This window comes from Nocardioides sp. HDW12B, assembly GCF_011299595.1.
GTDB lineage: Bacteria > Actinomycetota > Actinomycetes > Propionibacteriales > Nocardioidaceae > Marmoricola_A.
Genome location: NZ_CP049867.1, coordinates 3,141,911 through 3,196,785 on the forward strand (window position 1 = coordinate 3,141,911; position 54,875 = coordinate 3,196,785).

A 54,875-nucleotide genomic window follows, 5' to 3' on the forward strand; every position below is an offset into this window, starting at 1 on the left:
CAGGCTCCTGGGAACGGTCGTTGTGACAGTGACGCCAACTGTAGGTCCAGGGAAGGACACAACATGCCGGGCACGACCGCCGAGACGAGCGACACGGGCACCAGCCTCGTGACGATGTACTCCACGCCGTGGTGCGGCTACTGCCGTCGGCTCAAGACGCAGCTGGACCGCGAGGGCATCGAGATCGACGTCGTCGACATCGAGCAGCAGCCAGAGGCGGCCCAGATCGTGGCCGACATCAACCACGGCAATCAGACCGTCCCGACGCTCGTCTACCGCGACGGCACCGCCCAGACCAACCCCTCGGTGAAGCAGGTCCAGGCGAAGCTCGCCGAGCTCGCCGGCTGACCCGGCATGCCCGACTCATCCGGCCGGCCCGGCTGACCCGGCTGACCCGGCTCGGTCAGCGGTTCACCACTGGCCGGGCAGCGGGCCGCCGTACCACGCCTCGATCAGCGAGCGGCTGATCGAGATGCCGCCCGGCAGCACGAGCTGGCCCGCCTCCGTCTCGGCCCGCATCTCCTCGCGGGTGAACCAGCGAGCGTCCTCGATCTCGTCGTCGTCGATGGTGATCTCGGTGCTCGTGGCGCGCGCGAAGAAGCCGACCATGAGGCTGGAGGGGAACGGCCACGGCTGGTTGCCGAAGTAGGTCACCTCGGTGACCTCGATGCCGGCCTCCTCACGGACCTCGCGCGCGACCGCGTCCTCGAGGCTCTCCCCCGGGTCGACGAAGCCGGCCAGGGTCGAGAAGCGCCCCTCGGGCCAGACCGCCTGGCGCCCGAGGAGCGCCCGCTCGCCGTCGGTCACGAGCATGATCACCGCGGGGTCGGTGCGCGGGAAGTGCTGGCGGCCGCAGGCCTCGCACTGCAGCACGTAGCCGCCGCGGCTCGCGACGAGACCGCCGCCGCACCGGCCGCAGAAACGGTGCGCCCGACGCCACTCCCACATCGCCTGCGCCTGGACCAGGAACCCGCGGTCGACCGCGGCCAGGTCCGGGCCCAGCTCGCGCAGCTGGCCCCAGTCGTCGGGCGCCCGGAAGGCCTTGGTGGGCAGCACGGCGTAGTGGACGACGCCCTGACGCTCCCCCAGCAGCAGCCGCTCGCCCTCGGGCGCCTCGGCCGGTGCGAGCCAGCGGACGGCGTCGCGGTCGTCGGTCAGCGGGAACCGGCCGCCGGCGAGCACCAGCACCCGGGTGCCGGGGTCCGCCCACGTCTCGGCGAGCCAGGTGTCGTCGGTGCGACGCTCCCCGATCCGCTCGTGGCTGCGCTGCGACATGGCCACGTCGACGGCGTACGGGGGCGGGAACTCGTCGGGGGCAGCAGGCACGCTCCGACCCTAGGACCTGGCTGGTCGCCGGGCCCCGGGTCCGCCTCTACAGTGGCCGCCATGAGCACCCACATCGGCGCCGAGCCCGGCCAGATCGCCCCCCACGTCCTGATGCCCGGCGACCCGCTGCGTGCGAAGTGGATCGCCGAGACCTTCCTCGACGACGCCACCTGCTACTCCGAGGTGCGCGGGATGCTCGGCTACACCGGCACCTTCGAGGGACGGCCGGTCTCGGTGCAGGGCTCGGGCATGGGGCTGCCCTCGTTCTCGATCTACGCCACCGAGCTCTTCAACGACTACGGCGTGCAGTCGGTGGTCCGGGTCGGCTCCTGCGGCGCACTGTCGCCGGACCTCGCGGTGCGGGACGTCGTGATCGCCTCGGGCGCCTGCACGGACTCGTCGATGAACCGGATCCGGTTCGAGGGCCTCGACTACGCCCCCGTCGCCGACTTCGACCTCCTGCGGCGCGCCTACGACGCCGCCCAGGACCAGCCCGTCACCTCGAAGGTGGGTCTGCTGCTGAGCAGCGACTCCTTCTACCACCCGCGCCCGGAGCTGACCACGCGGATGGCGGAGTACGGCGTGCTGGCGATCGAGATGGAGGCGAGCGCGCTCTACACCCTCGCCGCGAAGTACGGCCGGCAGGCGCTGGCCATCTGCACCGTCAGCGACCACATCCTCACCGGCGAGGAGACCACCGCCGTCGAGCGGCAGGAGACCTTCACCCACATGGTCCACATCGCGCTCGCCGCCCTCCCCTCCGCCTGACCCGGCCGGCGGTCTCAGGAGGGACGCAGCAGCGCCTCGAGACCGGCACGGTCGGGCAGGTCGTCGACGACGACGAGGTCGTCGTCGCGCACGTAGTAGAACGCGGCCCGCACCTTCTCCAGGGGTACGCCGTGCAGCTCGCTCCAGGCGACCCGGTAGACGGCCAGCTGGACCGGGTCGGCGGTGTGGGCCCGGTTGGTCTTCCAGTCCACGACGAGCACGGACCCGTCGGGCTCCTCGAAGACGGCGTCGATCCGGCCGCGGACCACCTGGCCGGCCAGCACCACCGCGAACGGCGGCTCGACCGCGAGCGCCCGCCGCTCCCCGAAGACGCCCTCGCGGAACCGGGTCACCAGGGCGGCGAGGTCGGACTCGCCCTCGACCGCCTGGTCGGCCCGCCCGCTGAGCTCGTCGGGGTCGACCAGGAGCTCCTGGCGCGCCGGCCCGAGGTAGCCCTCGACCCAGGCGTGGAAGCGGGTGCCGAAGCGCGCCGCCGGTGAGGGCGGGCGGGGCATGGGACGGGCCAGGGAGGCGGCGAAGCCCTCGGGGTCGGAGCGCAAGGAGGCGAGGGCGGTGGCGGACAGCGCGCTCGGCAGGGCCAGCTCCACCTCGAGCACCCGGCGGGCGCGGGCCTCGGCCACGAGCCGCTCGATCTCGGCGTCCCAGCGCTCGACGTCGGCCAGCTCGACCAGCGTCAGGTCGGGCTCCTCGACCGGGCCCGCCCTCACCTCGTCCCGCACCGCGCGGACCAGCGCCGCCGCCTCGTGGCGCCGTGCGGTCTCGGCGGTGTGGGCGCTGCGCGGCCAGGGCACCTCGGTGGACCCCGAGGTGAACGGGTTGGGCGACTTCGGCTCCGGCATCTCCGGCCACTCCGGCAGGGGCCCGGTCCGGACGCCGGTCGCCACCTCGTCCTCGAGCAGCCCGCGCAGGGTGCGCTGGTAGTCCGAGGGCCCGTGGATCCGGCTCGTCTGCCCCCAGACGTAGGAGCTGACCCAGAGCTCGTGACGCGGCCGGGTGAAGGCGACGTACGCCAACCGGGCCTCCTCGGCGCTCTCGTAGGTCTTCCACTGCGTCTTGAACGCGTCGAACTCCGCCTTGCTCACGCCGTCGAGCACCGGGAGGTCGGCGGCGTCACCGCGCAGCTCGAACGGCAGCGACGGCGCCGTGGTCACCCAGGTCGGGCGGGTCTGCGAGGTCGGGAACTTCTGCTGCGCGACCCCGACGCAGAAGACGACGTCCCACTCCAGGCCCTTGGAGCGGTGCACGGTGAGCAGCTTGACGCTGTCGGCCTCCGACGGCGTCGCCTGGTCGAGGCCGGTGCCGTCCTCGCTCTCGGCCTGCAGGTAGCCGAGCAGGGCCGGCAGCGACACGTCGCCGTCGACGGCCTGGAACTCGGCGACCGCCTTGACGAAGAGGTCGAGGTTGTCGCGGCGGGCCGCGGCCGCGGGACTGACCGAGGACGCCAGCTCGACGTCGAGCCCCGAGGTGTCGATGATGCGGCGCACCAGGTCGAGCAGCGGCTCGCCGGCGTGCTGGCGCATCCGCCGCAGCTCCGCGGACAGCTCGCCGAAGCGCTCCACGGCCTCCGCGGAGTACGCCGCGGCGCCGGGGTCGTCGAGCGCGTCGGCCAGCGCCGGGATCTCGGTCGGGTCCGACCCCGCGACGGCGTCGGCGAGCTCCTCGTCGACCGAGCGGTCGCGGTCCCGGTCGGCGGGCCCGCGGACCACGGTCAGCTCACGGGCGCGCCGCCCGAGCAGCGCGAGGTCGCGGGGGCCGATCGCCCACCGCGGACTGGTGAGCAGGGTGAGCAGCGAGGCGTTGTCGGACAGGTCGTGCAGCAGGCTGAGGGTGGCGACCACCTCGCTGACCTCGGGCAGGCCGAGCAGCCCGTTGAGGCCGACGATCTCGACGGGCACCTCGGCGTCGGTCAGCGACCCGAAGACGCGGGCGGCGTACTTGTTGTCCCGCACCAGCACCGCGACGTCCTTCCACGCCCGCTCACCGCCGCCGGGGTTGGGGCGCTCCCGCGCGGCGCGGATGGCGCCGGGCAGCCAGGCCAGCTCGTGCTCGTCGTGCTCGAAGGCCTCCGCGTGGAGGTCCCCCGGTGTCGCGTCGGGCGGTGGCTCGAGGGGCAGGACGCGCAGGTCGACGGGGGTGATCGGCTCGGGCATGGCGGCGACCATGCGGTTGGCGAGCTCGAGGATCCGGGAGCCGGACCGCCGGTTGACCGTGAGCGAGTGCTGGGTGACCGCGGTCGAGCCGTCGGCGACGGGGAAGCTCTCGCCGAAGCGGATGATGTTCGACACCGACGCGCCGCGCCAGCCGTAGATCGCCTGGTTGGGGTCGCCGACCGCCATGACCGCGTGCCCCCGCCCCCCGCGCGGACCCGTGCCGGGCGCGGGACCGGAGAACAACCGCGACAGCAGCAGCGCCTGGGCGACCGAGGTGTCCTGGTACTCGTCGAGCAGCACCACCCTGAAGCGGCCCCGCTCGATCTCCCCCACCTCGGGGCACTCGGTGGCGAGGCGGGCGGCGAGCTCGATCTGGTCGGAGAACTCCATGAGGCCGAGGCCGCGCTTGAGCGCGCGGTACTCGCGGACCAGCCCGAGCAGCTCGGCCCGCTCGCCGAACTTGGCGGCGCACTTGCGGGCGTCCGCGACGTAGGTCTTCCGGGTCTCGGTCGCGACGAGCTCGTCGACCAGCGGTCCCCAGTGCTCCTGCACCCGGTCGACGTCGTCGGGGTCGACCAGGTGCTCGCTCATCGCGGAGTCGAGCGTGAGCATCCAGCCGATGACGGTCTCGGGGTGGTCGGACAGCAGCGTGACCGGGGCGGAGTGGCGCGCCACCACCCGGGCCGCGAGCTGGAAGCGCGAGGCGTCCGCGACCACCCGGGTGTCGGGCTCGTGCCCGATGCGCAGGCCGTGGTCGCCGAGCAGGGCGGCGGCGTACGAGTGGTAGGTCGACACGGTCGGCTCGAGCACCTCGGGCTCGTCCTCCCCGGCGGTGCCCGGGCGCCCGGGCTCCGGCAGGATGCCGGCGGCGGTCAGCGTCTCGCGGACCCGGGTGGCGAGCTCGGAGGCGGCCTTCGAGGTGAAGGTCAGACCCAGGACCTCCTCGGGGCGGACCTGGCCGGTGCCGACCAGCCACACGACCCGCGCCGCCATGAGGGTGGTCTTGCCGGAGCCGGCCCCGGCGATCACGACGGCCGGCTCCAGCGGAGCGGTGACCGCGGCGAACTGCTGGGCGCTGAGCGGGTAGTCGGCGCCCATGAAGCGCTGCAGTGCCTCGGGGGTGTCGAGGACGGGCGGGGCAGGTGTGCTGCTCACGACATCACCGACCCGGACGTCTTGGTCGGGCAGAGCAGCTCGAAGGCGCAGTAGCGGCAGTGCGTGCCCTCGACGGCGGGGAACTCCTCGTCGCGCACCCGGCGGACGGCCGACTCGATCTGCACCTCGACCGGGCGCCGGCCGGACTCGTCCGGCTGCTGCGGCGCCTGCTCCTGCACCTTGACCCGCCCGCCCACCTCCTGGCGCAGCTGCACGAGCTCGGCTCCGCCGGGCTCGGCCCCGCGCCCGAGCGCCTCGCGGAACGCCCCCGCCTCGGCGGCCAGCTGGTAGAGACCGAGCTGGGCGTTCTCGCGGACGTCGCTGGCGCGCGGCGGGTTCTTCGAGGTCTTGAAGTCCACCACGACGACCCGCCCCTCGCTGTCGACCTCGACCCGGTCGGCGGAGCCGTTGAGGCGCACCGTCGTGCCGCCGACCTCGACGTCGACGGTGAAGCTCTGCTCGCTGGCGACGTGGGTGCGCGGGTTGGCCGTCTGCCACGTGAGGTAGCGGGTCAGCGCGGCCCGCACCTCGGCGTACTCCTTGACGCTGGACCAGGGCGTGCGGAAGGCGATCTGGCCCCAGACCGCGGAGACGTGCTCCATCAGGGTGTCGACGCCCACGCCCGCGGGCTCGCCGAACTCGCCCTGCACTACCCGGTCGACGAGCGTGTGCACGACGTTGCCGAAGCCCTGGGCCTGGCTGGAGGCGACGACGCCACCCGCCTCGCGGGACAGGAACCACTGGGTCGGGCAGGTCAGCAGGCCGTCGAGCATGGAGGCGCTGACCGAGAGCGGGGCGTCGGGGTCGCGCACGGGCGCGGGGGCGGCGGTCCAGTCGCGCAGGCCCCACCAGCGGTCCGGGTCGGCGGCCGGCACCAGCAGGCTGCCGCTCACGGGTCCCGTGGCGGAGCCGCTCGACTCCTCCGGGCCCGACCCGAGCCGCAGGTCGGCGAGCCGGGCCAGACGCAGCGCCGCAGCCCGCCGTACGGCGTCGTTGGTCGCCGGATCCGCGACGGTGCGCCGCAGCTCGGCGACCAGACCGTCGAGGGTGAGCGGACGACGGGGGCGGCCCTGCACCACCTCCGCGTCCTTGCCGAGATCCGCGAGGAACCGCGACGGCTGCTCGCCGTCGTCGTCGGGCGAGGCGACCGCGGTGACGACCAGGCGCTGGCGGGCCCGGGTGCAGGCGACGTAGAAGAGCCGGCGCTCCTCGGCGAGCAGGGCCCGGGTCTCGACGGGCGGCAGCTCCCCCTCGGCCCCGAGCCGGTCGGAGGCGAGCAGCGTCGACCGGCGCCGCAGGTCGGGCCAGGCACCCTCCTGCACGCCGTGGAGGACGACGAGTCGCCACTCCAGCCCCTTGGAACGGTGAGCGGTGATCAGCCGGACGGCCTCGCCACGCACCCCGCGGTCGGCGAGGGAGTCGGAGGGGATCTGCTGGGCCGACAGCGTCTCGAGGAACACCGCGGCCGTGGTGTGGCCGCGCTGCTCCTCCGCCTTGGCCGCCTCCTCGAAAAGCGCCACGACCGCGTCGAGGTCGCGGTGGGCCCGCATCGCGCCCGACCCGCCGGAGGTGGCCAGCGTGCGCAGCTGCTCGGGCCACCGGGTGCCCGACCACAGCGTCCACAGCACCTCCTCGGCGGTGGCCCCGGCGGTCGCGAGCGCGGCGGTGCGGCGCAGCAAGGCGGCGAGCCGCCGGACCTTGTCCGTGCCGCGCCCCGTCGGCAGGCCGTCGAGGAGCGAGGGGTCGAGCACGGCGCACCGCACGAGCTCCCGGCTCGAGCGGGGCCGGCCGCCGTCGGCGAGCACCTGCTGCTTCTCGCGCCGGTGCAGCGCCCGGGCCATCAGCCGGATCTCGGCGGCGTCGAGCCCGCCGAGCGGCGAGAGCAGCAGGCCCTCGGCCCGCTCCGCGTCGACGTGGTGCGGGTCCTGGGGGTCGTCGGTGTCGAGGTGGAGGGCGGCCGACAGCGCGTCCAGCAGCGGCTGGGTGCCCGACTCCGCCACCAGCGGGGTGTCGTCGGCGCCCACCTCGACCGGCACGCCGGCCGCGACCAGGTTGCGCCGCAGCACCGGGATGCTGGCGCGTCCCGAGCGGACCAGCACCGCCATCTCCGACCAGGGCACCTCGTCCTCGAGGTGCGCCCGCCTCAGCAGGTCGGCGACGTGCTCGACCTCGGCGCGGGCGGTGTCGTAGTGGCGGACCTCGACCCGCCCAGGACCCAGCGGGCCCTCGACCGGGAGCGGCTCGCGGAACGCCCGGAAGGCGTCGGTCGGGATGGCGCCGGTGGTGGGCAGGGTGGCGGCGATCCGCCGCGACGCGGTCAGCAGCCGCGGCCCGAAGCGTCGGGTCGTCTGGAGCGCGACGACCGGGGCGCGCCCGCCGTCGCGGGCGCGGAACTCGTCGGGGAAGTCGAGGATGCCGCGGACCTCGGCGCCCCGGAAGCCGTAGATCGACTGGTCGGGGTCGCCGACGACCACGAGGTTGCGGCCGTCGCCGGCCAGCGCCCGCAGCAGCGCCACCTGGGAGGGGTCGGTGTCCTGGTACTCGTCCACGAGGACCCACTGGTAGCGCGCGCGCAGGTCGCGCTGCACCTCAGGACGCGCGGCCAGGCCTGCCGCCCGGGTGACGAGGTCGGCGTAGTCGAGGGCGCTCTCGGAGTCGAGGACGTCGAGGTACTGCTCGAGGAACTGCCCGCCGGCCACCCACTCCGGACGGTTCGCCGCCTTGCCGGCGGTGACCATGTCGACCGGGTCGAGCCCCCGCTCGCGGGCGCGGGCGAGCAGCATCTGCACCTCGCGGGCGAAGCCGCGCGTGCGGCGGGCCGGCGCGAGCGCGTCGGGCCAGGCCACGGACTCGGGCGTCGGCTCCAGGAGGCGCCGCACCACGACGTCGGCCTGGGGCGCGGACAGCAGCCGCAGCGGGGCGGCGTACGCCTCGACCGGGGCGTGACGGCGCACGAGCGAGTAGGCGAAGGAGTGGAAGGTGGCGCTCAGCGACGAGCCCAGCGTGCGGCCGAGCCGGGCGGTGACCCGGTCGCGCAGGCTGTCGGCGGCCTTGCGGCTGAAGGTCAGCGCCAGCACCTGGTCCGGCGCGACGCCGCGCCGCTCGACGAGGTCGACGACGAGCTCGACCAGCGTGGTCGTCTTGCCCGTGCCCGGCCCCGCGAGCACGAGCAGCGGCCCGGCGTCGTGCGCCAGGACGGCCTTCTGCGAGGTGTCCAGCTGCGGGGGCGGCGCGGCGGGCGGCGGTCCGGCCAGGGTGTACGTCGTCATCGGGACCCATCCCAGCACGCACCGTCGACACAACCCAGGCACGCCCCCTCGGCACCGGCGGCTAGCGTTCCCAGGATGCAGCCCCCGACGCAGCCCATCGGCCCCCTCGCGGGAGTCCTCGTCGTCGACCTGACCCGCGCCCTGGCCGGTCCGCACGCCACCATGATGCTGGGCGACCTCGGCGCCCGTGTGGTCAAGGTCGAGGCCCCGGGCCACGGTGACGACTCCCGGACCTGGGGCCCGCCGTTCCTCGAGCGCGACGGCGAGCGGACCTCGACGTACTTCCTGGCGGCCAACCGCAACAAGGAGTCGCTGACGCTCGACCTCAAGGACACGAGCGAGGGCGGGGACCGGGCCGTGCTGGAGGAGCTCGTCCGGCGCGCCGACGTGCTGGTCGAGAACTTCCGGGTCGGCGTGATGGACCGTCTCGGGCTGGGCGTCGATCGCCTCCACGAGCTCAACCCCGGTCTCGTGGTCCTGTCGATCACGGGATTCGGGCACGACGGCCCGGAGGCGATGCGGGCCGGCTACGACCAGATCGCGCAGGGCGAGGGTGGCCTGATGAGCCTCACCGGCGACACCGACCCCACCAAGACCGGCGTCCCGATCGCGGACCTGCTGGCAGGGATGAACGGCGCCTACGGGGTGGCGGCAGCGCTGTTCGAGCGGGAGCGGGCGCGCGCCGCGGGCGAGCCGGCGCCGGGGCGGGTGGTGCGCACCAGCCTGCTGTCGAGCGTGGTGGGCGTGCACGCCTACCAGGGCACCCGGTGGACCGCCGGCCACGAGGTGCCGGGGCTCCAGGGCACCCACCACGCGGCGATCGCGCCGTACGGCCTGTTCCACACGGCCACCTCGCCGGTCCAGGTGGCGTGCGGCAGCGAGGGGCTGTGGCGTGCGTTCGCGCCGGTCGTCGGCCTCGACCCGGCCGAGGCGCGGTTCGCGACCAACCTCGACCGCGTGACGAACCGCGAGGAGCTGACCGCCGCGATCGAGGCGGCGATGGCCGACGCCCCCGCGGAGGACTGGCTGGAGCGGCTCGCCTCGGCGGGCGTGCCGTCGGGGAAGGTGCGGTCGGTCGACGACGTCTACCGCTGGGAGCAGACGCTCTCGCAGGGCCTGCTGATCGGCGTCGAGCACCCGGTGCACGGGACGGTGCAGCTGCCCGGGTCGGCGCTGCGGCTCGACGACCAGCCGTTCTCCGGCGGGCGCGCGGAGCACCTCGCCCCGCCGCTGCTGGGCCAGCACGACGCGGCGCTGCGCGGCGAGCTCGGCTTCGGCTGAGGCCAGGCCCGCGGGCGGCCCCGGTCGACCGGGGTCAGCCGGGGACGACCCGGGTGCCGCTGCTCCCGGCGACGGCGTCGCCGAGGGCGTGGAGCGAGGTGATGACCCCGGTGCCTCCGCCCCGCTCGACGAAGTCGCAGACCGCGGCGACCTTCGGCCCCATCGACCCCGCCGGGAGCCGCTCGCGGGACGCGATCTCGCGCATCCGGCTGGCGGTGACCTCGCCGACCGGCTCCTCCGCGCCGGTCCCCCAGCCGGTCACCACGTGCGGCACGTCGGTCGCGACCACGAGCAGGTCGGCGGCCAGGTGCACCGCCACCACGGCCGCGGTCAGGTCCTTGTCGACGACCGCCTCGACCCCGCGCCACGACCGGTCGGGCTCACCGACGACCGGGACGCCGCCGCCCCCGGAGCAGACGACGACGAAGCCGGCCGCCAGCAGGGCGTCCGCCGCGGGGGCGTCGACGCAGTCGCGTGGTGCGGGTGAGGGCACGACGCGCCGCCAGCCCCTGCCGGGGGTGTCGACGAATTGTTGTCCGTGTGACTTCAACACTTCGGTCTCGTCGATGTCGAGGTAGCGCCCGATCGGCTTCGAGGGTGCGAGGAACCCCGGGTCGTCGGCCGAGACGAGCGTCCGCGAGACGAGCGTCGCCGTACGACGGGAGCTGCCGCGGCGAGCCAACGCACCGTCGAGGGCGTTCATCAGGGTGAACCCGATGGTCGCCTGGGTCTGGGCCACGCACCAGTCGAGCGGGATCGGCGCCACCGCGTGCGCGGCCAGCTCGTTCTTGACCAGCAGGTTGCCGACCTGGGGACCGTTGCCGTGGGTCAGGACGACCTCGTGGCCGGCGACCACGAGGTCGGCGATCGGCTCCGCGGCCTCCGCCACCGCGGCCTGCTGGTCCTCCACGCGCGCCCGCCCGTCCGGCGACGACAGGGCGTTGCCGCCGAGGGCGATGACGATGCGCATGCGGGAGCCTCAGCGGCCCAGGGCCTCGGCCTCCGCGCCGATCGTGGTGTCGTCGCCGTGACCGGTGTGCACCACGGTGTCGTCGGGCAGCGGGAAGAGCCGCGTCCTGATCGACTCCTTGATGACGTCGGCGTCGCTGAAGGACCGCCCGGTCGCGCCGGGACCGCCCTGGAACAGGGTGTCCCCGGTGAAGACGGCGCCCAGGTCGGGGGCGAAGAAGCAGACCGCACCCGGGGCGTGGCCCGGGGTGTGGAGGACGGTCAGCTTGATGCCGCCGACGTGCAGGTCCTGGTCGTCGCTCAGGTCGACGTCCCAGAGCAGGTCGGGGTGGGTCAGCTCCCACAGCGGCTTCTCGTCGGGGTGCAGCAGGATCGGCGCCCCGGTCGCCTCACGGAGCTCCGGGGCGACCCGCACGTGGTCGTCGTGCGCGTGGGTGCAGAGGATGGCGGCGAGCTTGCGACCACCGACCACGTCGAGGATCTTCTCGGTGTCGTGGGGGGCGTCGATGACGACGCACTCCTCCTCGTTGCCGATGACCCAGACGTTGTTGTCGACCTCGTGGGTCTCGCCGTCGAGCGAGAAGGTGCCGGAGGTGACGACGTGGTCGAGGCGGACGCCGTCGGAGTGCGACATGGCCATCAGAACATCACCACCGAGCGCAGCACGTCGCCGTGGTGCATCTTGTCGAAGGCGGCCTCGATGTCGTCGAGACCGATGCGCTCGGAGACGAACGCGTCGAGGTCGAGACGACCCTGCTGGTAGAGGTCGACGAGCATCGGGAAGTCCCGGCTGGGCAGGCAGTCGCCGTACCAGGACGACTTGAGCGAGCCGCCACGGCCGAAGACGTCGATGAGCGGGATCTCGGGGATCGTCATGTCCGGGGTGGGCACACCGACCAGGACGACGGTGCCCGCGAGGTCGCGGGCGTAGAACGCCTGCTTCCAGGTCTCCGGGCGGCCGACCGCGTCGATCACGACATCGGCGCCGAAGCCGCCGGTCAGCTCCTGGATCGCCTCGACGGCGTCCTTCTCCTTGCTGTTCACGGTGTGGGTGGCGCCGAGCTTCGTGGCCCACTCCAGCTTCCGGTCGTCGAGGTCGACGGCGATGATCCTCGCCGCCCCGGCCAGCGCGGAGCCGGCGACCGCGGCCGCGCCCACGCCACCGCAGCCGATGACCGCGACGCTCTTGCCGCGGCCCACCGCACCGGTGTTGATGGCCGCACCGATGCCGGCCATCACGCCGCAGCCGAGCAGGCCCACGGCGGCCGGGTCGGCGCCGGCGTCGACCTTGGTGCACTGCCCGGAGTGGACCAGCGTCTTCTCGATGAACGCCCCGATGCCCAGCGCCGGCGACAGCTCCGTGCCGTCCTCCAGGGTCATCTTCTGCGTGGCGTTGAAGGTGGCGAAGCAGTACTGCGGCTCGCCCCGCTCGCAGGCGCGGCACTCGCCGCACACCGCGCGCCAGTTGAGGACGACGAAGTCGCCCGGCTCGACGTTGGTGACGCCCTCGCCGACGGCCTCCACGATGCCGGCGGCCTCGTGGCCGAGCAGGAACGGGAACTCGTCGTTGATGCCGCCCTCGCGGTAGTGCAGGTCGGTGTGGCACACCCCGCAGGCCTGGATCGTCACGACGGCCTCGCCCGGGCCCGGGTCGGGCACGTTCACGGTCTCGACCGTGACCGGCTCACCCTTCGCCTTGGCGACCACTCCACGCACCTGCTGCATCGCTGCTCCTCGCACTTCGTCGGTCGATCGTCAGGACCCGGGACGGAGGTCACCGGGAGGAACCGGGTACGTCGTGCCCGGGTTCCGCTCTGCCGCAAACCTAGGCGATCGCGGCTAGCGTGGTCAGCATGTCGGACACCCTCACCCTGCTCGTCGTCGGGGACGGCCCGGTCGCCGACGCGCTCCTGCCCATGGCCGGCCTCCTCGGCTGGGAGTGCCGCGCCGCCACCGAGCTCCCCGAGGCCCTCGCCGCGCTGCCCGACGCCGACGCGGTGGTGGTCACCAGCCACCACGCCGAGGTCGACGGGCCGGCCATCAAGGCGGCCCTCACCGCTCTCGCACCGGGGTCGACGTACCTCGGGGGGATGGGGTCGCGACGCACGCAGGCCCGGCGGCGCGAGTGGCTGCTTGCCAACGGCGTCACGGAGGTCGAGCTCGCCCGCGTCCACGGCCCCGCCGGCCTGGCCATCGGGGCCGACCCGCCGCCGGAGATCGCGCTGTCGATCCTCGCCGAGGCCGTCGCGGTGCTGCGCGGCGCCGAGCTGCGCGGCTCGCTGAGCGACACCGACGGCCCGATCCACCCCGACCTCCCGCCCGGCACCGCCACCTGCCCCACCGGCTGACCCTCCCGCCCGAGGAGTCCGGGCGGAGAGCCATGCTCAGGCGGCGCGGCGGGAGCGCCACCAGGGCCAGGCGCCGGTGCACCACAGCGCCCACGCGACGAGCAGCGGCTGGAAGAACAGGCGTACGACGCGCCCAGTGGTGGTGTCGAGGCCGAACGAGTCCGAGGCGTTGACGAGCTGCCACACGTTGCCGGGGAAGACCGCCACGAAGAAGACCCCGACGACCCAGCCCCACCGGGCCAGGCGCTCGCCCCGCAGCACCACCAGGCCGACGGCCAGCGCGATCTCGACCAGCCCGGAGACGACCACGATCGCCTCGCGCCACGGCAGGAAGGTCGGCGTCTGGCCCAGGAACTCGTCGGTGGCCACCAGGTGCCCGACGCCGGCGACGAGCAGGAAGGCCGCGAGCAGCAGCCGGGCGAGGAGGGCGGCGGCGGTCGGCATGGGGCCATGCTCCCCCAAGGTTCACCACGGCTCTCCGACGGCTTGCCGGGTAACGCCCGACGACGGGGCTCGTTGATCTCGTGAACCCCGCGAGAGGACCTCGATGCGCCGCGCCCTGCTCCCCCGACTGTCGCCGATGGTGGCGACCGCCCTGCTGGCGGCCCTCGCCGTCGCGACCGGCCCCTCGGCGGGCGCCCCGTCCGCCGCATCGGCTCCCGCGACCCTCGAGGTCAGCACGGTCGCCGCGACCGCCGCGGCCGAGCTCCCACGGCCCGGCACGGTCCTGCGCTCCGAGTCCCTGCGCCGCGACCTGTGGATCCCGGGGAGCACCAGCAGGGCCTTCCGGCTCACCTACGTCACCAAGGACTCCCACGAGCGTCGCGCCCGGAGCACCGGCACCGTCTTCGTCCCGCACGGGCAGCCCCCGAGGGGCGGCTGGCCGGTCGTGTCGTGGGCCCACGGCATCTCCGGGCTGGGCGACTCCTGCGCGCCGTCGAAGGTCGGCCCGGTCCTCAAGGAGCGCGACTGGTCCTACCTGCGCACCTGGATGGAGCAGGGCTACGCCGTGGTGGCCAGCGACTACGTCGGTCTCGGCACCCCCGACCTCATGCCCTACCTCCACGGCAAGGCCCAGGCCCACAGCGTCGTCGACATGGTGAAGGCCGGGCGTTCCTTCACCGCCGGCAAGGCGCGACGCCTGCGCCTCTCGGACGAATGGGTCACCATCGGTCAGTCCCAGGGCGGCGGCGCCTCGGTGTACACCGCCCGCTACGCGACGGCGTACGGCGGGAAGCGGCTGGACTTCCGCGGAGCCGTGGGGACCGGCACCCCGGCCTACATCGAGGACTACGTGAAGCTGCTCGGACCCCAGGACCCGCCGCTGACCGCCGACCTCAACGCCTACCTCGTCTACATCGTGGCGAGCCTGCGCGACGTCCACCCCGAGCTCGGCATCGACGAGATCCTCACCGACGCCGGCAAGCACTACGTCGGCCTCGCCGAGGTGCAGTGCGACGAGGAGTTCGCCGAGACCATGGACGGGGTGCTCATCAGCACCCTGTTCGAGGCGCCGATGGCCACCCTCCCCGGGCTCGACGAGACCCTGGCCGACTACATGGCGATGCCCGAGTCCGGCTTCGACACCCCGGTGTTCATGGCCCACGGTGCGGCCGACGTCGACGTGCCCTACGCCCAGACCGCCCGGTACGCCGCGCGGCTCGCGGCCAACGACGAGCCGGTCACGTTCCGGACCTACCCGAGCGACCACTCGGGCACCATGCAGGCCTCGCTGGAGGACACGGTCCCCTTCGTGCGCCGCCAGTTCCGCCGCTGACCGCTCCTCGCGGCATCGTCCGACCGGGTCCCTGAACCGATCCGTCCTCCCGTCGCGTCTAACGTTCCGAGGGACCAGACGGGTCCCGGAGACGAGGAACGATGAGCGACACGCGGCACGACGAGTTCGCGGACTTCGCCCACGCGCGCTCCGGCGCGCTCTTCCGCACCGCCTACCTCATGGTCGGCGACCACCAGATGGCCCAGGACCTCCTCCAGGAGGCCCTCACCAAGACCTTCGTCGCCTGGCCCCGGCTGCGCGACGTCGGCAGCGCCGAGCCCTACACGCGCAAGGCGATCGTCACCACGGCGATCTCCTGGAAGCGCCGCAAGGCGTGGTACGGCGAGCGTCCGGTGGAGCACCTCCCCGAGACCGCGGCGCCGGCCGACGACCCGGAGCTGCGCGACCTGGTGTGGCGCGAGCTCCAGGCTCTGCCCGCCCGGCAGCGGGCCGCCCTCGTGCTCCGGTTCTACGAGGACCTCTCGGAAGCACAGATCGCCGAGGCCATGGGCTGTGCCCGCGGCACGGTGAAGAGCCAGATCTCCCAGGGTGTCGCCAAGCTGCGCGCCCGCTTCGGTGACCGTCTCGGCCCCGACCTCGACCTCCTCGTCACCGGAAAGGTGAGCTGACATGACCTCCCTGATCACCGACGTCCTGACCGAGCGCGCCGAGCGCGCCGGGTCCCCCGTCCTCGACCTCGACCGCATCGCCGCCGACGGTGAGCACCGCGCCCGCCGCGCCCGCGTCACGCGCATCGCCGGTGCCAGCGGCGTCGGCCTGCTCGCCGCCGCCACGGTCGGCGCCGTCGTCCTCGCCGGCCTCGACGGCTCCCCCGGACGGAGCGCCACCGGGCCCGACGTGGCGGGCGCACCGTCCTCGGCCCCCGCGGCACCGGTGCCGGTGAGCCGGATGCTGAGCTACGCCACGGGCGAGAGCATCGTGGTGCCGCAGGCCGACCTCGAGCTGCGCGCCGGCAAGCGCGTCGCGTCGTTCGTCCCGGTCGACGACGGCTTCGTCTGGATGGCCCCGGAGGGCGCGGTGTCCTTCCTCCCCTCCGACGGGGGCGCCTCCACGACCATCGGGCTGACCGAACCCTCCGGCGGGGCCCTGAGGGCGGAGAACGACGGCTCGCTCGTGGCGTGGATCGACTTCGCCGTCACCGGCGGTCCCGAGCTCGTCGTCCACGACACCGCGACGGGCGCCGAGGTGCTGCGCACCGGCGAGAACCTCGACGCGGACGCCGACGCCTACCGCGACAGCCCGAACCCGGCCTACGTGTACGCCGTCGACCGCGGCTCGGTCTACTGGCGCAACAGCGCCGGGGCGGTGCGGACCGAGGTCGCCACGGGGCGCAGCGAGGTGCTCGACCCCGACGCCGGCGGCTTCAGGATCGGCGACGTCGCGGCGGGGCAGATCGCGTCGACCGCGTCGACCGGTGAAGGGGACGCACGCGACGACTCCGCCACGCGCGTCGGTCCCGGTCTCAGCGGCGGCACGGTCCTGCCCTGGTCCGGCAACGACCACCTGTCCCCCGACGCCCGCTCCATGTCCTTCGAGGACGAGGACGAGCTCGTCGTGGTCGACGTGGCCACGGGCCGGGAGGTCGGGCCCGAGAACCCGGGCTACGACTACTGGGTGGTGACGCAGTGGGTCGGCTCCGACACGGTGGCCGTCCTCGGCATCCGCGACATCGCCGCCCTGGACAACCCCGACGGCCCCGACACCGCGCCCCTGGAGTTCCTGACCTGCGAGATCCCCGACGGTGCGTGCACCGTGGTCGCGGAGGACGAGATCGACCTCAACGCCTTCGCCATCCCCGTCGGCGAGACGAGCTGATCCGCGCATCGACCCGCGTCCGCGGACGGGGCCTCCTGTGACGGAGGTCCCGTCTGCGGATCCGTGCGCCACGACGCCGGGGGACGACGCTTCGACCCACCCTCTCCGACGCTCGACGGCGGATCCGGGCGCGGCAGGCCCGGGTCGCCGACGGCCCTCCCGGCCGCGCACCGCCGCGTCGCGGCTGCCCCTGTGCCCAAGGGCCCGGAGCGGACATGTCGAGGTACCCGTCCCCCGAAGGAAGAAGCGCTCTAGAGTCAGCGCGTGACGACCCCCTCCGACCCCGGCCTCGTGCACCGCGTGGTGGGGTCCGCGTCCATCTGGGTGCTGGGCCGCGTGGCCGGCCCGCGCCGCGAGGCGCCGGTGCTGTTCTCCGACCCCAACGCGTTGTACGTCGACCTCGAGGGCTTCTGCCTCGGGGTGCTCGGCGCCCGCGCGGTGCAGGTGCCCTGCGGCGTCCGGACGCAGCTGCCCACCCTCAGCACGGTGGACCTCGGCTCGACGGTGGCGGTCGAGGACGGCGGCATCGTCTTCGGCGACACCGAGGTGCTCGTCACCAACATCGTCGACACCACGGTGCCCGTGCTGGCGCCGGAGGTGGCGCTGCGCTGCGGCGCACGGCTGGCCGACCTCGCCGCGGACCGCCTCGACGCTGCCCGCACCGAGCTGGCCGCGGGCGCGCTGGAGCTGCTGGCGGCGGGCGACCCAGCCGGCGCGGACGCGCTCCTGGGTGTCGGGCCCGGCCTGAGCCCCGTCGGCGACGACGTGCTGGCCGGATGGCTCGCCGCGGCCGTGTCGAGCCGGCACCCGGCACTGCCCACGATCCGCAGCGCGGTCGCCCTGACGGCGTCCGAGCGCACCACCCCGCTGTCGGCGACGCTGCTGGGCTGCGCCGCCCGCGGCGAGGGGGTGCCGGAGTTCCGCTCGCTGCTGCTCGGGCTGGCCAACGACAACGACGAGATGACGACCCAGTCGATCGACCTCATGACCTCGGTGCGCCGCAGCACCGGCTCGGCCCTGATCCTCGGCGCCCTCACGGCGCTCACCACGCTCGACGTCTGAGACGAGCGGGGGCCGCGGAGGCGGGCTCAGCCCTCCTCGCCGCGCGCGGCGGTCGGCGCCCAGAACGCGGCCGCGAGGTCCACCCGACCCGACGGGCGCAGCGGCGTGCCCTCGGACCACCAGCACTGCAGGGCCTCCGGCCCGAGGTGCGCCGGAACCGTGCCGTCGGAGCGGATCACCCGCCACCAGGGCACGCCACCGCCCCAGGTCGCCATCACCGACCCGACCTGACGCGGACCGCCGCGCCCCAGGTCACGTCCGAGCGCGTCGGCCACGGCGCCGTACGTCGTCACGCGGCCGGGCGGGACCTGCTCGACGAGCGCGAGCACCGCCTCGACGTACTGCTCGGACCTGGTCGACGCCACCCCGCCGACGCTAGCCGAGGTCGGACGGGCTCAGACCAGGGGTGCGAAGTCGACGGTGCCGCGCACCAGCCGGAGGCCGGCGATGCCGGAGTGCCTCTGGGCGAACTCGAGCGATCGCTTCAGGTCGCTGACGCCGTTGGAGGCCGGCAGCGGCGCGATCGCCACCGTCGACAGCACACCGAACGCCTTGCCGTTCGCGTCGAGGAACCCGCTGCCGGAGTCGCCGGGGATCCCGGGGCTGAGGGTGTAGACGGTGTGCGACCAGCCGCTCGGGTGCGTCTCGACGACCGCGCCGGTCTTCGGCTGCAGGGCGAAGACGCCGGCGCGCAACGAGGAGTTCCCGACCGTGAAGATCTGCTCGCCGCCGGCGAAACCCCCCTGACGCACCCCCGAGGGACCACCGAAGAACGGCACGCTCGGGTTGACCTTGCGGACGTCGTCCGCGGTGACGCGCACCAGCGCGAAGTCGTTGTAGCTGCAAGCAGCGTTGCTCTTCGTGCCGATCGCCCGCATGGTGCGCCACGAGCTGTAGGCGAGCGTTCCCTGGCCCACGGTGGTGCCCTCGGAGCCGGGGTTGCCGTTCTCGACGAAGCGGACCTTGGTGCCGAGCGGCTGCGAGGCGGTGTCGCAGCCGTTGGTGTCGGTGGCCTCGCCCTTACCGGCGCAGTGCGCGGCGTAGCCGACGTACACGCGATCGCGCCGGTCGGTGAAGACGAAGTTGCCGGTGCACTGCGCGCCCGCGGTGTACATCATCACGCCGGGGTTGATCTTCGCCTGGTCCGCGGGCGCCCAGCGCGCCGCGTCCGCCGACGTGGTGGCGCCCGAGGCGACGACGGCGAGGGAGGTCCCGAGCAGGAGCGCCGTGGCGGCACGGGCGACGCGGGAGGAGGGCCGGAGTGTGAGGGCTCGCATGGTCACTCACGATAGATCGGCCCGCCGGTCACGTCCTGGAGTTGGCCAGGACGGACCGACGGGCCGGGTGCTCAGGTGCTGCGCGTCGCGCGCGCCGCGTCAGAGGATCGCGTTGAACGGCTCCGTGCCGAGAGCGAGCTGCAGGCCGCTGATCCCGGAGTTGGCCTGCGCGAAGGACAGCTCGCGGCTCAGGTCGCCCACGCCGTTGCTGCCGGCCACCGGCGCGATGGCCAGGGTGGACAGGGTGCCCAGCGCGTTGCCGTCGGCGTCGAGGAAGGCGCTGCCCGAGTCCCCGGGGACGCCGGGGGTCACGGTGTAGACGCTGTGGCTCCAGCCGCCGCCGGTGGTGCCGAGGCTCGCACCCTGCTTGGGCGAGAGCGCCTCGATGCCGCCGCGCAGGCTCGAGTTGCCGTAGGAGAACACGTCCTCGCCGGCCGTGGTGCCGTTGGACTCGAGCGCCTCCGGGCCGCCCCAGAACGGGACCGAGGGGTTCACGTCGTCGACGAAGGCCGGGTCGACCTTCACCAGCGCGAAGTCGTTGTACTCGCAGGCGTTCGTGTCGGTGGTGCCGGCCTTCTGCATCGCCAGCCAGGAGCTGTAGACCAGGGTGCCGGTGCCGAGCTGGGTGCCGGAGGACACGAGGCTGCCGCCTTCGGAGAACTCGACCTTGGTGCCCAGCGGCAGGGAGCCGGCGTCACAGCCGTTGGTGTCGGTGGCCGCGCCGGTGCCCGCGCAGTGGGCGGCGTAGCCGAGGTAGACGTTGGCGGCAGCGTCGGTGAAGACGAAGTTCGTCGTGCACTGCGAGCCGTCGGTGTAGGCCTGCACACCCGGGTGCAGGGCGGCGCTGTCCGCGGGGGCCCAGGTGGGTGCGGCGCCGGCAGGGGCGCTGGTCGCGGTGAACGCGGCCGCGGAGAGGGCGGCGGTGGACAGGGCGGCGAGGGCGGTACGGACGCGCGTGCGCATTGAACAGGTCTCCTTCGGAGCGGGCAGAGCGGGCGGGGTGTCACTCGCTCAACGAGTGACCCCCGCCACGGTTACTGCCCCTCGGGACCTTGTTCCCTCCCCTTTCGGGGGAACGGCGGCGTCAGTACGACGGCTGCGACGGGTCGATCTGGTTGACCCACGCCACCACGCCGCCGCCGACGTGCACCGCGTCGGCGTACCCGGCGCCCTTGACGATCGCGAGGGTCTCGGCCGAGCGGACGCCGGACTTGCAGTGCATGACGACCTGCTTGTCGCTCGGCAGCTGCTCGAGGGCGGAGCCGTTGAGGAAGTCGCCCTTCGGGATCAGCACCGCGCCCGGGATGTGGTTGATCTCGGCCTCGTTGGGCTCGCGCACGTCGACCAGCACGAAGTCGCGGTCACCGTTCTCGCGCTCCTTGAGCCAGTGCTCCAGCGTGCTCACCGAGATGGTGGCGTCGGCAGCGGCGTCGGCCGCCTCCTCGCTGATCGCACCGCAGAAGGTCTCGTAGTCGATGAGCTCGGTGACCGTCGGGTTGTCGCCGCACAGCGCGCAGCTCGGGTCCTTGCGGACGCGCAGCTTGCGGTACTCCATCTCGAGGGCGTCGTAGATCATGAGCTTGCCGACCAGCGGCTCGCCGATGCCGGCGAGCAGCTTGATGGCCTCGTTGACCTGGATCGAGCCGATGCTGGCGCACAGCACGCCTAGCACGCCGCCCTCGGCGCACGACGGCACCATCCCCGGCGGGGGCGGCTCGGGGTAGAGGCAGCGGTAGCAGGGGGCGTCGACGCCCTCGGCGGTCGGCCAGAAGACCGACGCCTGGCCGTCGAAGCGGTAGATCGAGCCCCAGACGTAGGGCTTGTTCAGGAAGTACGCCGCGTCGTTGACCATGTAGCGCGTCGCGAAGTTGTCGGTGCCGTCGACGATGAGGTCGTAGTCGGCGAAGATCTCGAGCACGTTGTCGTTGTCGAGACGCTCGTTGTGCACGATCACGTTCACCAGCGGGTTGGCCTCCTTGATGGAGTCCCGCGCCGACTCGGCCTTGGGCCGGCCGATGTCGCTCTGCCCGTGGATGATCTGGCGCTGCAGGTTGGACTCGTCGACCTCGTCGAACTCGGCGATGCCGAGCGTGCCGACGCCGGCCGCGGCCAGGTAGAGCAGCGCCGGGGAGCCGAGCCCGCCGGCGCCGATGACCAGCACCTTGGCGTTCTTGAGCCGCTTCTGACCGGTCATCCCGACGTCGGGGATGATCAGGTGCCGGCTGTAGCGGCGTACCTCGTCGATGGTGAGCTCGTCAGCCGGCTCCACCAGGGGCGGCAGGGACACAGCGGGCACATCTACTCCTCGGGCTTCGGGTGCGGTCACCGGGCACAACAGCGGCGACCGGCTTCATGTTCCCGACCTTTGCCCACCACGGCGCGCGAGGTCTCATGATCCGATACGCGGTCCCGGCGTTACCGCGGAGTAGGCTCACGCGGGTGAGCGACACAGACCAGATGCGTCCGCGCGGCGGCCGCCTGCCGCGCAAGGCCCGACGCGCCCAGCTGCTCGACTCCGCCCTCGAGGTGTTCGTCGCCCAGGGCTACCACTCCGCTGCCATGGACGACATCGCCGAGCGCGCTGGTGTCTCCAAGCCGGTGCTCTACCAGCACTTCCCGGGCAAGCTCGACCTCTACCTCGCGCTGCTCGAGCAGTCCTCGGACCGGATCATCGACGCCACCAAGGTGGCGCTCGCCTCGACCACCGACAACAAGCTGCGCGTGATCGCCACCATGCAGGTCTTCTACGACTACGTGGCCAACGCGCAGGGCGCCTTCCGGCTGGTCTTCGAGTCCGACCTGACCAACGAGCCCGCGGTGCGCGCCCAGGTCGACCGGGTCACCTCGGTGTGCGCCGACGAGATCACCCACGTCATCAGCGAGGACACCGGGCTCTCGCCCGAGGCGTCGCGCCTGCTCGCGGTCTCCCTCGTCGGCATGGCCCAGGTCAGCGCGCGCTACTGGCTGGCCGAGGGCGGCGAGATCGACCAGTCCGACGCCGCCCAGCTCGTCGCCGGGCTCGCGTGGCGCGGCATCAGCCGCTTCCCGCGCGCCGACGAGCAGGCCTGACCGCTCGGCGTCCCCGCTCCTCGAGGCCGGTGGTCGAGGCCGCTGCGTCCGCCCGCGTCCGCCCGCGTCCGCCCGCAGCGAACGTCCTGGGCCCAGCCCCCGCCACCTGGCACCGTAGGGTGGACAACGGCCCTCCGGGGCCTGCGCCGGCCCTCGCCGGCGCCCCAGACGCGCACGACAACGCACGACGGAGAGAAGGTCACCGGTGGAGGTCAAGATCGGGGTGCAGTTCGCCAACCGCGAGCTCGTCATCGACAGCCAGGACTCGAGCGACGACATCGAGAAGGCCGTCAGCGCCGCTCTCAGCGGGGAGACCTCGGTGCTCGCCCTCACCGACAGCAAGGGTCGCCGCGTGATCGTCCCGACCGACAAGCTCGCGTACGTCGAGCTGGGGTCGCCCTCCTCGAGCCAGGTCGGCTTCCGCTCCTGACCCACCCGCTGCACGGAGCAGCGAGCGCCAGCCAGCCCGGTGGTCGAGCAGCGAGCGCCAGCGAGCGTCGTCGAGACCGGCCCACCCGCTGCACGGAGCAGCGAGCGCCAGCCAGCCCGGTGGTCGATCTCGACAGGCTCGATCCACGGAGCAGCGAGCGCCAGCGAGCGTCGTCGAGACCCGGTGACCGGGCGCCAGCCAGCCCGGTGGTCGAGCAGCGAGCGCCAGCGAGCGTCGTCGAGACCGGCCCACCCGCTGCACGGAGCAGCGAGCGCCAGCCAGCCCGGTGGTCGATCTCGACAGGCTCGATCCACGGAGCAGCGAGCGCCAGCGAGCGTCGTCGAGACCCGGTGACCGGGCGCCCAGCTACGGCGCCAGGCCCAGCGACTCCATGCGAGCCGTGTGGTTCTCGGTGAGCCGGGTGAAGAGCCGGCTGATCGCCGCCAGGTCCATGCCGGGACGGTCGACGCCGCCCGCCAGCAGGGCCGTCAGCGCGTCCCGCTCGGCCGCGACCCGCTGCGCCTGGGTCAGCGCCTCCCCCATGAGGCGACGCCCCCACAACGCCAGGCGCCCGCCGACCCGGTGGTCCTCGGCGATCGCGGCGCGCACCCGGTCGACGACGAAGGCCGCGTTGCCGGTGTCGCGCAGGTTCTCGATGATGACGCGGCGGGTGTCGGCGTCGAGGAACGCCGCGATCTCGCTGTAGAAGTCCGCGGCCAGGCCGTCACCCACGTAGGCCGTCACCAGCCCCTCGAGCCAGTCCGAGGACGCCGTACGCACGTGGAAGGCGTCGAAGGCCTCCACGAAGGACTGCATCGCCTCGATCGGGTCGGCCCCGAGCTGCTCGAGGTGGTCGCACAGCCGCTCGAAGTTGCCGAGCTCACGCGAGGCCATGCGGGCCAGCTCGGCCTTGTCGCGCAGCAGCGGGGCGGTCGAGGCGTCCTGGGCGAGCCGCTGGAAGGCCGTGATCTCGCCGTACGCGATGGCGCCGAGCAGGTCGACGACCGCCTCCCGGTACACCGGGTCCTGCAGCGCGACGGAGCTCGCGGAGCCGGACGACGCGCCGGGTGGGCCTGCTGGGACGGCCCCCTCGGGCGACGGTTCGGTCATGGGCGCAGCCTACCGATACCATGAGGTGACACTTTCAAGAGACGAAGGCCAAGATCCTGACCACCTTCAGAGACCTCGGGGTCCTCCCCGAGATCGCCGACGCCCTCGAGCGCGGCGGTATCACCACTCCCTTCCCGATCCAGGAGATGACGCTCAGCGTCGCCCTCCTCGGCACCGACCTCATCGGCCAGGCGCGCACCGGCACCGGCAAGACGCTGGCGTTCGGCATCCCGCTGCTGCAGCGCACCGTCGCTCCGCACGACCCCGACCACGAGGACCTCGCTGCCCCCGACAAGCCCCAGGCGCTCGTCGTGGCCCCCACCCGCGAGCTCGCGGTGCAGGTGGCCAACGACCTGAAGCTGGCCGCCACCGACCGCGGCACCCGCATCCTCACCATCTACGGCGGCATGCCCTACGAGCCCCAGCTCGACGCGCTCAAGGCCGGCGTCGAGGTGGTCGTCGGCACGCCCGGTCGGCTGCTCGACCTGGCCAACCGCGGCGCGCTGGACCTCTCGCACGTCAAGGTCCTCGTCCTCGACGAGGCCGACGAGATGCTGGACCTCGGCTTCCTGCCCGACGTCGAGCGCATCCTGTCCAAGACCCCGGCCACCCGGCAGACGATGCTGTTCTCGGCCACCATGCCGGGCGCGATCGTGGCCCTGGCGCGCACCCACATGCGCCACCCGGTGAACATCCGCGCGGAGTCCGCCGCGGAGACCCACATGGTGCCGGCGACCGCGCAGTTCATCTACCAGGTGCACGACCTGGACAAGGTCGAGATGCTCGCCCGCATCCTCCAGGCGGAGAACTCCGGCCTGACGATCTGCTTCACCCGCACCAAGCGCCAGGCGCAGCGGGTGGCCGACGACCTCGCCGAGCGCGGGTTCCCGACCTCGCCGCTGCACGGCGACATGGCGCAGGTGGCCCGTGAGAAGGCGATGGCGAAGTTCCGCGAGGGCAAGGTGCGCGTGCTCGTGGCCACCGACGTCGCGGCCCGCGGCATCGACGTCCAGAACGTCACGCACGTCATCAACTACAACTGCCCCGAGGACGACTCGACCTACGTGCACCGCATCGGCCGCACCGGTCGTGCCGGCGCCACCGGTGTCGCGATCACGTTCGTCGACTGGGCCGACGTGACGCGCTGGAAGGTCATCAACAAGACGCTCGGGCTGCCGTTCGAGGAGCTGGCGGAGACGTACTCGACCTCCGAGCACTTCTTCCACGACCTCGGCATCCCGCGCGACGCCAAGCCCCGCGTCGGTCCTCCGGTCGAGACACCGGGTACGACGATCAAGGCCCGTGGCGGGTCCGGCGGGTCCTCCTCCGGGGGTCGCTCCGGTGGGTCGGGCCGCTCCGGCGGTCGCGACTCGGACGCCGGCTCGTCCGGCTCGTCGGCAGAGCGCCCGGCGCGGAACCGCAACCGGACCCGCAGCCGCACCCGCAGCGGGCAGTCGGTCGACGGTGCTGCCCCGTCGGGCGACTCGACCGGCTCGTCGGCCCCCGCGCCGTCGACGCCGGCGGCCGAGGGCTCGGCCGACCGTCCCCCGCGCAAGCGCAACCGTCGCCGCAGCAGCGGCTCGGGGGCCGGGGCAGCCGCCTCGACCGCCGGCGACTGACCGCGCCACCCCGGCGCGAAACGTCGCGCGTGCACGCGCGAAGCGTCACTCGTGCACGCGCGAGGCGTCACTCGTGCACGCGCGAGACGCCGGCTGTGCAGATCCTGCGCAGCCGGCGACGTACGTCAGGCGGTGACGACCACGGTGGTGCCCACCGGGGCGAAGCGCCACAGCGCCTTCGCGTCGTCGGGCCACTGCCGGATGCACCCGTGGCTCTGGGCCGTCCCCAGCTCGGCGCGGGTCTGCACCTTGCGCCCCTCGGTGTCGATCGGGATGTCGTGGAACCCGATGGCGGCGTTGTCGCCCTGGGTGAAGCGCACCATGAAGCGCATCGAGCCGGAGCCGTCGAAGGCGTAGGCCTGCTCGGAGCGGCTGTAGACCTCGTAGGTGCCCGGGTCGAGGTTGTCGTAGACGCTGCCCGAGACCGGGTAGCTGCGGGCGGCGCGGCCGTTGTCGCGCACCAGCCACACGTGCTGGTCGCTCATGTCGAACACGACCCGGCGTCCCGACCCGCTGTCGGACGGTACGGCGAGCGGGGTCTCGTCACGCTGGACCGACTCCGGGCTGGTGTCCAGCTGCGGGGCGACCTGGGCGGCGGAGTCGTTGGCCGCGCCGGCCAGGGGCGCGTCGTCGCTCTGCGTCACGCCGGTGGCGGGCGGTGCGGCGTACGCCCCGGTGCTGGCGGGTCCACCGACGCCGATGAGCGCGCCGACGACCGCAGTCCCGGTGACCAGGGCCGCCGTCCCCGCGGCGAGGACCCGCCCCCGGCGCACCGTCACCGCTGCGCTCATGCTCCGGCGCCGGCCTTCGCGCGGGTCATCAGGTTGCCGGCCACCTCGCGGTAGGCGTCGGCGCCGCGGTGCTTGCGGGTGGTGCTGAGGATCGACTGCCCGGCGGCGGGCGCCTCGGCGAAGCGGATCGACTTCGGGATCGGCGGCTCGACCACGTCGAGGGAGTAGGCCTCGGAGATGTTGTCCAGCACGGCACGGGCGTGGTTGGTGCGCCCGTCGTACAACGTCGGCAGCACGCCCCAGACCTGGAGCTCGCGGTTGGTGAAGCGGCGTACGTCGTGCACGGTGTCGAGCAGCTGCCCGACGCCGCGGTGCGACAGGGTCTCGCACTGCAGCGGGATGAGCACGCCGGTGGCGGCGGTCAGCGCGGCCACCGTCAGCACGCCGAGGGACGGCGGGCAGTCGAGCAGCACCCAGTCGTACTCCGGCAGCTCGTCGACGGCACCTCGGATGACGTACTCGCGGCCCGTGCGGGTGAGCAGGTCGGCCTCGGCACGCGCCAGCTCGATCGTGGCGGGGAGGAGGTCGATGCCCTCCTCGGTGGTGACGATGACCTCGGTGGGGTCCAGGCCCTTAGTCAGCACGTGGTGCACCGACAGCTCGAGGTCCTCGGGGTCGATGCCCAGGGAGAAGGTGAGGCAGGCCTGGGGGTCGAGGTCGACCAGCAGGACGCGCTGGCCGCGCTCGGCGAGCGCCGCACCCAGCGACGCCACGGTCGTCGTCTTGGCGACGCCGCCCTTCTGGTTCGCGATCGCGAGAACGGTGCTCATGCCGGCATTCTGCCCGAGGGCGTTGCCTCAACCGCGCAGCGTCCATGGAATGCTCGGGGCATGTCGCGCTCCGTCGCCCTCGTCACCGGCGCCACCGCCGGCATCGGCCTCGCCTTCGCCCAGCAGCTCGCCGCCCGTGGCGACGACCTCGTGCTGGTGGCCCGCAACCGCGAACGCCTCGAGGAGGCGGCCGCCACGCTGCGCCGCGAGCACGGCGTCGAGGTCGAGGTGCTCGTCGCCGACCTCGCCGACCGCGCCCAGCTGGCGACCGTCGAGGCGCGGCTCGCCGACCCCGCCCGCCCGGTCGACCTGCTGGTCAACAACGCCGGTTTCGGGCTCAAGCACGGCTTCCTCGACAACGACGTCGAGGCCGAGCAGGAGATGCTCGACGTCCTCGTCACCGCGGTGCTGCGGCTCTCGCACGCGGCGCTGCGGTCCATGGTCGAGCGCGGCAGCGGTGGCGTCATCAACGTCTCCAGCGTGGCCGGCTACCTGCCGCGCGGGACCTACTCGGCGGCCAAGGCCTACGTCACCCAGCTCTCGCAGTGGGCCGACCTGACCTACCGGGACCGCGGCGTGCGCACGATGGCCCTGCTGCCCGGCTTCACCCGCACCGAGTTCCACGAGCGCATCGACGTCGGCCGCGACTCCGCGCCCTCGTGGCTGTGGCTCGACGTCGACCCGCTGGTCGCGACCGCGCTCAAGGACTACGCCCGGGGCCGCTCCATCTCGGTGCCCGACGTCCGCTACAAGGTGCTGGCCAACGTCGCGAAGTACACCCCCGCGAGCCTCCAGGCCCGCTTCCAGACCCTCGGCCGCAAGTAGCCCCGCACACCGCCTCGCGCGGCTGCCGGTTTCCCACGGTATGTCGACGAACTGGCACTCCCCACGCTCCGGACGCCATGGGGAGTGCCAGTTCTCCTGCATACCGTGGGAAACCAGCAGGCCCCAGGAGCGGTCAGGGACGGGTGGGGCGGGTGGGGCGGGTGGGGCGGGCGGCCTGGGCGGCCTCGGCGGCGGCGAGGAGCCGGTCGAGCTGGGCCGGGGCGGTGGTGTTGCAGCCGAGGTCGTGGTCGACCTTGCCGGTGCCGTGGTAGTCGCTGGAGCCGGTGACGACCAGGTCGAGGTCGCGACCGATGGCAGCCAGCTCGGTGCGCTGGGCCGCGTCGTGGTCCTGGTGGTCGACCTCGATGCCGGTCAGCCCCGCCTCCTGCAGCGCGGCGAAGCCGTCGCGGCCCAGGGCACCGTCGCCGTTGCGGCCCCACGGGTGCGCCAGCACGGTGACGCCGCCGGCGTCGCGCACCAGGCCGATCATCGCGACCAGGTCGGCCGCGTCGCGGGCGACGTACGCCGGACGGCCCGGCGAGAGCAGCCGGTCGAAGGCCTCGTCGCGGCTCGCGACGATCCCGTGGTCGACGAGCACGTCGGCGACGTGGGGCCGCCCGAGGGCGGTCGCGCCGGCCGACTTCGCCGCCACCTCCTGCTCGGTGACCGGGTAGCCGAGCTCCTGCAGCTTCGCCACGATCCGCGGCATCCGCTCGTCGCGCCCGCGCAGCACCTCGTCGAGCGCTGCGACCAGCGGTCCGTGACCGGGGTCCGGCAGGTAGCCGAGCAGGTGGGCGCTGCGCCCGGCGTGGCGGCAGCTGATCTCCATGCCCTCGACCAGCCGCAGCCCCTGCGCGTCGGCCTCGGCGCGCGCCTCGTCCCAGCCGACCGCGGTGTCGTGGTCGGTCAGGCCGAGCACGTCGAGTCCGGCCGCCACGGCCTCGCGCACCAGCTCGGTGGGCGTCACGGTCCCGTCCGAGCGGTCGGTGTGGGTGTGGAGGTCGATGCGCACGCATCCAGGCTAGTCGCGCGCGCCGCGCGCGCCGTACGACGTGCGGGGCACGGTCACCAGGCCGGCGGCACGACCCCGAACGGCAGCGCCATCAGCTCGGGACCCAACCCGGACACGTCCAGCACCTCGGGCATCGCCGGCAGCAGCAGCACTGCCGAGGCGGGTCGCACCACCACCCACAGCCACCGTCCCGCAGCCTCGCCGACGAGGACGGCACGGTCCAGCAGCGGCTCGTCGTCGGGCACGCTGACGGCCCACAGCGGCACGGCGTTGCCGTCGACCCGGATCTTGAGCATCGGGGAGCCGACCCCGGCCTCCCGGCCCGGGTCCGTCTGGTCGACGCCGGCCACCCGCGCGCCGAGACCGACGCCCGGCTCCTCGGACACCAGCGCGAGCTCGACCACGCCCTCGGCGTCGCTGGCGCCCACGACCCCCACCACCGCAGCCCGCGGCTCGTCGGTGTCGAGCTCGCCGCGCACGACCCCGAAGTCGGTGACCTGCCAGCCCGGCGGCAGCGGCCAGGGCAGCCAGGTGGCGAGGGGCTCGGCGCGGCCGAGGTACTCCGCGAAGGTCTCGTAGTCGAGGGCCTCCGCCCGCCACAGCGGCGCCAGATCGGCGTGGGTCGGGCACCGCCAGCCCTCGTCACCCTCCAGCACCGACTGCGGGCACCGCGGGCACTCCGGACGCAGCGACATGGGTCAACGGTCGCGGTACGTCGCACCGACGTCAACCGTCCCGGGGCCGTGGACCGTCCCCAGCGCCTACCGTGGCGGCGTGGACGTCGTACGCGTGGCCTGCGCCGGAGCCGTCGTCAGGGACGCGCAGGGCCGGATCCTGCTGGTCCGGCGCGGCACCGAGCCCGGCCGCGGCCTGTGGTCGGTGCCGGGCGGTCGGACGGAGCCCGGCGAGACGAGCGCCGAGGCCGCGGTGCGCGAGGTCCGAGAGGAGACCGGGCTGCGGATCGTCGTCGAGAGACCGGCCGGCACGGTCGAGCGGCCGGGCCCGGGTGGGGTGGTCTACGTGATCGACGACGTCGTCGCGGTGCCCGCCCCCGGGGTCGACCCGACCGACGTGCGGGCCGGGGACGACGCCGACGAGGTCCGCTGGGTCGGGGCCGAGGACCTCGCTCGGCTGGACCGGGCCGGAGCACTGGTCGACGGGCTCGTGGAGGCCCTCAGCGGCTGGGACCTGCTGCCCCGCCCCTCCGGGACGTCGTAGGTCCGGTCGGCGGTAGACCGGACCGGACGGCGCGCGGGTCAGGCGTTCCAGCGGGTGATGACCGGTGAGCCCCGGTCGACGCCGAGCACGCTCACCGTCGCGGTGTCGAGGTGGAGGAAGCGGCCGTGGTCCACCGGCTGGCCGAGCCACCGGGCCGCCAGCACCCGCAGGGCGTGGCCGTGGCTGAAGACGAGCGTGCGCGGGACCTCGCGCGCGGCCGTCACCACCCGGTCGAGCCGGGCGGCCACGTCGTCGGCGCTCTCGCCCCCGGGGGCCGGGTGGGTCCAGATCGACCAGCCCGGCACGGTCTCGCGGATCTCCGGCGTCGAGATGCCCTCGTAGTCGCCGTAGGCCCACTCGACGAGGTCCTCGTCGACCGCGGCGTCGCCGTGACCGGCGAGCTCCGAGGTCCGCCGCGCCCGCAGCCGGGGGCTGGTGAGGACCCGGTCGAAGCTCACCCCGGCCAGCTTCTGCGGCAGTCCGCCCGCCACGCGCTCGCCCTCCTCGGTCAGCGGGAGGTCGGTGACCGAGGTGTGCTTGCCGGAGCGGCTCCACTCGGTCTCGCCGTGCCGGACCAGCCAGAGCTCGCTGTCGTCAGTCGCCATGGGGCCATCCTGCCCCGAACCGGGCGTTCAGTCCTGCTCGGGACCGGGCCAGTTCTTGTCGGCCTGCGGGACGGGGCGGCCGGGCTGCTCCCCGCCGCGCGCCTCGAGGTAGCTGTCCTTGGGCACCATCACCTTGCGGCGGAAGATGCACACGACCTTGCCGTCCTGGTTGTAGCCGATGGTCTCGACGTGCACCACGCCCCGGTCGTCCTTGGACGTCGACTCCCACTTGTCGAGCACCCGCGTCTCGCCGTACAGGGTGTCGCCGTGGAAGGTCGGCGCCACGTGGCGCAGCGACTCGATCTCGAGGTTGGCGATCGCCTTGCCGGAGATGTCGGGCACCGACATGCCGAGCAGGATCGAGTAGACGTAGTTGCCGACCACGACGTTCTTGGCGAACTGCGTGGTCTTCCCCGCGTAGTTCTCGTCGAGGTGCAGCGGGTGGTGGTTCATCGTCAGCAGGCAGAACATGTGGTCGTCGAACTCGGTGACCGTCTTGCCGGGCCAGTGCTTGTAGGTCGCGCCGACCTCGAACTCCTCGTAGCTGCGGCCGAACTGCATGCTCACTCCTGGGTACGCCGACGACTGGGTCGCCTCATCCTGCCAAGCCGAGCCCGCCCGTGGACCCGGTCCCGCGGTGACAGTCACCACACCCGCGGGGTCCCCCGGGGGTCGCTACGCTCGCCCGATGGCCACGCTGCACCTCCACGTCGGTGCTCCCAAGAGCGGCAGCACCTACGTCCAGCAGGCGCTGCACGCCAACGCGCCGGCGCTCGAGGCCGCGGGCACCCTGGTGCCCGGCCGGCGCGTGGACCACTTCCGCCTGTGCGCCTGGACCCTCGACCAGCACACCCTCATGCCGCACCCGCGACGGGTGCGGACCTCGGCGCGCGAGCTCCTCGACGAGACCCGCGCGTGGCTGGCCGGGCCCGGGGACCGGTCCGTGGTCATCAGCCACGAGCTGTTCGCGGCTGCCACCGACGAGCAGATCCGGCGCCTCCAGGAGGAGACGGCCGGCGCCGCCCTGCGGGTCCACTACGTCGCCCGGCCGTTGTCGCGCACGGTGCCGGCGGAGTGGCAGCAGGCCGTCAAGGGCGGCAGCTCGATGACGCTCGGCGACTTCGTCGCGGGGGTGGTGGACCGCTTCGACGCGCACCCCGAGGAGCAGCCGACCATCATCGGCGAGTCCGACGTGGTCGCGAAGTTCGCCGCCCTCCACGACGTGACCCACGTCGTGCCCCGCTGGGCCGGTCGGGTCGGGGCCGAGAACGTCACGGTGGTGACCATGCCGAGGGCGGGCAGCGACCGGACCGAGCTCTGGCGACGATTCCTCTCCGCGACCGGGCTGCCCACCGACGGTCTCCCGGTGCCCGACGACGCGCGGCCGAACGTGTCGCTGGGGGCCGTCGAGGCCGAGGTGCTGCGGCGCGTCAACGCCCTGCGCGCGCCCGGGCCCGGTGGCGTCTCGCCGGACGGCGCGTCCGGTGCCGTACGCCGCCTGGCCCACCGCCTGGTGGAGTCCTCGCCCTCACCGGTGGAGATCGTGCTGCCCGAGCACGCCCGGGACTGGGCGCGCCGTCAGTCCGAGCGGATCGTGGCGCACCTGGAGTCCTCCCCGTGCCTCGTGGTCGGCGACCCGGCCGAGCTGCTGGTCGACGAGTCGGGCGCTGCGACGGGACCGCTGCCCGAGGACCTGGACGCGGAGGTCCTCGCCGAGGCGGCGACGCGCACCGTGGCGGCCCTGCTCGAGGAGCAGGGCCCCGACGCTCCGCCGGCGCCGTCCCGGGCCTGAGCCCGGGCCGGGCGCCCGGCGTCAGGCGCCTCCGCCGCCGGCCTTGCGCCGGTGCATGTGCACGCCTCCGAGCGGGCCGTGGGTGTCGGGCCCGTGGCCCTTCTCCTTCTTGTGGCCGTGCTCGTCGACCCCGCTGACGTGCGCCTTCTTGCGCTCGAGGGCCTCGCGCATCCGGGCCTTGACGTCCTCGCCCGCGCCCCCGTCCGTGCCCTCGTCCGTGCGGCCGGTCTCGTCGTCGTGGTGGTCAGCCATCGTCTGCTCCTCACCGAGCTGCTCGAGCCTGCTGGGACCACGAGCCTGCCACGTCGGCGCTGCCGGGGCCATGCGTTAGATTCGCCGGGCCTCTCCCCCGACCCGAGGACGGACCCGCATGCGAGCTCGAATCGGCAGGGCGCGACGCGCCGCCGTCCGACGTGCGCGCGAGCGCGGCCTGCTCCCCGGTGCCGCGACGTCAGGTGCCACGGCGCCCCTGTCCGCGCCGTCGGGCCCGGCCGTCGGCATGGTCGAGCACTTCTCGCGCCGGCTGGTCGTCGGGTGGATCTCGCTGCCGGCCGACGCGCCCGCGGCCCGCGTCAGCCTGGTCGCCGACGACTTCGTGCTGGCCTCGACCTACGCAACGGCGAGCTCCGCGATGTCGGGCAGCCACAGCGCGCTGCGGGGCGGCAAGGTCAGCACGGACAGCACGGCCAAGAACAGCAAGGACAACGAGACCGCGCCGGGCGACGACGCCGTCGGCACGGCCGAGGACCCGCGCCACGACTGGCAGGGGACCCTGATCAAGGGCCCCGACGACGACCGCCGCAACAGCACCGAGCAGATCCGTGTCTTCTCGTTCCGGGTCCGCGGCATCTGGCCCTACGTCGGTCGGCGGACACAGCTGAGCGTGCAGGTCGACGGGCGGGCGTTGCCGATCTTCCGGCACGGGATGTTCCTGCGGCCCCGCGGCCGCGGCAAGCGCACCCTGCACGAGCTGCGGGAGAAGTTCGCCGAGGGCTACCTGCTGAACCAGCAGGGCCAGGTCGCGCTCTCGAGGACCCTGGACCGGCAGTGGCAGGACGCGATGCTCCGGCTGCACCACCGGGTCCACGAACTCGTCGCCGAGCAGTTCGGCCACCGGACGTTCGCGATCTACGGCACCCTGCTCGGCGCGGTCCGCGAGGGCGGGCCGATCGGTCACGACGCCGACTTCGACACGGCGTACCTCTCGGAGCACACGCACGGCGCGCGGGCCGCGGAGGAGCTGGTCGAGATAGCGCTGGCGCTGGTCGCCGACGGGCTCGAGGTGGAGTGCGGCGCCACCGCGCTGCACGTGTCGGACCCCGGCCGCCCGGGCGAGCGCATCGACCTCTTCCACTGCTACTTCGACGACGAGGGCGCGATCGCCTTCCCGTTCGGGGTGGCCGGCACCACCCCCTTCACCGGCGAGGACTGGGGCGGTCTCACCGCGACCCCGTTCCTGCACGACGAGATCCTGGTGCCGGTGGGCGCCGAGAAGCTCGTGGCCCACCTGTACGGCGACGACTGGCAGCGACCCAAGCCGGGCTTCAACTGGGCCATCGACCGCACCGGGTGGTCCGTCGAGGGCCGGCTCAGCACCGAGCAGCAGACGAAGGTGCACTGGGCGAACTTCTACAGCCGCAACCGCTTCACCGACGGCTCGTCGTTCTGCCGCTTCGTCCTCGAGCGCGAGGACGCCCCCCGGCACCTCGTCGACATCGGCTGCGGCGACGGCCGCGACGCCCGCGCGCTGGCGGCTGCGGGCAAGACCGTCCTGGGTCTCGACGCCTCGCCGGAGGGCGTACGACGCGCCCGCGAGAGCGCCCGGGAGGCCGGCCTCGACGAGCGCGCCTCCTTCGAGGTCTGCGACGTCACCGACCTCGACGCCGTCGAGCGGCTGCTGGGGTCGATGACCGCACGCACCGACGGCCCGGTCGGCTTCTACCTGCGCTTCTTCCTGCACGCGATCCCGGAGCGCGCCCAGGACGACCTGCTGCGCCAGGTCGCCGCGTCGGCCCGCCCGGGCGACCTCCTGCTGGCGGAGTTCCGCACGCTCGGCGACGAGGGGCAGCACAAGGCGCACGGCAAGCACTACCGCCGCTACCAGGACGCCGAGGTCTTCCGCGAGCAGCTCGGGCCGCGCTACGGCTTCGCGGTGCAGTACTTCCAGGAGTCGCGCGGGCTCTCGCCGTACGGCGACGAGGACCCGATGCTCTGCCGGGTCGTGGCCCGGCGTGCCGACACCCGGCTCCTCGGCACCGCGCACCAGCCCGCCTTCCCGGCCGGGTAGCACCGGCAGGACGCGAGGCTGTGCGGATGGAGGACCAGGGGGCGCCGGACCCGCGACGCACCGTCGTGCTGCTGGCGCGCCACCTCGACGGCTCCGGGGGCGTGACGCGCAGCGTGAGCAACCTGGCCAACGCCCTGGCCGGTGCCGGGCTCGACGTCTCGCTGGTCGCGCTCTTCCGTCGCGGCAGGCCCCGCTACGAGCTCGACGAGCGGATCGCCGTCAGCTACCTGCGCAGCCTGCGGCCGCGCGCGCTGGCCAACCTCGGGCCCCGGGCGCAGGCGCTGGACGCCCGACCGAGCGAGCTGTGCGACCCGGGCGAGGGCATGACGGCCCTGACCGACCGCCGGCTGGAGACCTTCCTGCGCGAGCTCGGTCCCTGCACCCTGGTCACCCACCGTCCGCCGCTGCACCAGGCGGCCGCCCGGTGGGCACCTGAGCACGTGGTGACGCTGGCGGTCGAGCACACGTCCTTCGAGATCCGCGAGGGCTACGACATCGAGGCGATCACCGCCGCCCTGCCGTCGCTCGACCGGCTCGTCCTGCTCACCGAGGAGAACCGCGCCGCCTGGCGCGCCCACCTCGGGTCGGACGACCGGCTCGCGACGATCCCCAACGCCGTACCCATGGCGCTGCCCACGGGGCGGCCGCGGGAGTCCTGGGACGCCCCGGTCGTCGTCGCCGCCGGCACCCTGATGCCGCTCAAGGGCTTCGACCACCTCGTGCGCGCCTTCGCCCCGCTGGTGCCCGAGCTGCCCGCGTGGCGGCTGCGCATCTTCGGGCGCGGGTCCGAGCGCGCGCCGCTGGAGCAGCTGGTGGCCGACCTCGGCGTGGGGGCGTCCGTCGAGCTCGCCGGCTTCACCTCCTCCCTCGAGCAGGAGATGCTCGCGTCCTCGGTCTATGCCATCTCCTCGTCCAGCGAGGGCCTGCCGATGGTGATGCTCGAGGCGATGAGCGCCGCCCTGCCCGTCGCCGCGCTCGACTGCAGCGGCGTGCGCGAGCTGGTCGACGACGGCTCGACGGGGCTGCTGGTGCCGCAGGGCGACGAGGCAGCCCTCACCGACGCGCTCCGGCGGCTGATGACCGACACCGACCTCCGCCGCCGCTTCGGGCTGGCCGGGCAGGCGCTGGCCGCCCGCTACGGCCCCGGCAGCGTGGCCGCGCAGTGGCGCGCGCTGATCGACCAGCTGGCCTGAGCCCGTCCCTCAGCCGAGGGCGGCCGAGACCACCTCGCGGGCCGCCTCCTGGACCTCGGCGAGGTGGTCGGCGCCGCGGAACGACTCGGCGTAGATCTTGTAGACGTCCTCGGTGCCCGAGGGGCGCGCGGCGAACCAGGCGCTCTCGGTGGTCACCTTCAGGCCGCCGACCTTGGCGCCGTTGCCCGGGGCCTCGGTCAGCTTGGCGGTGATCGCCTCACCGGCCAGCTCGGTCGCGGTCACGTCCTCGGGCGACAGCTTGGCCAGCTTGGCCTTCTGCTCCCGGTCGGCCGGCGCGTCCACCCGGGCGTACGCCGGCGCGCCGTGCTGCGCGGTGAGGTCGGCGTAGTGCTCGCTGGGCGAGCGCCCGGTGCGGCCCTGGATCTCCGAGGCCAGCAGCGCCAGCAGGATGCCGTCCTTGTCGGTCGTCCACACCGAGCCGTCGCGACGCAGGAAGGACGCCCCGGCGGACTCCTCGCCGCCGAAGGCGACCGAGCCGTCGAGCAGGCCGGGCACGAACCACTTGAAGCCGACCGGCACCTCGCGCAGCGTGCGGCCCAGCGACTCCGCGACGCGGTCGATCATCGACGACGACACCAGCGTCTTGCCGATCGCGGCACCCTCGGGCCAGTCCGGGCGTGCCCCGCCGTAGAGGTACTGGATGGCCACGGCCAGGAAGTGGTTCGGGTTCATCAGCCCCCCGTCGGGGGTGACGATGCCGTGGCGGTCGGCGTCGGCGTCGTTGCCGGTGGCGATCTGGAACCGGTCCTTGCTGCCGATGAGCGAGGCCATCGCCGAGGGCGAGGAGCAGTCCATGCGGATCTTGCCGTCCCAGTCCAGCGTCATGAAGCGCCAGGTGGGGTCGACCAGCGGGTTGACGACCGTGAGGTCGAGACGGTGACGCTCGGCGATCTCGCCCCAGTAGTGGACCGCGGCCCCGCCCAGCGGGTCGGCGCCGATCCGCACCCCCGCCTCCCGCACGACGTCGAGGTCGAGCACCGCGGGCAGGTCGTCGACGTAGGTCCCGAGGAAGTCGTACGCCGTCGCGCCGGCCCGCGCGCGACCGAACGGCACCCGCTTCACCCCGTCGAGGTCGGCCTCGATGTAGGCGTTGGCGGCGTCGGCGATCCACCCGGTGGCGTCGGAGTCGGCCGGTCCGCCGTGGGGCGGGTTGTACTTGAACCCGCCGTCGCGGGGCGGGTTGTGCGAGGGCGTGACGACGATGCCGTCGGCGAGGCCCCGCGCGTCCGTCCCCTTGCCCCGGTTGGCGCGCAGGATCGCGTGGGAGACCGCCGGCGTCGGGGTGTAGCCGTCGCGGTCGTCGACCATCACGGTCACGTCGTTGGCGGCCAGCACCTCGATCGCGGTGGCCCAGGCCGGCTCGGAGAGCCCGTGGGTGTCGCGCCCGAGGAAGAGCGGCCCGTCGGTGCCCTGCTCGCGCCGGTAGTCGCAGATGGCCTGCGTGGTGGCGAGGATGTGGGCCTCGTTGAAGGCGGTGTCGAGGCTGCTGCCGCGGTGCCCGGAGGTGCCGAAGGCGACCCGCTGCCCGATCTCGGCCGGGTCGGGACGGCCGGTGTAGTAGGCCGTGACCAGGTGGGCGACGTCGACGAGGTCGGAGGGCTCGGCGGGCTGACCGGCGCGCGGGTTGCTCATGGGTCGACCCTAGACCGGCACGCCGGCGCCGCCCAGGGGCCGGCTCACTCCCAGGTCGTCGGCACCCCGTGCCCGACGGTCGCGCCGAGGACCTCCTCGGTCCCGCCGGGCCAGGTCGTCAGCCGCACGAGGAACTCGTGCGGGCCCCCCTCGACGCGGCGCGACGGCTCGGCCCGCAGGTGCGCGAGCGGGGCGTCCGCGGTGGTCGCGGCGCCGAGCGCGTCGAGGCGGTCGAGCACGCGGGTCTTCTCCTCGACGGAGAGGTACTGCCACATCACCGAGTGCCACAGCACCGTGAGGGTGCCGGGCCGCGTCGTCAGCGCCTCCACCACGTCGCCGGCCGCGGCACGTCGTACCTCCGCGGGGACGGAGTCGGCCACCCGGAAGGCGGCACGGAGCCGCTCCAGCCGGGCGGTCTGGTCGGGCCAGACGTACGCCGTGAGCGCGAGCCGTCCCTCGGTGGACCCGACGTCGACCGGCATCACGTCGCTGCCGATCCGCTCGACCACCCGCAGCCCCGGCCACGGCTCGAGCGGTCGGCCCTGCCAGGCGCCGGTGATCACCAGGCCGGCGTCGTCGGGGCCGAAGCGCCGCCCGGTGTCGTCGAGATAGACGTAGTGGTCGGCGCGCAGGTTCAGCCCGGCGGAGGACCCGATCTCCACCAGCCGCACCGGCAGGTCGCCCGCGCGGACGCGCAGCTGGAGGAGCCCGCCGTACAACGCGGTGGCACGACCCACCTCGTTGGTCTGCGGCGGCCGGTCGAGCCAGGAGCGGACCTCGTCGGGTCGCTCGGCCAGCAGATCGACGAAGGCGCGCCACCCGCCGTCGGGCTCCCAGGTGCCGCCGACGGAGGGGTAGTACGCCGCCAGCGCGCCCGCCCGCCGCTCGAGCACCATCCGGTGCACCGACCCGAGCAGCCGCAGGCCCAGTGCCGACGGACCAGGTGCGTCCTCGTGACCGGCTAGCACGGTGCGCAGCACGGCGCCGTCCTCGGCGCCGTCCTCGGCGCCGCCCTCGAGGGCCTCCACCACCCGCGTCAGCAGGTCGGCGTACATCGGCGAGCCCATGGCCGCGCAGGCCTCCGCCTGCTCGGCCAGGGCGCGCACGAGGTCCACGGAAGCCAGCCTGCCACGCCGCCCGCCGTCCTAGGCTCGGGCCCATGACTCACCCGCGCACCCGCGCCCGCTCGTACGTCGTCCCGCGCACCGCCGGCGCGCTCGCCGGCGTCCTGCTGCTGGCCGCGCTCGCCGGCTGCGGCGGCGGTGACGGCGACACCGGGGGCGGCGAGACGGCCGGCGACGACCCGTCGGCCGGCGCGAGCACGTCGGACACGCCGTCGCCGAGCCCCTCCGAGACGGAGAGCAGCACGGAGAGCACCGAGAGCACGGAGAGCACGGAGAGCAGCGAGGCCGACGACGTCGTCGATGCCGACTTCGACGACGGCCGCTTCACCTCGTCGGCCTACGCGTTCACCCTCCCCGACGGCTGGGGGGACGGCAGCGAGCAGACCGCCCAGCCGATGATCGGCGCCGTGGGCTACGACCCGGGGCCGGGGCGGGTGGCCTTCAGCGACAACGTCAACGTGGTCGTCAACACCGCCGCTCCGCCTTTGTCGGCGCAGCAGCTCGAGCGGCAACTGGTGCGCGAGGCCGCGGACCTGACCGAGACCACCCGTGTCCAGGACCGGACCGAGATCGCGGGGATCCCCGCCGTGCACCTCAGCGCGACCGGCAGCAGCGGCGCGGCCTCCGGCACGACCGACGGGGTGCCGATCGCGCAGGAGCAGTACGCGGCCTACTCCGAGCAGGTGCTCTTCATCGTCACCTTCACCCACGCCCGGGCGACGCCCACCGACGAGCGGGTCGAGGACGTCGAGGCGGTGCTGGGCTCGTGGGAGTGGCCGGACACCGAGGCGTCCTGAGCCGGGAGGCGGCCCAGGAGACGCCCGGGGAGGCGGCTCAGCGCTCCTTGTAGACGTCGAGCAGGCGGCGACCGATGATCATCCGCTGGATGTCCGCGGTGCCCTCGCCGATGAGCAGCATCGGGGCCTCGCGGTAGAGGCGCTCGATCTCGTACTCCTTGGAGAAGCCGTAGCCGCCGTGGATGCGGAACGAGTCCTCGACGACCTGCGAGCAGTACTCCGAGGCGAGGTACTTCGCCATGCCGGCCTCGAGGTCGTTGCGCTGGCCCTTGTCCTTGACGCGCGCGGCCTTGACCATCATCGCGTGGGCGGCCTCGACCTTGGTCGCCATCTCGGCGAGCCGGAACAGCACGGCCTGGTGCTCGGCGATCTTCTTGCCGAAGGTCTCGCGCTGCTGGGCGTAGGAGACGCCGAGCTCGAAGGCGCGGTTCGCGACCCCGCAGCCACGGGCGGCGACGTTGACGCGGCCGACCTCGACGCCGTCCATCATCTGGTAGAAGCCCTTGCCGGGAGCGCCGCCGAGCACCTGGTCGGCCGAGATCCGGTGGCCCTCCAGGATCATCTCGGTGGTGTCGACCCCCTTGTAGCCCATCTTCTCGATCTTGCCGGGGATGGTGACGCCCTGCGCGGTCTCGCCGAAGCCGGCCTCCTTCTCCACCAGGAAGGTCGTCATGTTCTTGTAGACCGAGTCGGCGCCCTCGTCGGTCTTGACCAGCACCGCGACCAGGTTCGACGAGCCGCCGTTGGTCAGCCACATCTTCTGGCCGGTGATGGAGTAGTCGCCGTCCTCGCCCTTGACGGCCTTCGTCGTGATGGCCGCGACGTCGGAGCCGCAGCCGGGCTCGGACATCGAGAAGGCGCCGCGCACCTCGCCGGTCGCCATGCGCGGGAGGTACTTCTGCTTCTGCTCCTCGGTGCCGTGGTGCATGAGCATGTAGGCGACGATGAAGTGGGTGTTGATGACGCCGGAGACGCTCATCCAGCCGCGGGCGATCTCCTCCACGGCGAGGGCGTAGGTCAGCAGGGACTCGCCCAGGCCGCCGTACTCCTCGGGGATCATCAGGCCGAAGACGCCGAGCTCCTTGAGGCCCTCGACGATCTCCGTCGGGTACTCGTCCTTGTGCTCCAGCTCGGTGGCCACCGGCAGGATCTTCTCGTCGACGAAGACGCGGACCGCCTTGAGGATCTCCTCCTGGATGTCGGTCAGACCCTCGGTCTCGCACAGGCGGGGCATGGCGTGTCCTTTCGACGACAGGCACGGGCCGCTCGGTGGTCGGCGGGCCCGGGGAAGCACAGCGGGCGGCGGCGAGATCGACCTCGCCACCGCCCGCCATGCTACTTCTCGGTAGCCCGCCGTGACCTGTGCAGTTCTTCACACGGGCCCGGGCCCGTGCGGGTCACGCTCAGCGCGTGCGCTGCCGCAGCGGGACCGCCACGTCGGCCAGGATCACCGGGTGGTCGGTGGTCCGCTGGACCAGCGGGGTCCGCTGGGCGAGGTAGTTGAACAGCCGCAGGTACGACGAGCCGAAGATCCAGTCGATCCGGGTGTCGCGCGGGGCGACGCACCGGGTCGTGCCGAAGGAGCCGCCGTTGGCCGCCTTCATCGGCGCCCGCGACGTCATCGCGCAGTGGTAGGTCTCCTTCTCGTTCATGTCCCCGGTGATGACGAGCGGGATGTTGGTCTCGTGGAGCCGGTTGGCCAGCGCGATCTCGTCGTTCTTGGCCATCGTGCGCCACTTCAGCTGCGGGGCGCGGTGGCGGGTGCTGGCCGGGTTGTGGAAGTTGGCCACCCACAGCAGGCGACCGGAGGCCTTGTGCCGCATCAGCAGGTAGGGCATCGGGACCCGCACACCGTCGAAGTAGGTGATGGGAACGGTGTTGGCCTCGACCAGCTCCCACTTGCTCGTCCGCCACGCGATGGAGTTGTGGGTGGCGTAGTTGGTCAGCTCGTCGCCGGGGTACATGTCCCAGGCGCCCTTGGTCACGCCCATGAACTGGTCGTGCTGGACCCGGTTGAGCTCCTGGAAGCCCACGATGTCGACGCCGTTGTTGTCGAGGATCTTCACCGTCGCCGGCGTGCGCACGGTGCTGCTCGCGAAGCTCCTCTTGTTGGCCCGGGGGCCGTCGGTGTGGTTGGCCCCGAGCACGTTGAAGCTGGCGACCCGCACGACGGGGGCGGTGCTGGCCATCCGCGAGAACGGCGTGGTGACGGTCGGCGGACCGGAGTCCGGCGCAGGGCCGGTGAGGACCAGCCCGGTGAGCAGGGCGGCCAGCGCCAGCACGAGCGTGCCGACGGTGGGCAGCCACCAGGTGGGGCGGGTCGGGACGACCCGGGCGGTGCGAGCGGCCACGGACGTGCGCATGCGGACTCCTTCGATCATGGGCAGACGACCGCGATGCGGTGGGGGTGTGTCTGCCGGCTCTCCCAGTGAGACGACGGTAGAACACCCGTGGGACGGGTGGGGCAGAATGCACCAAAGGGACGACAACGACCAACACGACACGCCGTGACAACACGGACAACTTCTGTCACATCAGTCACAATGGTCTCGCACGTCACAGCGTCGTCCGTGCCCATAGGCGCCGCACGTCGCCCCGCGGGCTCGGGCGATCACCCGCGGGAGCGCGGCGCGCGGGGACTACCCTGACGTCGTGACCACCTCCCCCAGCCGCGTCTTCGTGGGCCGACTGACCGGGCTGCAGGTCTTCGACCCCGCGGGCGACCAGGTCGGGCGGGTCCGCGACCTCGTGATCCTGCTGCGCCCCGGCGGCCGGCGCCCCCGCGTGCTCGGGCTCGTCGTGGAGGTGCTCGGACGCCGCAACGTCTTCCTGCCCATGACCCGGGTCACCAGCATCGACAGCGGCCAGGTCATCACCACCGGCGTGGTCAACATGCGGCGCTTCGAGCAGCGGGCCGGCGAGACCCGCGTCGTGGCCGAGATGCTCGACCGCAAGGCCTCCGCCCGGCACAGCGACCTCCAGGGCACGGTCTTCGACCTCGCCATCGAGCAGGAGCGCAGCCGCGACTGGGTCATCAGCCGCGTCGCCCTGCAGGAGGGGTCCAAGCGCTTCGGCCGCAAGGGCCAGACCCACGTCCTGGAGTGGGAGGACATCGACGGCTTCACCCCCGAGGAGGCCCAGGGCGCGACCCACCTGCTCGCCGCGCTCGAGGAGATGAAGGCCGCCGACCTCGCCCACGTCATCCACGACCTGCCCGCCAAGCGGCGTGGCGAGGTGGCGGCCGCGCTGGCCGACGAGCGGCTCGCCGACGTCCTCGAGGAGCTGCCGGAGGAGGACCAGGTCGAGATCCTCGGCCAGCTCGACGACGAGCGCGCCGCCGACGTCCTCGAGGAGATGTCGCCCGACGACGCCGCCGACCTCATCGCCGAGCTGCCGCCGGAGACGGCCGAGGCGCTGCTGGCGCTGATGGAGCCCGACGAGGCCGAGGACGTGCGCCGGCTGCTGTCCTACGAGGACCGCACCGCCGGCGGCATGATGACCACCGAGCCGATCATCCTGCCCCCCGACGCCACCGTGGCCGAGGCCCTCGCCCACGTCCGCCAGGCCGAGGTCACGCCCTCCCTGGCCGCGCTCGTCTACGTCACCCGCCCCCCGCTCGAGCCGCCCACCGGCCGCATGATCGGCGTCGCCCACATCCAGCGCCTGCTGCGCGAGCCCCCCAGCACGCTGGTCGGCTCGGTGGTCGACGAGGGCGTCACCGCCCTCAAGGTCGGCGACACCCTCGAGGACGTCGCGCGGCACCTCGCGACGTACAACCTGGTCGCCGCCGCCGTCACCGACGACAACAACCGGCTGCTCGGCGCGGTCACCGTCGACGACCTCCTCGACCACCTGCTGCCGGAGAACTGGCGCGACCACGACTCCGCCGAGAGCCGCCTGCCCACCGCCGCGCGCGCCGCCCGGTCGCTGCCGGGGAGGCTCCGTGGCCAGGCGTGAGCCGGGCTCGGAGGGCGGTCGCGAGCGACGTACCCCCCGCCTGGACCAGCCCCGCGACGCCCGCCGCCTGGTGCCGCTGCGCCCCCAGCTCGAGGACGACACGTTCGGCCGCTTCGCCGAGCGCTTCGCGCGCTTCATGGGCACCGCGCGCTTCCTGCTCTACATGTCCGGCTTCGTCGTCGCGTGGCTGATCTACAACTGGCTGGCCCCCGACGACGCCAAGTTCGACCCGTTCCCCTTCATCTTCCTCACGCTGATGCTCAGCCTCCAGGCGTCGTACGCCGCCCCGCTCATCCTGCTCGCGCAGAACCGGCAGGAGGATCGCGACCGCGTCATCGCCGAGGGCGACCGGATGGCCAACTCCCGCGCCCACGCCGACATGGAGTTCCTGGCCCGCGAGATGGCCAGCCTGCGGATGGCCCTCGGCGAGGTCGCGACCCGCGACTACGTGCGCTCGGAGCTGCGGACGCTGCTGTCCGAGATCGACGACCGGATGGCGCCCGACGAGCCCGCCGCCGCCCTCGACGAGCCCCTCGAGCCGCGTGACCAACCCGACCCCGGACGCCGCGGGAGCAGCACCGGCGGGCACGTAGGCTGAGGTCATGACTTCCCCGTCCACCGAGCAGATCACCGCTGCCCTCGCCACCGTCAACGACCCCGAGATCCGCCGCCCCCTCACCGACCTGGGGATGGTCGACGAGATCCGGGTCGGCGACGACGGCGACGTCGAGGTGCGGATCCTGCTCACCGTGTCCGGCTGCCCCATGCGCGACACCCTGACCAACGACGTCACCGCCGCGGTCGCCAAGGTCCCCGGCGTCAGCCGCGTCGCCGTCGAGTTCGGCGTGATGAACGACGAGCAGCGCTCGAACCTCCAGGCCTCGCTGCGCGGCGGCAAGGCCCCCAAGGAGATCCCCTTCGCCAAGCCCGGCTCGCTGACCCGCGTGATCGCGGTCGCCTCCGGCAAGGGCGGCGTCGGCAAGTCCTCGGTCACCGTCAACCTCGCCACCGCGATGGCCCGTCAGGGACTCAAGGTCGGCATCGTCGACGCCGACATCTACGGCCACTCCGTCCCGGCCATGCTCGGGATCGCCGACCACCGCCCCACGCAGGTCGAGGAGATGATCATGCCCGTGCCGACCGAGGAGGGCCCCTCGGTCATCAGCATCGGCATGCTCAAGCCGCGGCGCGACCAGGTCGTCGCCTGGCGCGGACCCATGCTCGACCGGGCGCTGGTGCAGATGCTGGCCGACGTCTACTGGGGCGACCTCGACGTGCTGCTCCTCGACCTCCCGCCCGGCACCGGCGACGTCGCGATCTCGCTGGGCCAGCACCTGCCCAACGCCGAGGTCGTCGTGGTCACCACCCCGCAGGAGGCGGCCGCCGAGGTCGCCGAGCGCGCCGGCACGATGGCCTCGATGATGCACCAGCGCGTCGTCGGCGTCGTGGAGAACATGTCCTTCCTGCCCTGCCCGCACTGCGGCCCGGAGCACCGTCTCGACGTCTTCGGCACCGGCGGCGGCGAGCGCGTCGCGCGCACGCTGTCGCAGCGCCTCGGCTACGACGTGCCGCTGCTCGGCGACATCCCGCTCGACGAGCGGCTCCGCGCCGGCGGCGACCTCGGCAAGCCCCTGGTCACCAGCGACCCCGACGCCCCGGCCGCACGCTCGCTCAGCGGGATCGCCGAGCGCCTCTCCGGCCGCGGCCGCGGGCTCGCCGGCATGCAGCTCGGGCTGGCTCCGGCCGGGAAGCGCTGAGCGACGCCGTGCCGGTGGGGGAGGCTGAGCAGGTGGTGCGGCGATGATGGGGATCGGGTTCGCCGAGTTCCTCGTCATCGGCGTGGTGGCCATGCTGGTCTTCGGACCCGACCGGCTGCCCGACTTCGCCCGTCAGGCCGGCCGCATGATCCGCCAGGTCCGCGGCCTCGCGCGCCAGGCGCGCGACGACATCCGCACCGAGCTCGGCCCCGAGTACGCCGACTTCGAGCTGACAGACCTCGACCCCCGCCGGGCCATCCGCAAGCACGTGATGGAGGCCTGGGAGGACGACGAGGACGACGAGGACGACGAGGACGACGTCAAGAAGGCCCCGGCGGCCCCGCCGCTGCGTTCCGGCGAACGGCCGCCGTACGACCACGAGGCCACCTGAGCGGCGCTCGCCCCGCCCGCTCGACGCGGGTGCCTGGTCGGCGACGTCAGCCGACGCGTCCGGCCAGCGTGACGTCGACCTCCTGCTCGTCGCCGTTGCGCTCCACGGTGAGCGTCACCGTCTGCCCCGGGCGCTGGCTGCGGATCTTGACGATCAGCGAGTTCGCGTCGGACACGAAGGTGCCCTCGATCTCGGTGACCCGGTCGCCGGTGCGCAGCCCCGCCTCCGCGGCCGGGGTGCCCTCCTCGACCTCGATGATGTCGGCGCCCGGGCGGTTCTTGCTGGTCCGCACGCTGGCCCCGATGACGGGGTACTCCGCCTCACCGGTCTGGAGGATCTGGCGGGCGGTGAAGCGGACCTGCTCCATCGGGATCGCGAAACCGACCCCGATGTTGCCGCCCTGGCCGCCGAAACCACCACCGGTCGTGGCGATGGCCGAGTTCACCCCGACCACCTGGCCCTGCAGGTTGACCAGCGGTCCTCCCGAGTTGCCCGGGTTGATCGCGGCGTCGGTCTGCACGGCGTTGATGTAGGACGAGTCGTCCTCCGCCCCCACGCTCACCGGCCGGTCGAGCGCGCTGACGATGCCCGAGGTGACGGTGCTGGACAGCCCCAGCGGGGAGCCGATGGCGACGACGGTCTGGCCGACGACCATCTTGCGCGAGCTGCCGAGGGCGGCGGGACGCAGCCCGCGGGGGTCCTTCACGTCGAGGACGGCGATGTCGTAGACGGGGCTGCGGCCCACCACCGTGGCGGTGCGGGCGCGGCCGTTCATGTCGACGACGTCGATCTCGGCGCCCTCCTCGGCGATCGCGACGACGTGGTTGTTGGTGATGACGTGGCCCGCGCGGTCCACGACGAAGCCCGAGCCGGTGCCGCCCTGGGCCTCGGCGTCGTCGTCGTTGACGACCCGGACCTGGACGGTGCTGGGCAGGAGGCGGGAGGCCACGGCCGCCACGCTCGTGTTGCCGGGCGCGAGGGGCTCGGCGTACTCCTCGGCGAGGGGGTCGTCCCCCAGCCCGACCGACCCACCGTCGTCGGAGCGCAGCCCGAGCAGCAGGCCGCCTCCGAGCAGGCCGCCGACGAGCCCGGCCACGAGCGCGGCGGCGATCGCGACCGGGAGGATCCAGCCGTTGCCCCGCCGGGCCGGGCCCTGCGGGTAGCCGGGGGGCGGGCCGTAGGGACCGTAGGGGCTCCCCGGGCCCTGGCCGTAGCCCGGGCCGGGAGGTCCGTACGGCGGTCGGCCGGGACCTCCGGGACCTCCGGGACCTCCGGGACCTCCGGGCCCTGCGGGTCCGCCCGGGGGGCGACCCCAGCCGGGCGGCGGGCCGTAGCCGGGAGGACCGGACGGCGGGCGCTGGCCCGGCGACGGCGTGCCGGGGGCGGTGCCGGAACCGGGACCGGGGCCGGGGGCGGCACCGGTGGGCAGCACGCGGGTGGGCTCGTCGCCGCTGGCCGAGGCCCAGGGGGACCCCGGGCGGGGCTCGTAGGGACCGGGTCGGGCCGGGATCGGCTGGGTGTCGTCCGCGGACGCGCCGGACCTGTCCTCGGCTGCTGGCTCGTCCCCGGGTGCACTCACCGGGCCATTGTTCCCCATGGGGTGCAACCCGACCCCCGGAGTACGACGATCGGGCGACGGCCGGACGCCCGCGGAGCCCGGTCAGAGACCGAGGCTCGGCACCCCCAGCACCGGGGGCCGGACCCGGGGACCGCGACGGGCGGGTCGCTCCGGGGTCGGGCGCGCGGCCCGCGGGTCGCGGTGGGCCAGCGCCCGCCGCAGCTGGGTGCGGCCCCGGTGGAGGCGGGAGCGCACCGTGCCCACCTTCGCGTCCAGGACCGAGGCCGCCTCGGCGTAGCTGAGACCCTCGAGGTCGACCAGCACCACGACGGCCCGCACCGGCGCGGCCAGGGCGGTCAGCGCGCTCTCCACGTCGGACTCGAAGGTCTCGTCCAGCAGGACGGTGTCGGCGGCCTCGGCGGGCCTGACCCGCGCCTCCAGGTGGTCGCCCCACGGGTCGACCCGGGTGCGGGCCCGACGACGGGCGTGGTCGAGGAAGAGGTTGGTCGTCACCCGGTGCAGCCAGCCCTCGACGCCGTCGGGTCGCAGGGTGTCGGCGGAGGTGAGGGCACGGACGAAGACCTCCTGGGTGAGGTCCTCGGCGTCCGACCGGTTGCCGGTCAGGCGGGTCGCGAGCCGCAGCACGCGGCCGCGGTGGCGTCGTACGAGCTCCGCGGGCTCCGTGGCCTGGGCGCCCTGAGTGCCCTGGACGGGCCGCGCGGCCTGGACGGGGACCGGGCGCGAGGGGCTGACCGTCCCCTCCTCGATCAGCACGCCGCTCATGGCTCGACGCTAGTGACCGGGGCTGAGAACCGGCTGAGGGTCTGCCGAGGTGACGCTGCGAAGCCGGGGTGCTGCCGATCGGTTAGAGTCCGCCTGAGCACACGACCCTGAGGGGGAGCTATTTCCACCGGACTCAAGCCCGCCAGCTGGACCTACGCCGAGCAGTTCGTCGCCGAGGACGAGGTGCTGGGCAACGCGCGGGCGCGGGCGCAGGAGGTCGGGGTGAGCCCCGTCGGCTCCGGCGCCGGAGCGGCCCTGCGGTTCCTGGCGTCGGTCATCGAGGCCCGCGCCGTCGTCGAGATCGGCACCGGCACCGGCGTCTCCGGGGTGTGGCTGCTGCGCGGCATGACCTCCGACGGCGTGCTCACCACGGTCGACACCGAGGCCGAGCACCAGCGGCTGGCCAAGAAGTCCTTCACCGAGGCCGGCATCCCGCCGCAGCGGGCGCGCCTGATCAACGGCTCGGCGCTCGACGTGCTCCCCCGCCTGACCGACGGCCACTACGACCTGGTCTTCTGCGACGGCGACAAGCGCGAGTACGGCGACTACCTCGCCGAGGCGCTGCGGCTGCTGAAGCCCGGCGGCCTGGTGGCCTTCGACAACGCGCTGTGGCACGACCGCGTCGCCGACCCGGCCCAGCGCGATCCCGAGACCGTGGCCGTGCGCGAGCTCGGTCGCAGCGTCCAGGAGCACGAGGGTCTCGTCCCGCTGCTGCTGCCGATGGGCGACGGTCTGCTGGTGGCGCGCAAGCTCTGAGCACCGGTCCGTCAGGACAGGTCGATCCAGTAGCGCAGCTTGCCCTCGCGGGTGTCCTCGTAGACGCCGCCCGCACTCTCGATCGTGCGCCGTGAGGCCTCGTTGTCGACGTCGCAGGTGATGAGCACCGGGTCGATGTCGAGCTCGTCGCAGACCTCGAGCATCTGCAGCAGCGCCGACCCGGCCAGTCCCCGGCTCCGCGCGGTCGGGCGTACGGCGTACCCGATGTGGCCGCCCCAGGTGTAGAGCAGCTCGTTGAGCTCGTGGCGCAGCGAGATGCGTCCGACGTACTCGTCGTCCTCGGCCATCCATAGCTCGGTGAACGGCACGAACTGGCGCGGGCGGGGCGCGTCCTCGTCGCGCTGGCGCACCAGGAAGCGGCACAGCGCGGCGAACTCCTCGGGGTCCTCGAGCCCCTGGCGGGTGAACTCCACCCCGGCGAAGCCGGCGTCGGCGGACCAGGACAGGAGGTTGGCGTACATCGCCTCGTCGGCGGCGACGAACTCGTCGGCCGCGGCGAGGAACGAGCGGTGGAAGCGCGGGTGGGGGTCGACCAGCCTCATGGGTGCACGTGCCGCGTCACGGGCGGCCGCGGCCCCTCGACGGCGCCCGCCCCGAGGTGCGGACACCGTCGAGGGGGTCACGCTGCTCCAGCCAGTGCAGCAGCAGCCGAGCCCCGAAGCCGGTGGCGCCGGGGGTCCACTCGAAGGCGTCGACCGGGGAGTCCCCGACCGAGGCGATGTCGAGGTGGGCCCACGGCACGTCGCCGGTGAAGTGCTGCAGGAAGAGCGCTGCGGTGATGGCGCCCGGCGAGCCGGCGGCGTTGTCGGCGTCGGCGACCTTCGACTCCAGGCGCTCCTCGTAGTCGGCCACCAGCGGCAGCCGCCACAGCGGCTCCCCCGCGGCCTTGCCGGCGACGTCGAGCTGCGCGGCGAGGCCGTCGTCGTCGGCGAAGAGGCCGCCGGTGCGCTGGCCCAGGCTGATCTTGACCGCCCCGGTCAGCGTCGCCACGTCCACGAGCACGTCGGGCTTGAGCTCGGCGACGGCGTAGGCGAGCGCGTCAGCCAGCACCAGCCGCCCCTCGGCGTCGGTGTTGGTGACCTCGCTGGTGCGGCCGCCGTAGTGGCGGACCACGTCGCCGGGACGCAGCGAGGAGCCGCTGACGGAGTTCTCGGCGCAGGCCATCAGCCCGGTCACCTTCACCGGGCAGTCGAGGGCGGCGAGCTGCTCCATGACCGCCAGCACCACACCGGCGCCGGTCATGTCGCGCTTCATGTTCATCATCGCGTCGGCCGGCTTGATGGACAGGCCGCCGGTGTCGAAGGTGATGCCCTTACCGACGAGCACCACGTGCGGCGTACGCCGTGAGGCCCGCGACGGCGCGTAGTCGAGCTGCACCAGCCGGGGCGGGTTGGCCGAGGCCTGACCGACCCCGGTCAGGCCGCCGAAGCCCCCGTCACGCAGCTGCGTCTCGTCCCACACCCGGATGTCGAGCTTCTGCGCGGACGCGACCTCGGCCGCCCGCTCCGCGAGCCACACCGGGGTCTTCTCGTTCGAGGGCACCAGCGCCAGCGTGCGCGCGGCCCAGCCGGCGCCACCCGTGGCGAGCGCGGCCTCGAGAGCCGTCTCGCGGGCGGACGGGCGCACCAGCCCGGCCAGCACGACCTGGGGCGCGAGCCCGGGGTCGCCGGTCTTGAGGTCGTAGCGGAAGCCCCCCAGCACCAGGCCCTCGACGAAGGCGCGCAGGCCCGCGTCGTCGGCGAGCGCCGGCACCGTGGTCACGACCCGTCGCGGGCCCGTGGCGTCGCCGGCGCGCTGGGGCGAGCGGGAGCGGCGTACGACGGCGGCACCGGCGCGACGCAGGTCGGTCGGCGTGGAGGAGCCGACCCCGACCAGCAGGAGCGTGAGGGGTGCGCCGCCGTCCCCGCTGTCCTGGTCGCCGGGGTCGCGGGCGCTGCGGGACAGCAGCACGTGCTCCACGACCTCGCCGGCGCGGCCCTTCGCCCCCTGGTGCTCGAGCAGGGCGATCAGGTCGACGTCGACGCGCTCGAGCAGCTCGGCGGCCCCCGGGCCGAGGACGAGCGTGCCGTCCTCGGCCAGGAACGGCAGCGCCAGCACGTCAGCCCCAGGCAGCTCGGACGCGAGGTCCTCACCCAGGCTGACGTGCGGTCGCAGTGGCGTGTTCGGGAGCGTCATCGCTCCCGGTGTCGAGGCTGAGATCAGCCCACGACCTGATGGAGGGCCGCCTCCAGGGCGCCGGCCTCCTCGGCGTTGAGCTCGACCACGAGGCGGCCTCCGCCCTCGAGCGGGACGCGCATGACGATGCCGCGGCCCTCCTTGGTCACCTCGAGCGGACCGTCGCCCGTCCGCGGCTTCATCGCCGCCATGCGAACACCTCTTCCTGTGTCACCAGCATGCTGGTCGGTCCGCGGGCGAGGGCCAAGCACCCCCGCTCCGGCGAACCGGATCGACGCCTATTATCTCCCACCGTGTCCGTGTGCGGCACATCACCCCTGGGAGAGCCGATGACGTCAGCCAGCAGCAGCGCCGACCAGCCCGTGATCGTGACCCGTGAGGGCGGCGTCGCGACCCTCACGCTCAACCGTCCCGAGGCCATGAACAGCCTCGACGTGGCGACCAAGGAGGCCCTGCTCGCGGCCGTCACCGAGGTCGCCGAGGACCCGGCGGTGCGCTGCGTCGTGCTCACCGGCACCGGCCGCGCCTTCTGCGTGGGCCAGGACCTCAAGGAGCACGTCGGGCTGCTCGAGCAGGGTGCCGAGGTGCTCTTCACGACCGTCCCGGAGCACTACAACCCGACCGTGCTGGCGCTGGCGACGATGCCGAAGCCGGTGATCGCGGCGCTCAACGGGGTGGCCGCGGGCGCGGGGGCCAGCCTCGCTCTGGCCTGCGACTACCGGATCGCCGCCGACTCCGCGGGCATCAACCTGGCCTTCTCCGGCATCGCGCTGTCCTGCGACACCGGGTCGTCGTGGACCCTGCAGCGGCTCGTCGGGCCCGCCAAGGCGCTGGAGCTGCTCTACGAGCCGCGCACGATCAAGGCCGACGAGTGCGCCGACCTGGGCATCGTCACCCGCGTCGTGGCCGGCGACGAGCTGGCCGCGGAGGTCGCGACCCTGGCCGGGCGCCTGGCCGCCGGCCCGACCCTGTCGTACGCCGCCATCCGGCGCTCGGTGCACTTCGCCGCCACCCACGACCTGCCGTCCTCGCTGGACTTCGAGGCCCGGATGATGACCGAGACCGGCGGCACCGAGGACCACCGCAACGCCGTCGACTCCTTCGTGGCCAAGCAGCGCCCCACCTTCCACGCCCGCTGACCCCTCCCGGGCCCGCTCCGCCATGGAACGCGGGACCTCCGCCCATGTAACGCGGGGTTATGGACGCCGACCAAGGCTCACAACGCGTGGGAGGCGTCCATAAGACTCGGTCGGACGGGACTCACGTCCGGCCGGCCGTGCTCGAGCGGCCGCCTGCCCGGCGTACGTCGGAGAACGGCGACCCGCCCCAACCGGGCAGGGGTTGTGGACGCCCACCACGGGTTGTGACCCTTGCGAGCCGTCCATAACCCCGCGTTACATGCGGTTTCGGAGGGGTTCGGGTCGGGAGCGGGCGTCAGCGGGCGGTGCAGTCGGCGAGGTGGTCGTTGACCATGCCGGTGGCCTGCATCAGGGCGTACGCCGTGGTGGGGCCGACGAAGCGGAAGCCGCGGCGCTTGAGCTCCGTGGCCATGGCGGTCGACTCCCCCGTCACCGCTGGTACGTCGCCCAGCCTGCGCGGGGCGGGCCGGTCCCCGTCCGGCGCGAAGGACCACAGCAGCGCGTCGAGGCCGCCGTCGAGATCGAGCACCGCACGGGCGTTGGACACCGCGGCCTCCACCTTCGAGCGGTTGCGCACGATGCGGGTGTCGGTCAGCAGCTCGGCGACCCGCGCCTCGTCGTACGACGCCACCACGGCGGGGTCGAACGCACTGAAGACCTCCCGGAAGGCCTCGCGCTTGCGCAGGATCGTGATCCAGGACAGCCCGGACTGGAAGGCCTCCAGCGTGAGCCGCTCGAAGAGCGCCGACTCGCCGTGGACCGGGCGGCCCCACTCCTCGTCGTGGTAGGCGAGGTAGTCCGGGGTGCTCAGCCCCCAGGGACAGCGCAGCCCCCCGTCGGGCCCGGGCCGGGCGCCGTTCGAGGTCTCAGGCTCCGTCACTCGGTGGTCCCGGTGCGCGCATCGCCCCCGGTGGTCCCGCTCCGCGCATCGCTCCCGGTGGTCCCGCTCCGCGCGTCGCCCCCGGGGGTACCGCTCCGCGCGTCGCCCCCGGTGGTCCCCGGCGCCCCGCGGGCGTCGTCGACCTGGACGGCGAGCCGCTCGAGCAACGCGTCGACCTCCGACATCCGGTAGCCGCGGAACGCGGTGGTGAAGCGCACCCGTCGCAGGTCGGAGGCCGAGAGCGGACCATCCGGGACCCGCGGGTCGGGCCGGTCGTCGAAGGTCTCCTCCAGGCCCCCGCCGCGCCCGACCGCGACGACGGCGACCACCCCGAGGACGGCCATCACCAGGAGCGCGAAGAACCAGGTCATCGGTCGATGCTCCCACCCGAGGCGTCGCGCTCCTCGCGGGCGGCGACCATGACCGCCACAGCCTCGTCGGGGTCGTCGGTCAGCGTGAGCAGGTCGAGGTCGCCCGGGCTGACCTTGCCGCCCGCGACCGCGGTGTCGCGCAGCCAGGCCAGCAGGCCCGACCAGTAGTCGACGCCGACCAGCACGACCGGGAAGGACGTCACCTTGCGGGTCTGCACCAGCGTCAGCGCCTCGAAGAGCTCGTCGAGGGTGCCGAGCCCGCCGGGCAGCACCACGAAGCCCTGGGAGTACTTCACGAACATCGTCTTGCGGGCGAAGAAGTAGCGGAAGTTCACGCCGAGCTCGACGTAGGGGTTCAGGCCCGCCTCGAAGGGCAGCTCGATGCCGAGACCCACGGAGGTCCCGCCCGCCTCGGTCGCGCCCTTGTTGGCCGCCTCCATCGCCCCGGGACCGCCGCCGGTGATGACGGCCAGCCCGGCCTCGGCCAGACCGCGGCCGACCTGCTCGGCGACCGCCCAGACCGGGTCGTCGGTCGTCGTCCGGGCGGAGCCGAAGACCCCGACGGCCGGCCCGAGCTCGGCCAGCGCCCCGAAGCCCTCGACGAACTCGCTCTGGATCCGCAGCACGCGCCACGGGTCGGTGTGCACCCAGTCGGACGCGCCCCGGGAGTCGAGCAGGCGCTGGTCGGTGGTGGTGCCGCCGGGGTGGCTCTGGCTGCCGCGCAGCCGCACCGGTCCGCGGTAGCGGTCGGTCTCGTCGCGGGAGGTCACGACGTGCCCGCCAGCCACGCCCGCAGCTGCGCGGCGACCCGGGCCACGTGCTCGACGGGCACGTGCTCGTCCTGGCGGTGGGCGTACATCGGGTCGCCGGGGCCGAAGTTGACCGCCGGCACCCCGAGCCCGCTGAAGCGTGCGACGTCGGTCCAGCCGAACTTCGGGTTCGCCTCTCCCCCGACGGCGGTGACGAAGTCCCGCGCCGCCGGTACGCCGAGTCCGGGCAGGGCGCCGGGCGAGGAGTCCTTGACCTGCACGAGGTGCGGGGCGAAGAGGTCGGTGAGGAAGGCCAGCGCCTCCTCCTCGGACCGGTCGGGGGCGAAGCGATAGTTGACCGAGACCACGCAGGTGTCGGGCACGACGTTGCCGGCCACCCCGCCGGCGATGCCGACCGCGTTCAGGCCCTCGCGGTACTCCAGGCCGTCGATGACCGGGCGGCGCGCCTCGAAGGCGGCCAGCTTCTCCAGCACCGGGGCGGCGGCGTGGATGGCGTTGGAGCCCATCCAGGAGCGGGCCGAGTGGGCCCGCTGGCCGGTGAGCGTGACCTCGACGCGCATGGTGCCCTGGCAGCCGGCCTCGACGACGGCGTTCGAGGGCTCCATGAGGACGGCGAAGTCGGCCTCGAGCAGGTCGGGGCGGGCGGCGGCGAGCTTGGTCAGGCCGTTGCGCTCGGCCTCGACCTCCTCGCACTCGTAGAACAGGTAGGTGACGTCGCGCGGCGGGTCGGTGACGGTGGCGGCCAGGTGCAGGCCCACCGCGACCCCGCCCTTCATGTCGCAG

The 54,875-nt window shown here is 73.6% G+C and carries 55 protein-coding genes (1 of these 55 cut by a window edge); 23 read left to right on the top strand and 32 right to left on the bottom strand.

Annotated features, from left to right (window positions below; genetic code table 11):
- Positions 1-63 precede the first annotated feature (63 nt).
- A complete protein-coding gene (locus G7072_RS14585) occupies positions 64-348 on the top strand; it encodes a mycoredoxin (RefSeq protein WP_166087576.1) in 285 nt (94 codons plus the stop codon).
- Positions 349-411: 63 nt separating this feature from the next.
- On the opposite strand, the gene nudC is transcribed toward G7072_RS14585, so the two are convergent.
- On the bottom strand, positions 412-1,326 hold the full coding sequence (gene nudC / locus G7072_RS14590; protein WP_240916968.1) for an NAD(+) diphosphatase: 915 nt from the start codon (positions 1,324-1,326) through the stop codon (positions 412-414).
- A 60-nt stretch (positions 1,327-1,386) separates the two neighbouring features.
- Between nudC and deoD the strand changes: the two genes are divergently transcribed.
- A complete protein-coding gene (deoD, locus tag G7072_RS14595) occupies positions 1,387-2,094 on the top strand; it encodes a purine-nucleoside phosphorylase (RefSeq protein ID WP_166087578.1) in 708 nt (235 codons plus the stop codon).
- A 14-nt stretch (positions 2,095-2,108) separates the two neighbouring features.
- On the opposite strand, the gene G7072_RS14600 is transcribed toward deoD, so the two are convergent.
- Together G7072_RS14600 and G7072_RS14605 are read right to left on the bottom strand one after the other, a co-directional pair.
- Positions 2,109-5,420, bottom strand: coding sequence for an ATP-dependent DNA helicase (locus tag G7072_RS14600; RefSeq protein WP_240916969.1), 3,312 nt, complete (start codon positions 5,418-5,420; stop codon positions 2,109-2,111).
- Positions 5,417-8,689 carry an ATP-dependent DNA helicase gene (locus G7072_RS14605; RefSeq protein WP_166087581.1) on the bottom strand — a complete coding sequence of 1,091 codons (3,273 nt, stop codon included), beginning with the start codon at positions 8,687-8,689 and terminating at the stop codon, positions 5,417-5,419. The genes G7072_RS14600 and G7072_RS14605 overlap by 4 nt, the downstream gene beginning before the upstream one ends.
- 75 nt (positions 8,690-8,764) lie before the next feature.
- Between G7072_RS14605 and G7072_RS14610 the strand changes: the two genes are divergently transcribed.
- Positions 8,765-9,970: a CoA transferase gene (locus tag G7072_RS14610; protein WP_166087583.1), complete on the top strand. Its 1,206-nt coding sequence runs from the start codon at positions 8,765-8,767 to the stop codon at positions 9,968-9,970.
- A 34-nt stretch (positions 9,971-10,004) separates the two neighbouring features.
- Here G7072_RS14610 and G7072_RS14615 read toward each other — a convergent pair whose 3' ends face one another.
- The 3 genes from G7072_RS14615 to G7072_RS14625 are packed head-to-tail and all read right to left on the bottom strand — an operon-like array spanning position 10,005 to position 12,664.
- Positions 10,005-10,940 carry a carbamate kinase gene (locus G7072_RS14615; protein ID WP_166087586.1) on the bottom strand — a complete coding sequence of 312 codons (936 nt, stop codon included), beginning with the start codon at positions 10,938-10,940 and terminating at the stop codon, positions 10,005-10,007.
- Positions 10,941-10,949: 9 nt separating this feature from the next.
- Complete coding sequence (locus G7072_RS14620) at positions 10,950-11,573, bottom strand: MBL fold metallo-hydrolase (RefSeq protein ID WP_166087588.1); 624 nt, start codon at positions 11,571-11,573, stop codon at positions 10,950-10,952.
- 5 nt (positions 11,574-11,578) lie between these two features.
- Positions 11,579-12,664, bottom strand: coding sequence for an S-(hydroxymethyl)mycothiol dehydrogenase (locus G7072_RS14625; protein ID WP_166087590.1), 1,086 nt, complete (start codon positions 12,662-12,664; stop codon positions 11,579-11,581).
- A 128-nt stretch (positions 12,665-12,792) separates the two neighbouring features.
- Here G7072_RS14625 and G7072_RS14630 point away from each other — a divergent pair, with 128 nt between their 5' ends.
- Positions 12,793-13,287, top strand: coding sequence for an XdhC family protein (locus G7072_RS14630; RefSeq protein WP_166087592.1), 495 nt, complete (start codon positions 12,793-12,795; stop codon positions 13,285-13,287).
- Between the two features lie 36 nt (positions 13,288-13,323).
- Here G7072_RS14630 and G7072_RS14635 read toward each other — a convergent pair whose 3' ends face one another.
- Entirely contained in the window at positions 13,324-13,731 is a 408-nt protein-coding gene (locus tag G7072_RS14635; protein ID WP_166087594.1) for a hypothetical protein, read from the bottom strand.
- 103 nt (positions 13,732-13,834) lie between these two features.
- Between G7072_RS14635 and G7072_RS14640 the strand changes: the two genes are divergently transcribed.
- From G7072_RS14640 to G7072_RS14655, 4 genes are all read left to right on the top strand, one after another.
- Entirely contained in the window at positions 13,835-15,064 is a 1,230-nt protein-coding gene (locus tag G7072_RS14640) for a lipase family protein (RefSeq protein ID WP_206063145.1), read from the top strand.
- A 101-nt stretch (positions 15,065-15,165) separates the two neighbouring features.
- Positions 15,166-15,693: a SigE family RNA polymerase sigma factor gene (locus tag G7072_RS14645; protein ID WP_166087596.1), complete on the top strand. Its 528-nt coding sequence runs from the start codon at positions 15,166-15,168 to the stop codon at positions 15,691-15,693.
- Between the two features lies 1 nt (position 15,694).
- Positions 15,695-16,900: a hypothetical protein gene (locus G7072_RS14650; protein WP_166087598.1), complete on the top strand. Its 1,206-nt coding sequence runs from the start codon at positions 15,695-15,697 to the stop codon at positions 16,898-16,900.
- Between the two features lie 264 nt (positions 16,901-17,164).
- Positions 17,165-17,962 carry a DUF2877 domain-containing protein gene (locus G7072_RS14655; RefSeq protein WP_166087600.1) on the top strand — a complete coding sequence of 266 codons (798 nt, stop codon included), beginning with the start codon at positions 17,165-17,167 and terminating at the stop codon, positions 17,960-17,962.
- 26 nt (positions 17,963-17,988) lie between these two features.
- Here G7072_RS14655 and G7072_RS14660 read toward each other — a convergent pair whose 3' ends face one another.
- The 4 genes from G7072_RS14660 to moeZ form a co-directional block, all read right to left on the bottom strand.
- Complete coding sequence (locus G7072_RS14660; RefSeq protein ID WP_166087602.1) at positions 17,989-18,327, bottom strand: MGMT family protein; 339 nt, start codon at positions 18,325-18,327, stop codon at positions 17,989-17,991.
- 30 nt (positions 18,328-18,357) lie between these two features.
- A complete protein-coding gene (locus G7072_RS14665) occupies positions 18,358-19,239 on the bottom strand; it encodes a hypothetical protein (RefSeq protein WP_166087604.1) in 882 nt (293 codons plus the stop codon).
- Positions 19,240-19,338: 99 nt separating this feature from the next.
- On the bottom strand, positions 19,339-20,202 hold the full coding sequence (locus G7072_RS14670; protein WP_166087606.1) for a hypothetical protein: 864 nt from the start codon (positions 20,200-20,202) through the stop codon (positions 19,339-19,341).
- Positions 20,203-20,323: 121 nt separating this feature from the next.
- Positions 20,324-21,526 carry an adenylyltransferase/sulfurtransferase MoeZ gene (gene moeZ / locus G7072_RS14675; RefSeq protein WP_166090226.1) on the bottom strand — a complete coding sequence of 401 codons (1,203 nt, stop codon included), beginning with the start codon at positions 21,524-21,526 and terminating at the stop codon, positions 20,324-20,326.
- 152 nt (positions 21,527-21,678) lie between these two features.
- On the opposite strand from moeZ, the gene G7072_RS14680 reads away from it, so the two are divergent.
- Complete coding sequence (locus tag G7072_RS14680; RefSeq protein WP_240916970.1) at positions 21,679-22,308, top strand: TetR/AcrR family transcriptional regulator; 630 nt, start codon at positions 21,679-21,681, stop codon at positions 22,306-22,308.
- A gap of 205 nt (positions 22,309-22,513) precedes the next feature.
- Complete coding sequence (locus tag G7072_RS14685) at positions 22,514-22,738, top strand: DUF3107 domain-containing protein (protein ID WP_166087610.1); 225 nt, start codon at positions 22,514-22,516, stop codon at positions 22,736-22,738.
- 366 nt (positions 22,739-23,104) lie between these two features.
- On the opposite strand, the gene G7072_RS14690 is transcribed toward G7072_RS14685, so the two are convergent.
- Positions 23,105-23,848: a ferritin-like fold-containing protein gene (locus G7072_RS14690; protein WP_166087612.1), complete on the bottom strand. Its 744-nt coding sequence runs from the start codon at positions 23,846-23,848 to the stop codon at positions 23,105-23,107.
- A gap of 146 nt (positions 23,849-23,994) precedes the next feature.
- Here G7072_RS14690 and G7072_RS14695 point away from each other — a divergent pair, with 146 nt between their 5' ends.
- Entirely contained in the window at positions 23,995-25,467 is a 1,473-nt protein-coding gene (locus G7072_RS14695) for a DEAD/DEAH box helicase (RefSeq protein WP_166087614.1), read from the top strand.
- Positions 25,468-25,592: 125 nt separating this feature from the next.
- On the opposite strand, the gene G7072_RS14700 is transcribed toward G7072_RS14695, so the two are convergent.
- The gene (locus G7072_RS14700) at positions 25,593-26,258 is read right to left on the bottom strand and encodes a L,D-transpeptidase (RefSeq protein WP_166087616.1); all 666 of its coding nucleotides are present in this window, start codon (positions 26,256-26,258) and stop codon (positions 25,593-25,595) included.
- On the bottom strand, positions 26,255-27,028 hold the full coding sequence (locus tag G7072_RS14705; RefSeq protein ID WP_166087618.1) for a ParA family protein: 774 nt from the start codon (positions 27,026-27,028) through the stop codon (positions 26,255-26,257). The genes G7072_RS14700 and G7072_RS14705 overlap by 4 nt, the downstream gene beginning before the upstream one ends.
- A 60-nt stretch (positions 27,029-27,088) precedes the next feature.
- Here G7072_RS14705 and G7072_RS14710 point away from each other — a divergent pair, with 60 nt between their 5' ends.
- Positions 27,089-27,853: an SDR family oxidoreductase gene (locus G7072_RS14710; protein WP_166087620.1), complete on the top strand. Its 765-nt coding sequence runs from the start codon at positions 27,089-27,091 to the stop codon at positions 27,851-27,853.
- A 133-nt stretch (positions 27,854-27,986) separates the two neighbouring features.
- Here the strand turns inward: G7072_RS14710 and G7072_RS14715 are convergent, their stop codons facing one another.
- A complete protein-coding gene (locus tag G7072_RS14715; RefSeq protein WP_166087622.1) occupies positions 27,987-28,865 on the bottom strand; it encodes a PHP domain-containing protein in 879 nt (292 codons plus the stop codon).
- A 53-nt stretch (positions 28,866-28,918) separates the two neighbouring features.
- Positions 28,919-29,560: a DUF6758 family protein gene (locus G7072_RS14720; RefSeq protein ID WP_240916971.1), complete on the bottom strand. Its 642-nt coding sequence runs from the start codon at positions 29,558-29,560 to the stop codon at positions 28,919-28,921.
- A gap of 79 nt (positions 29,561-29,639) precedes the next feature.
- Here G7072_RS14720 and G7072_RS14725 point away from each other — a divergent pair, with 79 nt between their 5' ends.
- A complete protein-coding gene (locus G7072_RS14725) occupies positions 29,640-30,083 on the top strand; it encodes an NUDIX domain-containing protein (RefSeq protein WP_277343374.1) in 444 nt (147 codons plus the stop codon).
- A 38-nt stretch (positions 30,084-30,121) separates the two neighbouring features.
- Here the strand turns inward: G7072_RS14725 and G7072_RS14730 are convergent, their stop codons facing one another.
- On the bottom strand, positions 30,122-30,688 hold the full coding sequence (locus G7072_RS14730; RefSeq protein WP_166087626.1) for a histidine phosphatase family protein: 567 nt from the start codon (positions 30,686-30,688) through the stop codon (positions 30,122-30,124).
- A 27-nt stretch (positions 30,689-30,715) separates the two neighbouring features.
- A complete protein-coding gene (locus G7072_RS14735; protein WP_166087628.1) occupies positions 30,716-31,249 on the bottom strand; it encodes a MaoC family dehydratase in 534 nt (177 codons plus the stop codon).
- Between the two features lie 127 nt (positions 31,250-31,376).
- Here G7072_RS14735 and G7072_RS14740 point away from each other — a divergent pair, with 127 nt between their 5' ends.
- Positions 31,377-32,480 carry a hypothetical protein gene (locus tag G7072_RS14740; RefSeq protein ID WP_166087630.1) on the top strand — a complete coding sequence of 368 codons (1,104 nt, stop codon included), beginning with the start codon at positions 31,377-31,379 and terminating at the stop codon, positions 32,478-32,480.
- A 21-nt stretch (positions 32,481-32,501) separates the two neighbouring features.
- Here G7072_RS14740 and G7072_RS14745 read toward each other — a convergent pair whose 3' ends face one another.
- The gene (locus G7072_RS14745; RefSeq protein ID WP_166087632.1) at positions 32,502-32,732 is read right to left on the bottom strand and encodes a DUF5302 domain-containing protein; all 231 of its coding nucleotides are present in this window, start codon (positions 32,730-32,732) and stop codon (positions 32,502-32,504) included.
- Positions 32,733-32,850: 118 nt separating this feature from the next.
- Between G7072_RS14745 and G7072_RS20080 the strand changes: the two genes are divergently transcribed.
- Complete coding sequence (locus G7072_RS20080) at positions 32,851-34,767, top strand: class I SAM-dependent methyltransferase (protein WP_166087634.1); 1,917 nt, start codon at positions 32,851-32,853, stop codon at positions 34,765-34,767.
- A gap of 26 nt (positions 34,768-34,793) precedes the next feature.
- Positions 34,794-35,960 (top strand): glycosyltransferase, encoded by a 1,167-nt coding sequence (locus G7072_RS14755; protein WP_166087636.1) that lies wholly within the window; start codon positions 34,794-34,796, stop codon positions 35,958-35,960.
- Between the two features lie 9 nt (positions 35,961-35,969).
- Here the strand turns inward: G7072_RS14755 and pgm are convergent, their stop codons facing one another.
- Both pgm and G7072_RS14765 read right to left on the bottom strand, forming a co-directional pair.
- Positions 35,970-37,613, bottom strand: a complete 1,644-nt coding sequence (gene pgm, locus G7072_RS14760; protein ID WP_166087638.1) for a phosphoglucomutase (alpha-D-glucose-1,6-bisphosphate-dependent) — start codon at positions 37,611-37,613, stop codon at positions 35,970-35,972.
- A gap of 44 nt (positions 37,614-37,657) precedes the next feature.
- On the bottom strand, positions 37,658-38,728 hold the full coding sequence (locus G7072_RS14765) for a DUF2332 domain-containing protein (RefSeq protein ID WP_166087640.1): 1,071 nt from the start codon (positions 38,726-38,728) through the stop codon (positions 37,658-37,660).
- Between the two features lie 44 nt (positions 38,729-38,772).
- On the opposite strand from G7072_RS14765, the gene G7072_RS14770 reads away from it, so the two are divergent.
- Positions 38,773-39,534, top strand: a complete 762-nt coding sequence (locus tag G7072_RS14770; protein WP_166087642.1) for a hypothetical protein — start codon at positions 38,773-38,775, stop codon at positions 39,532-39,534.
- A gap of 37 nt (positions 39,535-39,571) precedes the next feature.
- Here G7072_RS14770 and G7072_RS14775 read toward each other — a convergent pair whose 3' ends face one another.
- Entirely contained in the window at positions 39,572-40,768 is a 1,197-nt protein-coding gene (locus G7072_RS14775; RefSeq protein WP_166087645.1) for an acyl-CoA dehydrogenase family protein, read from the bottom strand.
- Positions 40,769-40,937: 169 nt separating this feature from the next.
- Positions 40,938-41,897, bottom strand: a complete 960-nt coding sequence (locus tag G7072_RS14780; RefSeq protein WP_166087647.1) for an endonuclease/exonuclease/phosphatase family protein — start codon at positions 41,895-41,897, stop codon at positions 40,938-40,940.
- Positions 41,898-42,186: 289 nt separating this feature from the next.
- On the opposite strand from G7072_RS14780, the gene G7072_RS14785 reads away from it, so the two are divergent.
- The 4 genes from G7072_RS14785 to G7072_RS14800 are packed head-to-tail and all read left to right on the top strand — an operon-like array spanning position 42,187 to position 45,639.
- Positions 42,187-43,491, top strand: coding sequence for a CBS domain-containing protein (locus G7072_RS14785; protein WP_166087650.1), 1,305 nt, complete (start codon positions 42,187-42,189; stop codon positions 43,489-43,491).
- Positions 43,478-44,089, top strand: a complete 612-nt coding sequence (locus G7072_RS14790) for a DUF1003 domain-containing protein (protein ID WP_166087652.1) — start codon at positions 43,478-43,480, stop codon at positions 44,087-44,089. Before G7072_RS14785 ends, G7072_RS14790 begins: the two co-directional genes overlap by 14 nt.
- A 4-nt stretch (positions 44,090-44,093) precedes the next feature.
- Positions 44,094-45,248, top strand: coding sequence for an Mrp/NBP35 family ATP-binding protein (locus G7072_RS14795; RefSeq protein ID WP_166087654.1), 1,155 nt, complete (start codon positions 44,094-44,096; stop codon positions 45,246-45,248).
- Positions 45,249-45,291: 43 nt separating this feature from the next.
- Entirely contained in the window at positions 45,292-45,639 is a 348-nt protein-coding gene (locus tag G7072_RS14800) for a sec-independent translocase (RefSeq protein ID WP_166087656.1), read from the top strand.
- A 46-nt stretch (positions 45,640-45,685) separates the two neighbouring features.
- Here G7072_RS14800 and G7072_RS14805 read toward each other — a convergent pair whose 3' ends face one another.
- Together G7072_RS14805 and G7072_RS14810 are read right to left on the bottom strand one after the other, a co-directional pair.
- Positions 45,686-47,218: a trypsin-like peptidase domain-containing protein gene (locus G7072_RS14805; RefSeq protein ID WP_166087658.1), complete on the bottom strand. Its 1,533-nt coding sequence runs from the start codon at positions 47,216-47,218 to the stop codon at positions 45,686-45,688.
- An 81-nt stretch (positions 47,219-47,299) separates the two neighbouring features.
- Positions 47,300-47,980 carry a sigma-70 family RNA polymerase sigma factor gene (locus G7072_RS14810; protein ID WP_166087659.1) on the bottom strand — a complete coding sequence of 227 codons (681 nt, stop codon included), beginning with the start codon at positions 47,978-47,980 and terminating at the stop codon, positions 47,300-47,302.
- Between the two features lie 120 nt (positions 47,981-48,100).
- Here G7072_RS14810 and G7072_RS14815 point away from each other — a divergent pair, with 120 nt between their 5' ends.
- A complete protein-coding gene (locus tag G7072_RS14815) occupies positions 48,101-48,736 on the top strand; it encodes an O-methyltransferase (protein WP_166090230.1) in 636 nt (211 codons plus the stop codon).
- An 11-nt stretch (positions 48,737-48,747) separates the two neighbouring features.
- Here G7072_RS14815 and G7072_RS14820 read toward each other — a convergent pair whose 3' ends face one another.
- Genes G7072_RS14820 through G7072_RS14830 form a run of 3 tightly spaced genes read right to left on the bottom strand, consistent with a single transcriptional unit; the run spans position 48,748 to position 51,123 of the window.
- A complete protein-coding gene (locus G7072_RS14820) occupies positions 48,748-49,299 on the bottom strand; it encodes a GNAT family N-acetyltransferase (protein ID WP_166087662.1) in 552 nt (183 codons plus the stop codon).
- Positions 49,300-49,315: 16 nt separating this feature from the next.
- The gene (locus G7072_RS14825) at positions 49,316-50,932 is read right to left on the bottom strand and encodes a leucyl aminopeptidase family protein (protein WP_166087664.1); all 1,617 of its coding nucleotides are present in this window, start codon (positions 50,930-50,932) and stop codon (positions 49,316-49,318) included.
- A 23-nt stretch (positions 50,933-50,955) separates the two neighbouring features.
- Positions 50,956-51,123 (bottom strand): DUF3117 domain-containing protein, encoded by a 168-nt coding sequence (locus G7072_RS14830; protein ID WP_166087667.1) that lies wholly within the window; start codon positions 51,121-51,123, stop codon positions 50,956-50,958.
- Positions 51,124-51,261: 138 nt separating this feature from the next.
- Here G7072_RS14830 and G7072_RS14835 point away from each other — a divergent pair, with 138 nt between their 5' ends.
- On the top strand, positions 51,262-52,071 hold the full coding sequence (locus G7072_RS14835) for an enoyl-CoA hydratase-related protein (RefSeq protein ID WP_166087669.1): 810 nt from the start codon (positions 51,262-51,264) through the stop codon (positions 52,069-52,071).
- Between the two features lie 295 nt (positions 52,072-52,366).
- Here G7072_RS14835 and G7072_RS14840 read toward each other — a convergent pair whose 3' ends face one another.
- The 4 genes in view from G7072_RS14840 to dapE are tightly spaced (each overlapping or abutting the next) and all read right to left on the bottom strand, a layout consistent with a single transcriptional unit that may run on beyond the window.
- Positions 52,367-52,951, bottom strand: a complete 585-nt coding sequence (locus tag G7072_RS14840; RefSeq protein ID WP_166087671.1) for a DNA-3-methyladenine glycosylase I — start codon at positions 52,949-52,951, stop codon at positions 52,367-52,369.
- Positions 52,948-53,322 (bottom strand): DivIVA domain-containing protein, encoded by a 375-nt coding sequence (locus G7072_RS14845; RefSeq protein ID WP_166087673.1) that lies wholly within the window; start codon positions 53,320-53,322, stop codon positions 52,948-52,950. Before G7072_RS14845 ends, G7072_RS14840 begins: the two co-directional genes overlap by 4 nt.
- Complete coding sequence (locus G7072_RS14850; protein ID WP_240916972.1) at positions 53,319-54,092, bottom strand: TIGR00730 family Rossman fold protein; 774 nt, start codon at positions 54,090-54,092, stop codon at positions 53,319-53,321. The genes G7072_RS14845 and G7072_RS14850 overlap by 4 nt, the downstream gene beginning before the upstream one ends.
- Positions 54,089-54,875, bottom strand: the 3' portion of a protein-coding gene (gene dapE, locus G7072_RS14855) for a succinyl-diaminopimelate desuccinylase (RefSeq protein WP_166087677.1). 305 nt of this gene lie beyond the right edge of the window; 787 of the gene's 1,092 nt are visible here — the last part of the coding sequence; its start codon lies beyond the right edge, outside the window; the stop codon is at positions 54,089-54,091. The genes G7072_RS14850 and dapE overlap by 4 nt, the downstream gene beginning before the upstream one ends.

What these genes read in the sequence shown, in the direction of transcription:
- G7072_RS14720 (WP_240916971.1), bottom strand. Translation starts at nt 29,560, where the DNA reads ATGTCGCTGCGTCCGGAGTGCCCGCGGTGCCCGCAGTCGGTGCTGGAG.
- G7072_RS14710 (WP_166087620.1), top strand. Translation starts at nt 27,089, where the DNA reads ATGTCGCGCTCCGTCGCCCTCGTCACCGGCGCCACCGCCGGCATCGGC.
- G7072_RS14770 (WP_166087642.1), top strand. Translation starts at nt 38,773, where the DNA reads ATGACTCACCCGCGCACCCGCGCCCGCTCGTACGTCGTCCCGCGCACC.
- G7072_RS14635 (WP_166087594.1), bottom strand. Translation starts at nt 13,731, where the DNA reads ATGCCGACCGCCGCCGCCCTCCTCGCCCGGCTGCTGCTCGCGGCCTTC.
- G7072_RS14845 (WP_166087673.1), bottom strand. Translation starts at nt 53,322, where the DNA reads ATGACCTGGTTCTTCGCGCTCCTGGTGATGGCCGTCCTCGGGGTGGTC.
- G7072_RS14780 (WP_166087647.1), bottom strand. Translation starts at nt 41,897, where the DNA reads ATGCGCACGTCCGTGGCCGCTCGCACCGCCCGGGTCGTCCCGACCCGC.
- G7072_RS14730 (WP_166087626.1), bottom strand. Translation starts at nt 30,688, where the DNA reads ATGGCGACTGACGACAGCGAGCTCTGGCTGGTCCGGCACGGCGAGACC.
- G7072_RS14800 (WP_166087656.1), top strand. Translation starts at nt 45,292, where the DNA reads ATGATGGGGATCGGGTTCGCCGAGTTCCTCGTCATCGGCGTGGTGGCC.
- G7072_RS14650 (WP_166087598.1), top strand. Translation starts at nt 15,695, where the DNA reads ATGACCTCCCTGATCACCGACGTCCTGACCGAGCGCGCCGAGCGCGCC.
- G7072_RS14820 (WP_166087662.1), bottom strand. Translation starts at nt 49,299, where the DNA reads ATGAGGCTGGTCGACCCCCACCCGCGCTTCCACCGCTCGTTCCTCGCC.
- G7072_RS14615 (WP_166087586.1), bottom strand. Translation starts at nt 10,940, where the DNA reads ATGCGCATCGTCATCGCCCTCGGCGGCAACGCCCTGTCGTCGCCGGAC.
- G7072_RS14605 (WP_166087581.1), bottom strand. Translation starts at nt 8,689, where the DNA reads ATGACGACGTACACCCTGGCCGGACCGCCGCCCGCCGCGCCGCCCCCG.
- G7072_RS14665 (WP_166087604.1), bottom strand. Translation starts at nt 19,239, where the DNA reads ATGCGAGCCCTCACACTCCGGCCCTCCTCCCGCGTCGCCCGTGCCGCC.
- G7072_RS14775 (WP_166087645.1), bottom strand. Translation starts at nt 40,768, where the DNA reads ATGCCCCGCCTGTGCGAGACCGAGGGTCTGACCGACATCCAGGAGGAG.
- G7072_RS14610 (WP_166087583.1), top strand. Translation starts at nt 8,765, where the DNA reads ATGCAGCCCCCGACGCAGCCCATCGGCCCCCTCGCGGGAGTCCTCGTC.
- G7072_RS14705 (WP_166087618.1), bottom strand. Translation starts at nt 27,028, where the DNA reads ATGAGCACCGTTCTCGCGATCGCGAACCAGAAGGGCGGCGTCGCCAAG.
- G7072_RS14835 (WP_166087669.1), top strand. Translation starts at nt 51,262, where the DNA reads ATGACGTCAGCCAGCAGCAGCGCCGACCAGCCCGTGATCGTGACCCGT.
- G7072_RS14620 (WP_166087588.1), bottom strand. Translation starts at nt 11,573, where the DNA reads ATGTCGCACTCCGACGGCGTCCGCCTCGACCACGTCGTCACCTCCGGC.
- G7072_RS14735 (WP_166087628.1), bottom strand. Translation starts at nt 31,249, where the DNA reads ATGCAGTTCGGCCGCAGCTACGAGGAGTTCGAGGTCGGCGCGACCTAC.
- G7072_RS14740 (WP_166087630.1), top strand. Translation starts at nt 31,377, where the DNA reads ATGGCCACGCTGCACCTCCACGTCGGTGCTCCCAAGAGCGGCAGCACC.
- G7072_RS20080 (WP_166087634.1), top strand. Translation starts at nt 32,851, where the DNA reads ATGCGAGCTCGAATCGGCAGGGCGCGACGCGCCGCCGTCCGACGTGCG.
- pgm (WP_166087638.1), bottom strand. Translation starts at nt 37,613, where the DNA reads ATGAGCAACCCGCGCGCCGGTCAGCCCGCCGAGCCCTCCGACCTCGTC.
- G7072_RS14755 (WP_166087636.1), top strand. Translation starts at nt 34,794, where the DNA reads ATGGAGGACCAGGGGGCGCCGGACCCGCGACGCACCGTCGTGCTGCTG.
- G7072_RS14670 (WP_166087606.1), bottom strand. Translation starts at nt 20,202, where the DNA reads ATGCGCACGCGCGTCCGTACCGCCCTCGCCGCCCTGTCCACCGCCGCC.
- G7072_RS14795 (WP_166087654.1), top strand. Translation starts at nt 44,094, where the DNA reads ATGACTTCCCCGTCCACCGAGCAGATCACCGCTGCCCTCGCCACCGTC.
- deoD (WP_166087578.1), top strand. Translation starts at nt 1,387, where the DNA reads ATGAGCACCCACATCGGCGCCGAGCCCGGCCAGATCGCCCCCCACGTC.
- G7072_RS14825 (WP_166087664.1), bottom strand. Translation starts at nt 50,932, where the DNA reads ATGACGCTCCCGAACACGCCACTGCGACCGCACGTCAGCCTGGGTGAG.
- G7072_RS14810 (WP_166087659.1), bottom strand. Translation starts at nt 47,980, where the DNA reads ATGAGCGGCGTGCTGATCGAGGAGGGGACGGTCAGCCCCTCGCGCCCG.
- G7072_RS14645 (WP_166087596.1), top strand. Translation starts at nt 15,166, where the DNA reads ATGAGCGACACGCGGCACGACGAGTTCGCGGACTTCGCCCACGCGCGC.
- G7072_RS14630 (WP_166087592.1), top strand. Translation starts at nt 12,793, where the DNA reads ATGTCGGACACCCTCACCCTGCTCGTCGTCGGGGACGGCCCGGTCGCC.
- G7072_RS14695 (WP_166087614.1), top strand. Translation starts at nt 23,995, where the DNA reads ATGACGCTCAGCGTCGCCCTCCTCGGCACCGACCTCATCGGCCAGGCG.
- G7072_RS14690 (WP_166087612.1), bottom strand. Translation starts at nt 23,848, where the DNA reads ATGACCGAACCGTCGCCCGAGGGGGCCGTCCCAGCAGGCCCACCCGGC.
- G7072_RS14830 (WP_166087667.1), bottom strand. Translation starts at nt 51,123, where the DNA reads ATGGCGGCGATGAAGCCGCGGACGGGCGACGGTCCGCTCGAGGTGACC.
- G7072_RS14625 (WP_166087590.1), bottom strand. Translation starts at nt 12,664, where the DNA reads ATGCAGCAGGTGCGTGGAGTGGTCGCCAAGGCGAAGGGTGAGCCGGTC.
- G7072_RS14700 (WP_166087616.1), bottom strand. Translation starts at nt 26,258, where the DNA reads ATGAGCGCAGCGGTGACGGTGCGCCGGGGGCGGGTCCTCGCCGCGGGG.
- G7072_RS14745 (WP_166087632.1), bottom strand. Translation starts at nt 32,732, where the DNA reads ATGGCTGACCACCACGACGACGAGACCGGCCGCACGGACGAGGGCACG.
- G7072_RS14640 (WP_206063145.1), top strand. Translation starts at nt 13,835, where the DNA reads ATGCGCCGCGCCCTGCTCCCCCGACTGTCGCCGATGGTGGCGACCGCC.
- G7072_RS14585 (WP_166087576.1), top strand. Translation starts at nt 64, where the DNA reads ATGCCGGGCACGACCGCCGAGACGAGCGACACGGGCACCAGCCTCGTG.